The sequence below is a fragment of the Mesorhizobium sp. M0862 genome, assembly GCF_040319795.1.
GTDB lineage: Bacteria > Pseudomonadota > Alphaproteobacteria > Rhizobiales > Rhizobiaceae > Mesorhizobium.
On the sequence record NZ_JAMYOJ010000001.1, the window covers coordinates 390,399 to 446,220 of the forward strand.

Sequence of the window (55,822 nt, forward strand, 5' to 3'; positions counted from 1 at the left end):
TCCGGCTCCGGCGTCACCTCGATCGACAATGGCGGCCGGCGCGAAGCCGCCGGAGAACGCTTCGCCGAGGTGCTGCGCAAGGCGATGGCCTTCTCGGATATATCCGGCGTGATGTAGCGCTACTCCGCCGCGACAGTCTTCCGGCTGGCATCGAGCATCAGCCGCCTTGCGCGGAACACGCCCCATTGCTGGTCGACCAGCACGCCGATCAGGATCACGCCGCCCATCACCGCGAAGTTGAGCGAGGACGGGATGCCGAGCAGATTGACCAGGTTCTGCAACTCTTGCAGCAGCACGGTGCCCAGGATGACGCCAACCAGCGAGCCTTCGCCGCCGCGCAGCGAGAAGCCGCCGAGCACGGCGGCGGCAATGGCGTAGAGTTCGTAGAACTGGCCGTGGCTGGCCGGCGAGATCGAGCGCGTGTACATCGCGAAATAGATCGCCGACAGCGCCGTCAGAACGCCGCAGATGACATAGGCGGCCATCACGACGCGGCCGGTGCGGATGCCCGAATATTTAGCCGCCTCTTCGTTCTTGCCGATGGCATAGAGGTAGCGTCCGAACACCGAGCGGTGCAGCACCACCCACATGACGATCGAAATGACGATCAGTGCGATGAAACTGTTGGGCACGCCATAGCTGCGGCCCGCAGTGAGGAATTCGAGCTCGGGAAAATTCTGGCCGAAGGCGAAGCCGGCGGTGCCGTCGGCGGTATAGAAACGGGCGACCCCGCGATAGATCAAAAGGCCGCACAGCGTCACCACGAAGGGCTGCAATTTCAGCCTTGTGATCAGCCAGCCATGCGCCAGCCCGATGATGCCGCCCAGCACCAGGATCAGCGGCAGCGCCACCGGCCATGGCATGTCGCGCACGGCGATGAAATCGATGAACAGCGTGCCGAGCAGCGCCACCAGCGATCCCACCGACAATTCGATGCCGCCGGTGATGATGACGAAGGCCTGGCCGATGGCGAGGATCCCAAACAGGCCGATCAGGTTCGAGGTGTTGGCGAGGTTGATCGGTAAAAGGAAGCGCGGGTTGATGGCGGTCACCACGGCGCCGACCACCAGGATCAGGATCAGCAGGCCGAGATCTTTTTTGCTCATCGTCTTCTCCCCAATGCGCCGGACCGGCAATCGCCTGAAGCCCGCTAGTTTGCCGGCTTGCCGACCGCCAGCAACAGCACGTTTTCCTGGCTGAATTGTTCCTTGTCGAGAATGCCCGAGATCTGGCCCTCATGCATGACGGCGATGCGGTCGGACACGCCGATCACCTCTTCCATGTCGCTGGAGATCATCAGCACGGCGACGCCGGCATCGGCCAAGGCTCGCATCAGCCCGTAAATCTCGGCCTTGGCGCCGATATCGATGCCGCGCGTAGGCTCATCGAGGATCATCACCTTCGGGTTCATCGCCAGCCATTTGCCCAGCACCACCTTCTGCTGGTTGCCGCCCGACAGCGTGCCGGTTCGCGTCTGCACCGACGGCGCCTTGATGCCGAGATTGCTCTTCTGCTTCTCGGCGGTGGCGGTCTCGGCGCTTGCCGACACCAGTCGACGCTTCGCATGCGCCGGCAGGTTGGGCAGCGAGATGTTCTGCGCGATCGACAGGTCAAGCAAAATGCCGGTCAGCTTGCGGTCTTCCGGAACCAGAAAAATGCCATGCGCGACCGCATCGGCCGCCGAACCCAGCACAAGCGGCTTGCCGTCGAGTTCGAGCCCACCGCCAAGCGTGCTGTCGATGCCGAAGAACACCCGCGCCAGTTCGGTGCGGCCGGAGCCGACAAGGCCGGCGAGGCCGAGGATTTCACCGCGCCTGATGTCGAGGTCGACCGGCCGGGCAGGGTAGGCGGGGGTGCGGATGGCTTTGGCCGAGAGCGCAGTGGCGCCCGGCGCCCGAGCCGCCTCGGAGGCCTTCTCGCGCTCCTTCAGCATGCGGCCGATCATCAGCTTGACCATCTGGTCGTGGTTGATGGCGCTCTTCGGCAAGGTGCCAGCCAGCATGCCGTCGCGCAGCACCACGACGCGGTCGGCGACGCGCTCGACCTCATGCAGCCGGTGCGAAATGAAGATGACGCTGATGCCATCGGCCTTCAGCGCCTTGATGACGTCGAGCAGCTTGTCGGTTTCGGCGAGCGGCAGGCTCGACGTCGGCTCGTCGAGGATCACCAGCCGCGCCTTGATCGACAGTGCCTTGGCGATCTCGACCATCTGCTGCTGCGCCAGCGACAGCGAGGCAACCGGCGTATCGGCGGAGAAATTGGCGCCGACGCGCTTCAGCAGTGGCGCCACCATTTCGCGCAGCTTGGCGCGGTCGACCAATCTCAGCGGCCCGCCGCGCAACGGCTCGCGGCCGAAGAAGATATTGGCGGCAACATCGAGGTTTTCGAAGAGATTGAGTTCCTGGTGGACGAAGGCGATGCCCGACCCCAGGCTGCCTTCGACGGTAAGCCCGTCATGCGCAACGCCGTCGACGGTGATGGCGCCGCTGTCTGGCCTGGTGACGCCGCCGAGGATCTTCATCAAGGTCGATTTGCCGGCGCCGTTTTCGCCGACCAGGCCGATCACCTCGCCCGGCCTGACCTCCATGGAAAAGCCGTCCAGCGCCACCACGCCCGGATAGGTCTTGCGCACGTTCTCGAGGCCGAGGAACGGGGTGGTTGCGACGATAGATGGGTCGGAATAATTCATCACGCCATATTTGATCAGGCTTGCCAGCAGCCGGTGGGCTACAGACTGACGGGCCTTGGCAGACCCGTCAACACGATCGCCGGCTCAAGGCGAACCCTGAGCCGGCGCAACTGCTCGTGGTCTCAGTTTCCGGACATCGCCTTCAGATTGGCGGCATAGGCGTCGACATCGTCCTTACCGATGATCTTGGTCGGGATGATGATCAGGCCGCCTTCCGGAATGCCTGATTTGTCGCCCTTGAGATAGGCGGCCATCAGCTTCATGCCCTGATAGGCCCATTCGAAGGGCTGCTGCACGACGGTCGCCGCCACGGTGCCTTCCTTGACGCCGCCCAGCGTGATCGGATCGTCATCGAAGCCGACGACGGTGATCGAGCCGAGCTTCCCGGCGTCGCGCAGCGCTTCATAGATGCGCGGCGTGTTGTAGGAATAGAAGCCGACCATGCAGGTAATGTCGGGGCTGGCGACCAGCGCGTCCTCGACATTCTTCTTGGCGCGCGCCTGGTCGATGTCGTCGCCGCGCACGTCCACCAGTTCGATCTTGCTGCCGGCGAGGCCGTCCTTCATGCCCTGGATGCGTTCCTTGGCATTGTCGGCGCCGAGCAGGCCGACGAAGCCGAGGCACTTGCCGCCGTCCGGCATCGCTTTCTTGGCGATCTCGGCCGCCTGCTTGCCGGCGTCGACATTGGACGAGCCGATATAGGCAACGCGCTTGGTCTGCGGGGCATCGGAGTCGGTGGTGAACAGCGCCGTTTCCGACGCGATCTTGTTCAGACCGTCGGTCGAGGTCTTGGGGTCGACGGCCGAGACCATGATGCCCTTGACGCCGGCGGTCACCAGATCGTCCATCAGCCGCTGCTGGATGGCGACCGAGGACTGCTCGGGATATTTGAGTTCGAGATTGTAGTCGGGCAATTCGGCCTGCGCCTTCTTGACGCCGGCTTCGGCGGCCTTCCAGAAATCGGAAGCGCCGTTGACGACGAAGGCCAGCGTCGGCTTGTCGTCGGCGCGCGCAATGGCTGTCGCGGTCAGGCCAAGCAGCAGGGCTGCGGTGGCCACGGATGCATGTCGTATCAAGGATTTCATGTTCAACCTCCCGTTTTGGCTCAGTCGTCGGACTGAACCGATCTTGCATTCACTGACTTGCCGCTCGCGATTTGGACGCCCTCCTCCTCAGGGGTTCCCGGCGCTGAAGAATGGCGTCGTCGGTCGCGATCACGGACTTTAGAGACTCATCCCGTGCTCGTAAATAGTCTGATTTGTCTGACATATCACATGTCCGAGACCAGGCTTGCGGAGGCAAACCCCGCTCGCCATCGGGCCATTCACGTGCACTTCTCGCCGCACGGGGTCCCACCTGACCGGACACGGCGGATTGACGTTACAGCGTCGTTTTGTATTAGTAAACACTATTAGCAGAGGTCTCGCGCGGACACTCGGCGGTGGCCCTAGGTCTAGTTTGCCCGAACAGGTGCAGCACGGCTTCGCGCAAGCAGATGCCTTGCAGTCCTCAAATTTCACGCGGCCCGAAGCGGCATGGCGGCGAACTTCAAAGCTGCTAATAAAGATAAACGCCTTCGACTATTTCCATTGGTCGACGGCGCGACACCATCTTGTCGGTGTGGCAGGCTTGCGACTAGACAGGCTGGGGATTGGGACGCAATGCCATGAGCGAGACGAGGGATCCGGACGACACGGCGAAGCGGCGCAAGGCGCCGGCGAGAGCCGCCAAGGGCGGCCGCGTCACCATGACCGACATCGCCAGGGCAGCCGGTTGCTCGCAGGCGACCGTCTCTTTCGTGCTCAACGATTCGCCCGGCATCCGGCTGTCGCAGCAGACGCGCGAGCGGGTGATCGACGCCGCGCGTGCGCTCGGCTACGCAGCACCCGCCTTCTCGGCGCTGCGCAAACCTGTTGCCGCCTTCGATGGACTTGACGGTGTCATCGGTTTCGCTGTCGACCAGCTGGCGACAAGCCCGGAAGCCGTTGTCGCCATCGAGGGCGCGCGCCAGGCGTCGTGGAACGCCGGCAATGTGTTGCTCGTGGCGCAGACGATGGGCGACTCCGTCATGGAGCCGCGCGCCATTGCGGCGCTCACCAGGCGCGGCATCTCGGCGCTGATCTACATGACCATCTTCACCCGCGAGATCACGGCACCGGACTTCCTCTACGGCCTCGACATCCCGGTCATCCTGCTCAACTGCTACACGGCCGATTATGCCTTCCCGGCCGTGGTGCCGTCCGAGATCGCCGGCGGCCAGAACTCGACCCGGCATCTGATCGGCCACGGCCACCGCCGCATCGCCACCATCACCGGCGAGCCGTGGATGCAGGCCGCGCAGGACCGGCTCAAAGGCTACCGCAGGGCGCTCGCCACCGCCGACATCCCGTTCGATCCCGAACTGGTGGTCGAGGGCGACTGGTCGGCGAGCGCCGGCTACGCGGCGACCGTGAAGCTTTTGGCGCTGAAAGAGCGTCCGACCGCTATCTTCTGCCAGAACGACCGCACGGCCATCGGCTGTTACGAAGCGCTGAAGGAGGCGGGCCTGCACATCCCGCAGGACATCTCCGTCGTCGGCTATGACGACGAGGAGATCGCCCGTCACCTGTTCCCGCCGCTGACGACATCGATCCTGCCGCACATGGCGATGGGCCAATGGGCGATCGAACAGCTCGAAGTGCCGCCGCCTGCCGGCCGCGGCCGCTATCCCATCACCAAGCTGGAATGCCCGCTGGTCGAGCGGGAGTCGGTGGCAGCTGTGGCTGGATAAAGCTGAACCAACCCATCCCGATGCAAATCGGGATGGGTCTGTTTGGTGGTTGTGCCTCAGGGCAGGGACTATCCGGGAACGTGCCGCGGTTAGAACCGCAAGACGACAAAGGAGCGCCTGCGATAGCAGCGCCGGCGCAGCCGGCCATGCCGCCAGAACGTGCGGCAGTGCCGTCTCCAGACATGCCGCCTGTGGTGGCGACGATGGTGCCATCGCCGATGCGAGATCTGCTCAACATCGCCAGCGCCTTCGTCGTCATCAAACGAATTGGCATCCTGCTTGTCGAGTTCATCGAGAATGCCGTTGCCGACATTGGGAACCCCGGCCACGGCCTCGAGAGGCCGAACCGCGGTAGCAAGCGCCGCGGCCCCCGCAACGCCAAACAATGCTGTCAAGAATGATCGCCGATCCATCAAAACCTCCATCAGCAAGACAAGGCTAACATGACGAGCCTAACACAAAGCAGCTAGAGCGGGTGATACAAAAGGCCAGAGGCGAATCTTCGAGCCGGCCCAAACGGGTGACCGGACGGACGGCAGAGGTCAGATTAAGGCCGCAACCGGGCGGCGCGCTTCCTTCGGCTCGGCGACCAAGCCATGCAGAATACCGCCGATGAAAGCGCACAGCCTGACCGGTTCCGCCTTTCCGCGAAACGCTGAACCGCTCGGCAAAGCTCTCTCCCTAAGAATGCCCGCCACCTTGCGGCATTGGGGCTGGCTGAGAGACTGATGCACCACGGCACATGCGATGTTGCGGTACTCAGCGCCGCGCCAATATCCGGCAGAGCTCCTTCAGGTCCCGGTCGTAGGTGCCCTTGCCGCTGAGCACGCTGGCGCAGCGTTTCTTCATCTTGGCGATCTGGCCGGCCGACATGGCGCTGATGGCAACCACCGCCGGTCGCGTCGGCACCGCCGGCGTGTTGGGATCCCGAGGGCTGGTGGGCGCGGTCGGTGCGCCAATGCCGACCCCGACCCCGGCCGTCACCCCATTGCCCACCCCGACACCGGCGCCGACCCCGACACCGCTGCCGACGGTTGCGCCGACCCCGACCCCGACGCCCGTGCCCACCGATGCGCCGACGCCGGCCGCAACGCCGCTGGTGCCGCCAACCGTAGCGCCGACACTGGCGGTGGTGCCGCTGGTGCCGCCGACCGTTGCGCCGACATTGGCGCCCTTGCTGCCGCCGACCGAGACGCCGACGCCAAGCCCGCCGCCACTGCCGCCGACCGAGACGCCCACCCCACCGCTGCCGCCGATGCCCACACTGACCCCGCCCGCGCCAGCCGGAAAGCACAAAGCCACGGCAACAGCGCCACCGGCCAAGGCCTTTGTTAAACTTTTAAAGAAATCCATAATGACGCTCCCCGTGTTGGTTGCCTGTACGCAGGTTGAACAGCATCCGTTACCAATATGATTACGCGAGTGTAGCGTTTTTAGTTTCTGCGAGAATAGGTAGTATTGGAAATCGTTGATATGGCTGCTTGCGGCGATCGGAATATATATTTTGGAATTGGCGGAAAAAATCGAGGATTTGCGGTTAGACTCGGAACCTTAGACAGGCAGGACGAGTGCTCGCATGCGGGAATTTACCGGGCGCATGCCTCAGGCCATCTTGCGACGCCGCTTCGCTAGGCTGCGGTGGAGAATGGACCTCGAGAATGGGGCTCGTACTGCAGAAAAGGGGACGACCCAAGAAACCCGCGACGATCTCCACCGATGTCGGGCGCGTTGTGCGTCACATCGTTCCGCTGCTCGCAGTCGACGGCGTCAGCGCTACCCTTGCGGGCATACCTTCGCCCCGTTTGGCGTTTCTGCCCTTTGGATCGGATGCCGATCGTCCGCTGGCGTTTCGAATCTCTTCAACTTACGCCGAGTTTCGCAAATCCACTTTCATCCCGGCTAACGTTCGAAGGGTTCGCCAAGCGAGGCGACACCGTTCAGCCTGAGCAAGCGGCGGTCCGCCGAGATGACACCGAGCACGACGATCGTAACGAGATAGGGAAGGCTGGAAAGCAGTTGCGATGGCAAGTCCAGACCGGTCGCCTGGGCGGCGAGGCTCATCAGCGAAACCGCGCCGAAGAGGCAGGCACCCAGGAAGATGCGGCCAGCGAGCCACGTACCAAAGACAACGAGTGCGATCGCGATCCAGCCACGTCCGGCAATCATACCGTCCGCCCAAAGGGGCGTGTACACCGCCGCCGCATAGGCGCCGGCAAAACCCGCCATCATGCCACCAAAAGCTATGGCCGCGACACGGATAGCGATGACCGGATAGCCGATGGCGTGGGCTGCCTTGGGATTCTCGCCGATTGCCCTCACGACAAGGCCGACTCTCGTATAGGCAAACATCGCCCAGATCGCAAACGTCACGGCAAGGGAAAGCCATACGACGACGTCCTGGACAAACAGCCTGCCGACTACCGGGATTTCCGAGAGGCCGGGAAAGACAAGTTTCGGGAGCCCCTTCACCGTCAAGCTCTCGTAGCTTTTGCCGAACAGCGCCGAAAGGCCTTGGCCGAGAATGCCGATCGCAAGGCCTGTCGCGACCTGGTTTGCCCGGAATCCGAGTGCCAGCACTGCAAAGACGAGGGACAGGACGGCGCTACCGAGGCCGGCGGCAACGAACCCCAGCAGGTGTCCACCGCCGTGGTAGACGACGATGAACGCGAGCACCGCGCCGAGGGCCATCAGGCCCTCTACGCCGAGGTTAAGAACACCGGCGCGCTCGACCACCAACTCGCCGAGTGCGGCAAGGAGAAAGGGGGTTGCCGCTGCGAGCATGCCCGAAATAATGAACTCGACGGCGTTCATGGCTGGCTCAGGTGATGGGGGCGGCGCCACTCGATGCGGTAGCGCACGAAGGCCACAGCGCCGAGATAGGCGAGCAGCAAGCTGCCTTGGAAGACGCGGACGGCGGCGATCGGCAGGTTTGCCGACACCATCGCATTGTCGCCGCCGATATAGAGGACAGCCATGAAGAGCGCGGAAAAGATGATGCCGACTGGATGCAAGCCGCCGAGATAGGCGACAATGATGGCCGCATAACCGTAGCCGGTCGAGATCGAGCGCTGCAGCTGGCCGAGCGGACCCGCGACTTCCGCCGCGCCTGCCAGTCCCGCCGCCATGCCACCGATCAGAAGCGATAGCCAAATCGCACGCCCTTCGCTGAAGCCGGCGTAACCGGCCGCGCGCGGGGCAAGGCCGCCGACCTTGAGCTTATACCCCATGAAGCTTCGCTGCATGAAAACCCAGGCCACCAGCGAGAGCGCAAGTGTGATGAGCAGCGAGACGTTGACGCGGGTACCGGTGATCAGGGTCGGCACCATCGCGTCGTTCTGAAACATGACGGACTGTGGGAAATTGAAGCCGGCCGGGTCCTTCCATGGGCCGAGCAGCAGGTAGTTGAGGACTTGCGCCGCAACGAGGCTCAGCATCAAGGAGACCAGGATCTCGTTCGCATTGAGCCTGACGCGCCAGAAGGCGGTGATAGATGCCCAAAGTGCACCGCCGAGGGCACCGAGAAGCAGCATCAGCGGCCAGATCCACTGCCCGGTCGCCTGCGGAAACCAGACGGGGATCGCCGAGGCGAAAATAGCGCCCAGGATAAACTGGCCCTCCGCGCCGATGTTGAACACTTTTGCGCGGAAACCGATCGCCAGCCCCTGAGCAATGAGGAGAAGAGGCCCCGCCTTCAGCAGCACCTCCGCGAACGATGCCCAGGAGAGGAACGGCTCGAGAAGCATCGCGTACAGGACGGCCGCCGGATCTCGGCCTATCAGCACATAAAGGCCCAGATTGAGGATGATCGCCATGCCAAGCGCGACAGCAGGGGCCAGCATGGCCGCGACGAGCGAGGCATGCTCCCGGCGGACGAGCGCGGGGAGGAACGTCGCGGCCCAAACGCTCATGCAGGAACCTTCTCTGGCGAGGCATGTGCTCCGATCATGTATCTGCCGATGTCTTCGGGGCGCGTGTCCCGCGTGACCAGAGGCGGACTCAGCATTCCATGATGCAGCACCTGGATGAAATCGCAGAGTTCGAAAAGTTCCTCGAGTTCCTCGGAAATTACGAGGATCGCCACGCCCAGGTTGCGCAACGCGATGAGCCGCCTTCTGATGGCGGATGCAGCGCCAATGTCTACACCCCAGGTCGGCTGCGCCACGAAAAGCAGTTTTGGCGACAGCATCATCTCGCGACCGACGATGAATTTCTGCAAGTTGCCGCCGGACAGCGAGCCTGCTTCGGCATCCGGGCCGGAGGCGCGGACGTCGTACTGACGGATGCATTCGCTGGTGAAAGCCGTCGCTGCGGCGCTGTTGATGAGGCCGCGCCTCACGAGATCGAAAGGATGGGCGGTAAGAACGGTGTTGAGCACGAGCGACATTTCAGGGACCGCGCCGCGTCCCAGCCGGTCTTCGGGCACGAAGGCGAAGCCAAATCTCCTGCGCGCGGCCGGATCGAGTGTGCCTACGTCGCGGCCCATCATGTAGATCCGGTCGCGTTGTTCCTTCAGCAGCATCGCTTCGCCCGAGATGAGCGCGGCAAGCTCGCCTTGGCCATTGCCCGATATTCCGGCTATGCCAAGGATCTCGCCTGATCGTACCGTGAGGCTGATGCCGGAGAGCGGCGTGGCAAAGGGGTCGTCCGGCGTGTAGTCCATGTCGATTATTTCCAGCCGCTTCTCCCCCTCGGGCATGGCCAACGCGGGCATCACCTCGGGCATGTCGCGGCCGATCATCATCCGGGCGAGGTCGTGCGCATCATAGTCGCGCGGGTCGACGGTGCCGATAACGCGCCCTCCACGCAAGACCGTCGCCTGGTCACAGATCGTGCGAATTTCCTCCAGTTTGTGGGAGATGAACAGGATGGACACGCCGCGGTCGCGAAGGCGCCTGAGCGTGTCGAACAGCTTCTTCACCGCCTGCGGCGGCAAGACCGAGGTCGGCTCGTCGAGAATGAGCAGCTTCGGGTCCGTCATCAGGCAGCGGATGATCTCCACCCGCTGCCGTTCGCCGACCGAGAGCGCGTGCACATCGGCGAGAGGATCCACTTCAAGGCCAAAATCCTGGCCGAGGCTGCGGATGCGCGCCGCCAGCTCCGCCTTGCCGCCGGGGACGACGAGCTGGATGTTCTCGACGACAGTCAGCGTCTCGAACAGCGAGAAATGCTGAAAGACCATGCCGATGCCCCTGCGCCGTGCCTCAGCCGGCGAGGCAAGGCGCAGAGGCTCTCCGTTCCAGACGACGGTGCCTTCGTCCGGCTGTTCAACGCCATAGATGAGCTTCATCAGCGTCGATTTGCCCGCCCCATTCTCCCCGAGGATCGCATGGATCGATTGGGGCGCCACGTCCAGATCGATGGCTTGGTTGGCCCGGATCTGGCCGTAGCTCTTCGAGATGCCGCGGAGCGACAGAAGGGGCGGGGTCATGACTTACTTCGGCAGTGGTGTGGTGACACCCTTGACGTGCCAGTCCATCGCGACGATCTCGGGATCCGCTATCGTCGCACCGGCGGCGGCGGCTTCGCTGCCGTCGGCCTTGGTGATTGGACCTGTGAAGGGCGAGAAGCTGCCGTCGGCGATCTTCGCCGCCACTTCCTTGATCTTCGTCATCGTGTCGGCTGGGATATCTGAGTTCCAGTCCACGACCTCCACCACCTTTTCGGCGACGCCGAGGAAGGTGTTGGCGCCCTTGAAAGTTCCGGCGAGATGGGCATCCACGGAAGCCTTGAAGAAGGGCGACCAGTCTGTCGCGATGCAGCCGAGATATTTCTTCGGTGCATATTTCTTCATCGACGAATTGAGGTTGAACGCGTAGACGCCAGCCTCCTCGCAGGCCGAGATCACGGAGGGTGTGTCCTGCGCGTTCGAGAAGATCACGTCGCAGTTCTGTGCCATCAGCGCCTTGGCGGCTTCCTGTTCCTTGGCCGGGTCGAACCAGGAGTTCACCCAGACGACCGATACCTCGATATCGGGATTTACGGTCTGTGCGCCGAGCGTAAATGCGTTGATCGAGGTGATCAGCTCCGGAATGGCGAAGGCCGAGACGGAGCCGACCTTGCCGGTCTTGGAAAGAGCTGCGGCGGCTATGCCGAGCAGGTAAGTGCCCTGGAAATACTTCGCCGCGAAGGGCGAGAAATTCGGCGCGGTCTGGAAGCCGGAGGCATGCAGCACGGTGACCGCAGGATCGCGGCGGGCGATCTGTAATGCACCATTCTGGTAGCCGAATGAGCCGGCGATCAGGAACTTGTTACCGTCGGCGACGGTCTTGTTCATGATCCGGTCGGCGTCCGGCCCTTCGGCGATGTTCTCGATGACGGTGATCTTCACCTTGTCGCCGTATGCGGCCTTGACCGGCTCGAGGCCGGCGGCGAGCGCATGGCCCCAGCCGACATCGCCGACCGGCGACGGGAGCACGAGCGTGATACCGAGCGGCTCGTCGGCCGCAAAGGCGGGACGGCTGCCAAGCGCGCCGGCAAGCCCTGTCGCGGCAAGGCCCTTCATCAGAGTTCTGCGGGTCAGATAGTTCAGCATGTCAGTTCCCCTGTCTTAAGTTGTTAGAATTCCACCGCGGCAAAGGCGGCTTCCGCGTTCGCAGCAAGCCGGGCCTCGTTCAGCCCGGTAAACGCACCCTTCTCCCAGACGATGCGGCCGTTGATCATGGTCATGTCGGTGGGCATGCCGATACCGACCTTGGCGATCAGGCTCAATGGATCGTGGCGCGTGCCGACATAATCCATGCGGCGCGTGTCGATCGCGAAGAGGTCGGCGCCCATGCCGGGCGACAGTCGGCCGATGTCATTGCGGCCCAGAAGCGCGGCCCCGCCCGTTGTCGCATAGCCGAGGAAATCGACCGGCGCAGGCACGGGATGAGCGCGCGTCGAGGCAGCCAGGCATTGCAGCATGTAGGCGGAATGGATGCAGTGCATGAGGTTGGAATTGTCGTTCGAGGCAGCACCGTCGCAGCCGAGACCGACGCGCAGGCCAAAGGCGGACATGGCGGGAATATCAGTCACCTCCGCACCCACCAGATAGACCGGCTCCGGGCAATGCGAGACACCGGTGCCGCTCGCCGCCATCAGCCGCAGTTCGTCATGCGTCAGCTCCCAGCAATGGGCATAGAAAGTGTCTCGGCCGGCAAATCCGAGGTCCTCGAGATAGTCCACCGTACGCATGCCATGGCGGGCCTCGATGATCGGGCTTTCGCCCTCGCCGACATGGGTGTGCATCCGCACCCCGCGATCACGCGCCAGCGAAACCGATTCCACGAAGGTCTCGCGGTAGCAGTTGACCGGCTGGCAGGGAGCGACCACGACCTGACGCATGCTGAAGGGACTGGTGTCGTGATAAGTGTCGATGAGGCGTGCGCAGTCGGCAATGAATTCGTCCGTGGTCTCCAGCATCTCGTCTGGAATGGTCGACCCTTCCGATTTTGGCAGCGTGTTGCCGCCGCGGCCGGCGTGGAAACGCATGCCGAGAAGGTCGGCCGCTTCGAACTGCCGGTCGATGAGCCGTTTTCCGGCATGGAGCGGAAAATTGTACTGGTGGTCGAAGGCCGTCGTGCAACCGTGCTTTATCAACTCTGCCATCGCCGTGATCGAGGCGTGGTAGAAACAATCCTGGTTGAGCCGGGAGAAGATCGGATAGATCCGGTCGAGCCATTCGATGACCGACAGCTTCGTCCAGTCGAGGTCGGCACGGTTGCGCACAAAGCACTGAAAGAAGTGATGGTGCGTGTTGACGAGGCCGGGATAGACGAACCAGCCGTCGGCGTCCTGCACGATAGTACCGGCCGGCAACTCGCTTCTGTGCAGGCCTTCCCCGATTGCCTCGATCTGCGGGCCATTCGTCAGCACATCGACATTGCGCCGGACGCTCGGACCCCTGCCCTCGTCGGTGATGACCGCTGCGCAATTCTTCAGGAGATAGCCGGTCACCTCACGCCTCGTCCGGTATGGGTCGCGGTTCGGGCTTCAACTCGTGCAGCCGGTGGATACCGGGCATCTCGATGAAATTGTCGAGGCTGCGGAGCGCTCGCGACCAGAGTCGGATCGTGGGATACGGATCGAGGGAAACGCCGCCGTCGGGCGCGAGCGCGACGTAGGGAAAGCAGGCAATGTCGGCAATCGTCGGCCGGTCGGATGCGAGAAACCGATCGCCACGCATTTTTTGTTCGAAAAGGCCGGCTTCCAGCTCACGCAATGCCGCTATGCCATTGGCCTGAAGCGCACCGATGTCACCGGGACGCAGCAGCATCTCATGCAGGCGCGCGCCGCCGAGGTTGGCGGTCAGCCTGTGCGAGAAGGAAAGCCATTGCTGGATGCGCGCCGTCTCCTCGGGGGCGCCGCTGCCGAGCCAGGCCGGTGCTGCCTTCGCGGCGAGATAGCCAAGCATGGCGGAAGACTCGGTCAGGATCAGGTCGCCGTCTTCAAGGATCGGGATGGAGCCTCCCGGATTAAGCGCCATAAGCTCGGGGCCACGATGCTCGGCGCCGGGATGGAAGTCGACCGGGCGGATTTCGAGCTTCACACCTGACAGCGTCGCCATCAGGCGCACCTTGTAGCAACTTGGGGAGAGGATGTAGTCGTAAAGCTTCATTGTGCCACCAATTGCGCGCCGTAGGTATAATTGTGGCGCTTCAGCCAGCGGCGATAGGCGATCGAGGTCAAGTCGGCGCGCGTCGGGATTTCCATACCGGGATCGAGCGGCAGAAGACGCGGGATCTGGTTTTCGAGGATCGAGCGGTCCTGCAGGAAAATCGTCTGCTGGAAATGGATGAGGTCGGTCTGTGGCGTCTCGTCATCGAAAAGCGCCATCCACGGCCAGACGTCGCAGAGATCCTCGGCAAGCGGTTGGACGAATAGCGTAATGACATCCCATTCGCCCGGGCGCGGCGGGCAGGTCTTGTAGAGGACTGAGCAGGTCGGGGCCGGCACGCGGTACATGTATTCCGTCGTGATACCTCCACTCGCGGATTTCGCCGCCTGCGGCTGGTAGAACTTCACCTGGGTCGCCCAGACCTCGTCCTCTTCCTCGCGGATCTCGACCTTGTAGTTTTCGACCTCGGTATGTGGCTCCGAGCCGAGGATGTCGGTATGGACGAAGGGGAAGTGCGCGATGTCGAGGAAGTTCTCGACGGCGCGGAGCGGCGAGCAGCGCACCCGCACCACGCCGACATCGACGAAGCGGCGCCCGGGTTGGTCTGCCTCGGGAATCGGAAAGACCGGTTTCTTCGGTTCGCCGAGCGACGACCAGATATGGCCATAGCGCACCGAAACCGGCAGCACGCGCCCGTTTTCGCCTGTCACTTTCGCCGCGCCATTGGCGTCGAGCGCAACCTTGATCGGCTCGTCCATCAGGGTGGTCTCGCGCCCATAGCGGTCGAGCCGGCTGAAAAGCCCGACCGGATACCATTCGTCGCGCATCGCATCGTCGATCATGGCACAGCCCCTTTCGCCTCGATCCCTTCGGCCATGCGCCGAAGGCTCTCGGCGGCTCGCGAGGCGGCGATGCGCTCGGACGCATCGCAATCGGCTGGAACAAGGACGTGGATCAGCGTCTCGCCGGCTTCCTGCGGGATAGGCAGCAGGCGAATTGCCGGCGCGCCGGGTGCCTGCCAGACGTATCCTTCAACGGTGGCCTTCGTACCGGCAGCGACCGAGAGCGCCGAATGTCCGGCACGGGCCGTCAATGAACGGAGCGGCACGTAACCCTCAAAAAGGGGTGGGTTGCCGTCAGGCTCTCCATCAGCGACCCAGATGATCCCGCCGGCCTCTTCGACCAACCGGGTCGCAACGCGAATCGTCTCCGGCGGCGTGAGGCTGGGATGGGCAGGAATGCGCAGGCACTGACCGGCCTGCGAATAGGTCCAGCCGTGATAGATGCAGGAGAGCGCCTCGCCGCGCACGAAGCCATGGGAGAGGCGCATACCGCGATGCGGACAGCGATCGGCCGATGCCGCCAAGCGCCCCGATTGGCTTCGCCAGAGGGCAATGGGACCGGCGGGCGTCCGCGCCGGCATTACCTGTCCTGTTGGCAGATCCTGGGAAAGGGCGACCGGCACCCAGGTGTCCGTCTTGTCGGACAGCATGACCTTACTTTCCGTACTGATACCACTGTTTCCCGACCAGAGAGATGCCGGCGCAAGGAGTTGGCGAACCGCTCGATGCGGCTGACGTATGCATAATTATTTCGCAATTGCAATATTGGTTAAATTAAGTGCAAACGGACGGTAACCACACGCAATGCTACATGTTTTTTTGCTCGACAGGCGCGCGGTCGATCGTCTCGACCCAGACCTCAATGGGCCCAAGCGAACATCCCATCTCCATCATGTCGATCAGTTCCGCCGCACCGGCAATATCGAGTTCGATGCGATCGGTGCTTGCATGAGCGATGTGGTGCGCGAGACCGAGCTTGGCCGCATGGCGCATGATCCAGGGCAGGAAGGACGCGGGTTCGAGGTGGCCGCGAATGGTCATCCGCTCATGCAAGCGGTGTTGACTTTGCTTCATCACGGACGGAACGCGCACCTTGGTGTCATGGTCGGCAGCATAGCGTCTGACTGAATGGGCGGAAGTGGTAATCGACGCGCCAATAACACCGAATATCGACTGATCGCCCGTGCCTAGACCCGGGCACTCATGCATGTCGCCCAGAAGTGCCGCGGTTCTGGGACAACGACATCCATTAAAACAAAGACTTCAAGCGGGTCGCATGGATCCGTTCAGCGTGACGCGCTTAAGGGTTATCTGAGCTATTGTAATACATGGGTAGATTGGCGCACCCGACAGGAGACGCCCTCTATCCGACGAAGCTATTGAACCAAAAGACATTTCTGACGAGCCGTCGCGGCCGTGTGTACCAGTTCTTTGTGGTTGGCGGAAGTCCGGAAGGCAAAATGGGGAGGGACTAGATTGGACCCCACGGCATCCGAGAAGCAAGGATTAGCAGCTATGTCAGTCCGAACTCGTCCTGAAGGTAACGGGCTGCCACGTGTCCAAATGTCGGCCTTGCGCCAAGCTCTGGTGTTGTCCAAAACGCAATTTCTTGGGCAACATCATTGGCAGTCAGTTCACCGCTGTCGATAGCTCGCTCAATATCCATCAACACGCTCGCTCGCTCGCCCGACAATGCCGGGTTGTCTAACCAAAGGACTGAAATCATCACCTCCGCAATCGCGTCATTTTGGAACTTTGGGATAACAGTACCAGAGACGCCATAGGCGAACCTCTGCTCGCATTCCAAATCCCAGGGAGCGATATGGGAACCCTCGTCGAACCACGAACCCTTCGCTTCGCCACATGTTTTTGGAAGAGATGGGGAAAGGCTGTTCCCACTGCCACATGAAGCAACGAAGTTTAGATACTCCAGGCTCAGGTCGTTGTCTGATTTTGGTCCATAAGTCTTCCTAGGTCTGAAGTGCTCAATGTGGCTGTCAGAAAGATTCGCGTTCAGCGCTCGTCCGCAATAGCAGCACACGAAATGCTGCTCTGAGAGGAGCGCAGCGAGAGTTGCGTCGCGTGGATTGCCGGAAAAGTTACGCCAACTTGGTTTCCAGTCGTCATTTTCCAAGGCGAGCCACTCAAGGAATTGTGCTGGAGACTCTTGTTTCGACGAATATTTCACAAGGGCGTCCGTGTCCTGCGATTTAATCTCGCTCGCAAGACAGCCACTTCCGGCGGCGAGCCCTCAATTTCGTCCCGCATAGCTTCTAGGAGCGCCTGGGCCTTCGAATAGTCGCCTACAGTTATCGCCCGATCAGCATCCTCGATCAGCTTGTGCGTCTTTGCTCGGCGCTCATCGGAATCAAAAACGCTTCTGAGCAGGTGGTTGCTATCCCGGCCAAACACGGCAGACGTTCGCTGAACTTTTGTCCCTCGAGCCGAGGAAGCGAGCACTCGGACACAACTGGCGTGCACACTCCCTAGAACTTGAGGCGAGTGAGTGGTCAATACAAACTGGCATTTGGGGAATGTGGAAAGGAGCCAAGGTATGAAATGACGCTGCCATTTCGGATGAAGGTGCAATTCTACTTCATCAATGAGAACAATAGCTGAACCGGATAAAGGACGATCTCGATCAGCCGCGATGTTTGATAGCCGTCGGGCCAAATCGGCACCTAGCGCCATTAACACCTGCTCACCCGTGGATAGCTGACTTATATGAAGTGGTGTTCGCCCTTTCATGACAGTAATGCCACGAGGCGCGTCCACATTGAAGAATGGCGTCTTCAGCCCCGTGGCCTTTGTAATAGCCTGACGAACAGCCTCTAACTGGTGATCGACATAGCGACTGCGAGCTTTTTGGCGTCGCAGTTCATCTGTCTCTCTGTCTTGAAACCAATACGTCAATTTCCTGAAGTCGATACCCCAGCTACTTATCCCGTCCTGAAAAGTGGCTAGTGCGGTATCGTTCGTCTTATCCCTCCTTCTCTTTGGTATTCTAATCACCGAGCGGGATTGATCATAATAGATCGGCAGGGTTTCGCCTCTTAGATAATCTAAACCGTCCGACTGGTCGGCCGCGATGGCCTTTATAAAACTATTCAGGCCAGTAAGGTCACTACCCGTCGGACGTAGGACACGCTCGCGCTGACCTTGCTTTCTTAAAGCCCACGCGACCGGTCCGACCCGGTCATCGAAAGCCTTTAGCCTTAACGTCGTTTCGCTCGCCCCCAATCTGACATCGGTGTCCTTCAGGCGCCCAGCGCTGCTCGGGGATGATGCCAAGCGTGCGCTGTACTGCGAAAGGAGCACGGTAAGTGCGTCGAGAATGCTGCTTTTGCCGGAGCCATTGGTTCCGACGAGCACGGTCAGACGCTTATCAAAATTTATCGAGACCTTTGAAAGGCCGCGATAGCCTTCACACTCAAGCCTGACCAAACGCATCAAATTGCCTCGAAGCTTTATGAAGAGCCATTTAGTGGCCTGTGAGGCCCCTTGCAGTGACGCGGTAAAGCCAGCAAAGCGCTTGAACCTAAAGGGTTTTCTAAGCAACCATGTAGCCCCTGTGTACCAGTGCCGGGGGAAAGGTGGAAGCCTCAAAAGGAATTTAGGGGTCAATAATCTGACAGGTCATCTTGCCAGGGGCGGGGCCGACCTTTCCCCCCTTGGGGTGTCGATGGGACCCGTTCAAACTTCCAAAACCGTCTCTGCCCAAAGTAGCGCGAACTGAACGGCGAAATTTGCATGAGAGCCGCTATCGTTTTGTCCCTCGCGTCCTTTGGGGGGGCGGGCCTGCCCGCATCTCCCCAAGACCGGCAGCCTTGGCTCCGTCAGGTCTTCGACTACTTGCATGGGCAAGGACCCAGGGACGACCATGTGGCTTGGGCACCATCCGCATTGGCTCGCCGCCGACGCATCGCAGCCGACAGCACTCAGAGAATAGCGAACTCCTCTGGTTAACGGCGAAGGCACTGGCTATAGTTCGTCGATATTTGGGGGATAATATGCAGCCAACCATACCGAAAGATCATGGACTCTCTGACAAAGTTTTGGGCAAACCTGAACTTTTGCCAGCGGCAAGCGGCATGCCGCTTCTCACGGACATTCAGTTCGAAGCTTTAGAAGCAGGCGTAGCTCGCGGAGAAAGTCTTCTTGTCAGTGCGCCGACATCGACCGGTAAGACCCTAATCGGTTGGTGGACAGTGGCATCAGCCATTGAGGCAGGCTACACGGCCGTTTATCTCGTCTCTCATCGGGCGTTGGCCAAACAGAAATTCGAGGAGGCTAAGAGATTATTTCTTGGTGACTTCCTGGCTAACGACCGTTCGGCGATTGTCTGTGCGACGGGGGACAGTGTCGAAGATGCGGCAGGTCGGAAAACAAATGCTCCCCTTTCTTCTGTCATCTTGGTTGCAACGTACGAGAAGTTTCTGGGCTGCTTGTCCGTTGGTGGGCCGCCGCGTGACCTGACAAACGTCTGCTTTGTCTGTGACGAAGTTCAGTTGGTGGGGGATAAACATCGCGGCCAAAACGCCGAACTTCTCCTGACGTTAATGCGGCGAGCGGGGTGGCGGCAGTTCGTCGGGCTGTCTGCGGTTCTGAGCCCCGGCGATGCACAGGCACTGGCTAGTTGGCTGGGGATCACCTTGATAAGAAACCCCAATCGCGAAAAAGCATTGACAATTGAGTGTCGAACACCCTCGGCAACGCTCTCCGTCTCCGCTGGTCCGGGCTTTGAAGGGCTGCAGCAACAAGGGCCGCCTAGTCGAAATCGCGATGTCATGGGTGTGATCGGAGAGCTACTTCAACAGCAGCGAAACCCCGTCATAGTTTTTTGCATGAAGGTCGACGACACATTTGACCTCGCGAGAATGTGGGCTCAATCCCGACCGGCCAGCCAGCTTGATGCCCCTGCCGGGTTAGACGTTGAGCAGCCGCTCTTAGACGCTTTGCGCAGGCGCACAGCCTATCACAACGCCGAACTGACCGAAGATGAAAGATTGTTCGTCGAAGATCGCCTCGCTTCGGGCCAGGTCGATGTAGTCTTTGCCACATCAACTCTCGCAGCCGGGGTCAACTTCCCTTTGGGTAGTGCCGCGTTCGCCTCTTGGAGAAGGTGGGATTTTGACCGTCAAACGCATGTGCCTATAGGCAGAGACGAGTTCCAAAACATGGCCGGCCGTGTCGGCAGGATGGGGCAGGCTGTCGCTACAGGCCACGTTGTGCTCACGGCTGACGGAGTACAGGAAAGTAGGCAGGCTCAAGCGCTAATGGACCTGACCACCCAAGCTCCGCTGGGTTTGGGCATTACGCCAGACCATTTTGGGACCCTCACACTTCAGATTTTCGCAGGGAGGCTGTGCACAAGCAGAGAGGATGCATTCGACCTAATCGGATCAACGCTCACGGCATCTAGAGAGCGGGAGCGAAACCTAGTTGGTATAGATCACTGGCGAGACAAGTTGTTTAGTCAAATTGATCGGCTTTGCGACATCGGTTGCCTGATAGAACTGCATGGACAGATTACGGTCACAACTTTCGGCATTGCCGTCGCCCACTCGGGCCTTAAGCCGGAGACAGCAATTTTCTTCATCGAGGGGCTGAAAAGGTCCTCTGCGCAACTCACTCAACTGATCGATCGGGCCGGGAACGGTACCAGCGAAGACGATTTTGTCTTTGTGCTAAGCCATGCGGCAATTCGGTCCCCGGAGTTTGGCATTGTTGGCGGCAAGGCTACCCGTATCCTCAACTGGAGAATAGGCCGGAATGGCCCAGTGCCGAACCCTTACGCGACTAGACTGAACCCAATCTTGTTTGACCAGCCGTGGATGGCAGATGCGGGAGCGGCTAACGGGGCGTTGCAATTAACGGAGTGGGCGGCTGGAACAGCTAGGGGTCAAATTGAAAAGATTGTGGCGGGGGTCAGGTTGGGGACGGTTCAGGGGGTAGCTCGCGATGTGTCGTGGGTTCTTACAGGGGTGTCTGAGATTATTTCGAGCGTGACGTCTCCGACCTTGGCCGATGAAAGCAAGCCAATCGCGCTACGCGGCAATGGTGAAGATGTTCAAGACGTGAGGCGACTTGCCCGCGCGATCCGCCGTCAGTCGATCAGGTTAGGGGTTGGCGTGCCCAGCGATGTGCTTTGGATGTCCGAACTAAGACTGCCCGGCCTCCAGTCGCGCCTCCGCCGTGATGATATTATGAGCTTGCGAAGGGGTGGGCTTTCGAGGCCCATGGATTTGATGGATGGCAGCGATCAAGCGGATGAACGCCGACGTATAGCGCTTGGCTTGCAAGAGCGTGGTGGCATAGCCAACCTAATTCGGAATGCAGCTCGGACTTGGCGGCAGGACGACCGAAATCACTCTAAGACGACGCATCTTCGGCGAGCAGACCGCTTGATGCTGCGCGACCAGATAGCCGCGCTGTACGAGAAGCGAGGGACTGATCTTGAGCAGGCATTCAGTATATCGCTAGGAGGGCTTGGGATACCTTGCCAACCACTCGATGTGACCGGTCGCCAAGGGTTTCCCGATTTCCTTGTATCGATTGAGGATTTTGTTCCGATTGTTGTCGAGGTGAAATCTAAAGTTAGCGATGAGGAGACGGTGCCCTTAAACGCAGCTACCGAAGTCCTCGCGGCATCAGAACTGGCGGGGCTGCGAAACAACCCTTGCATCACCTTGTGCAGCCCCGGTGTAGACCCGAGCGTTCCAACGTTTATCGAGGCCGCGAAGCGTTTGTGCGTCATCGACGTCTCCGATTTTTGCGAAGCCATCCTGCGATTGCACGAGGGAACGCTTACAAGGGGTGGGTTCTACAACTGGCTGACAACGCCCGGCATTGCGCTAGCCGAGGCGCTTCCTTCGCCGGCCACTCGTTAGCGGTCCTCCTTCAATAGGATTGTGCCAGTTCTCCCGGCGATGAGTTTTCGCAAGGAGGCCTTCACAAATTGCCTAACCCTCGTTAGACTGTTTGGGAATAGCTCAGGAGCGAACCCATGTCTAACACCGTCACCGTCCCCCTCTTCGTTTCCTATCTACGCGTCTCAACGGCCCGCCAAGGCGCATCAGGCCTCGGCCTTGAGGCGCAGCGCGAAGCCGTAGCCGCCTACATCCGAAGCCGCGCAGGGGCCGCCGCTGAGCCGCTGAGAGAGTATGTTGAGGTCGAGAGCGGCAAGGCCAACGACCGGCCCCAGCTTCAGGCAGCCCTTCGCCACGCTAAGCATGCTCAAGCCACGCTCATCATCGCCAAGCTGGACAGGCTCAGGCTCAGCCGTAACGCCGCCTTCCTGCTAACCCTCCGGGACAGCGGGGCGCGGTTCGTGGCAGCCGATATGCCGGATGCCTGCGACCTCACTATCGGGGTCTTGGCGTTGGTGGCGGAGCATGAGCGGAAGATGATCCAGAGCCGCACCAAGGCGGCCCTAGCGGTCAAGCGAGACACATTGGCCCGGGAAGCCGCCTCGTTGGTAGCGCAGGGCCAGGAACCCGTGAGGCGGCTTGAAGACGGCACGGTGCGGCCTCTCCGCCTTGGCAATCCTAACGGCGCGGACTGCCTGCGAGGCCTCGGCAATGGGGCGGCGGTGGCGACTTTGAAGCGGGGCGCTCAGGACCGGGCCGAAGAGTTTCGCGATGTGGTCCGCGATGTCGATCCAGCCGGCGCACTGTCGGCGCGGGGGCTAGCCGGCGCTCTCAATCAGCGGGGCTTTCGGTCGCCACGCGGCGGGTGCTGGACAGCGCAAAGTGTCATCAGGCTGAGGGCGAGGTTGGCTGAGTAGCGTGGGAATTCGACAGGAACAGCCTGTTCGCGGATGAATATGCCTTGCTAACAAATTCAACGGGTTACAGTTAGTGCACCTTAGATGAAGAAGGAGCGCCATCCGGCTCTCCGTATTGAGGGTCCGAAATGGATGATTGGAATGTGAAGCGAGGCGTCCAAGCGCACAACCTTAAGCGTGCTGCCGCGTGGACAGCCATGCTCAAAGCTGCTGCACGGCAACATTCAGTGCAACCCATCACCGCAAAACGCATCAAGAATGATAAATATGCGAAGCTGTACGGTGATAGCTCGATAGTGCTCGCCTCAACCCATGGTGTGAAAGCGAAGACCATACGGGGCCTGCGCGACATGCTTGGGACCTTGTTTGGTATGGCGGAAAGCAACGGCAGTCAGCCAGAAGAACTTTTCCAGCGGTTCGAGGACTACGACCGTGCCCACAAACGAACTCGCAATACTCACCGGGATAAGGCGAGGAAGGCGAGGCAGGATGAGGCTAAGGCTGACGCTGAGGCGTACCCGTTTATCAGCATGGCCGGCTTTCTTGAAAATTCAAAGACTTAAAGTTAGGCGGGGTAATAGGAAGAGGAGCCCTCCGGCCTTCCTCATAGACCCATATCTAATTCCTCATCTCCCTCCCCTTTGAGCCGGCTCAAGGCAGCCCCGACCGGTCAATAGGTCTGGCCCTAGAGCCACCTCTTCGCCCCCTCAGACTGCCCAACTCTGAGCAAGCCGCTGAGGAAAAAGGAAGGGGCAGAACAAGAGCCACAGCCCCAGCCCCTAAGCCCTTTGAGCAGTCGAGGGAGAGGGTGTGATGACTGACCACATCATTGCCTCCCCTCAGGGCGGCCCCATGGCCGGACAGGCCCTGAGCCTCCCTTGAGAGATACCATCCGTTGCCCTCTGCTCGATGGGTCACCCTTGAGGCAGCATCAGCGGCCCTTAGAGGAGCCCGGCCCGCCCCTCCGCGACGATCACCCAAGACAAGCGCAATGCCCAGCCCGAGAGGCCACCGCCTCGCTCGGAAGGGCAGTCCTATGCGCCTCGCCAGATGCCGAACCCCGGCTAACCCCCGGCCCCGCCAATGGGCCACCACCCAAGCAGCAACACCAACGCAAAGGATAGAACCCCTATGTCACGTTCGACCACCAACTACCCAGCCACCTCATCGGAGGCCCTCAAGGCCCTCGTCGCATACCACGACCAAGCCGTCCTGCACTTGAAGGGCCCCTCGGTCCCTAAGGCCAATCTAGCGCTCCTCCTCGTCGGCCTTCCTCATGGCCCAATCTCCTCAGCCAGGGTGATATTTGACAGCCCCGCCAACTCTCCCACCATCGCCTTCACCATCAAGGACCGCAACGAGCGGACCATAGACCCCGAAGGCTTCCTCATGCTCCGTGTCCTGATCCTCTTCGGCATGGGTCTATTCATCGACAAGAACCAGAAGGGCGGTGAGGAAAGGCACTATGTCGAGCTAGGGCATGAGGGCGGCATTACGCTCCTCCGCCTGATGGCCGATGCATACCCGCGTGAAGTGGTCAGGCAGCAAGCGGACCACCATGACCTAAGGGCCTCGGCGCTCGCCATTGTTGGCGGTAAGCCCACCGTGGTCAGGGGGAGGAGGGAGGCCTTGGCAGAGGCACTCAAGTCCTACGATAATAATGCAGTGAAGTGGGGTCTATCAGCCCTGCTCAGCCGCCCCGACTACCAAGCACTGGTGCGGGGTAGCTTCAGGCTCTTTGACCTAGCGCACAGCCACACGTTCCTGAGAGCGCTGCTCTAAGGCCTGCCCCGAAGTCTCCTTAAGCTCAAGGGACGGGGGCGGGGGAGAGGAAGTTAGAAGGGGTTCGGCTCCTCTCTCCCGTCTCACTCTTTGACAGCTTTGCGCTGCCTTACTGCACGGTCCCCGCGCCGAGACCATTTAGGCAAGGCCCGGACCGCCTGAGGGGCCTTAATGCTCCCCATGGCATCGGCCAGCGCCTTGAGCCCGAAGCCGCCCCCATAGCCTCGCCCAACACCGCCCCCGCCGACATGCCCCGTAAGCGCATCATGGGTCTCCTCAAGCACCCCTGCGTCCCGCGCCATCCGCTTGAAGCTGTGGCGGAAGGAATGAAACACAAGGTTGCTATCTGTCACCCCGGCTTCAATGCGCAGGAAGCGGCCAAACCACTTGGACCATGCTGTCGATCTGTAGAATGGGTCTGCGGACTTGATGTCTGGCCAGAGGCTGGCCTCGTCGCCCCCCTTGGGCTTCCTATCGAGCAAGGTTTGCCGGTAGCTCAGAAGCCCCAGCCTTTCCAACTCAGAGTGCACCGGTACGTAGCGCCTAGAGCTAGCCGTCTTGATGGCCCTGCCGCCCTCGGTGCCGATGTCGAATAGCCATATGCCCGTCTCAGGGTCCTGCCGAAGGTCCTTGATGCGAAGCTGCGCGATCTCGTTGAGCCGCGCCCCCGAGAGGAGGGCGATGATGGGAAACCAGTAGGCAGCATCACCACCGCCGCCTTCAGGCCGCTTCCCTGCGGTGTAGACCCCTGTCCCGAAGATGGCCTTAAGGTCCGCCTCGGCGAACGGTGCCCGCCTGCCATCTTCCCCGCGCCGGTCTACCGTGAGGGCGAGGCCTTTGAAGGGATTGGTGAAGCCCTGCACCGCATCGACCAACCCTTCTTTCTCCGCAGCGCTGATGATCGCCGAGAGCAGGTTGAGATACTTGTTCACGCTCGCTGCATGCACAGGCTCATGCGCCCCAAGGTCCCCGGCAAGCAACTCCCTAAGCGGCAAGGCTCTCTGCTTGTCCGTCATCCTCGTAGGCATCTTGGCGAGCGCATTGCGGAAGTCTCGGGCCTTCTCCTTGCCAACGTCCCCGAGCCTCAGGTCGCCATGCCACTGAGTGAAGTAGCGCACCGCCCGCTCTGCCTCGCGAAGGGTATGGGGTGAGGACTGCTTTCCTCCCCTCGCAGGGCTGCCCTTCTGCCACAGGTCATAAGCCTCCGAGAGGAGCGGCCCCTTGCCGGCGTTAGGCTGGGGCGTAGGGATGTCATCGCCTGCCTGCCTTCTCCCCATCATCTCATAGGCCTTTACGTGCCCCTTGAGCACCGCAAGGCCAGCGTCACGGTAGAAGGGGGAGGAGGGGTCTATCGGAAGCTGCTGCGCCTTCAGGTAAGTGTGAAGCTCCGCCCTGACGATCTCGGGGTTACGTCTCGCCAGTGCCGCGCGATACTCCCGCAGGAGGTCGGCGATGTGCTCTCCAAGGGCTTCAAGGTGCCCCTCTGCCATCCCCTTCTTGCCGAAGCGGGGGTCTGTGAGGTCAGGCCAAGCGGCTCTCTCCTCAGGGGTCTGCTCGTGCCGCCTAGGGTCGCCCTCTTCGCGCTCCTCTTCGTCGGCCCCAAGCAGGGCGGTGATGGTGTCCGCCTCAATCTGTTCGGGTGATGGGTAGCCGGGGTGGCCTGCCCCTTCGTCCAGCGCCCCGCCATTCAAGAGGCGCAAGGCCAAGGCGAGGAGGTCAGTGACACGCACCGCCTCCCTTAGGTCGAGCCGCTTGGCCAGCTTGTAGTCTACCGTCTTTAGGGAAACCGTAAGCTCCCGCTTGAAGTGGCCGGTGGCGGGATTGACCAACTCGCCTAGCCGGGAGCGGAGATGTGGGGGCACAGGCTTGGCGGCAAGCTCTAAGGGGAGCCGCTTGCGAAACTCGTAGATGCCTGAAGACCGCCGCTGCATGTAGCTCAAAGCCGCCATGATGAACCGCCCAAGTGGGACCCCTTTGTGTACAAGGCGGCTTTGTCTAAGGTCCTGAAACCTTATACCTTTTGGCTTTTCAATGCGCTAGGGAGAAATTGGCGCACCCGACAGGATTCGAACCTGTGACCTCTGCCTTCGGAGGGCAGCGCTCTATCCAGCTGAGCTACGGGTGCCTTCAGGGAACCTGAAAACGAACCAGCCGATAGGCCGGCCAGCCACGGCTTCTTAGCGGAAGCCGCGCCGGGCTTCAACGGGCAATTGGCGTGGCGATATTTTCGAAGCCACGTCGCGCGACTTGGCAAGTTCGCGTACGCCCTGCAATCTCAGCCCTAGCCTCTCACCCCGCCACCTCCACCTTGGCCACCCGCCTGCGCACCCTGCGTGGCGCACGCTTCGCCTTCTTCGCGCCGGTCAGTTCGTGCATCGCATCGAGCTGCATCTGCTGCATTTCGGCCAGCCGCGTCCATTGGCGCGAGATCAGATAGTCGAGCTTTTCGTGCAAATGGCGCACTTCCAGCTCGGCTTTCAGGTTCACCCGGTAGTCGTTGAACGAGCGCAGGCGGTCCTTGGCCTCCGTCCGTCTCTGGCTCATCATGATGATCGGCGCCTGGATGGCGGCGATGCAGGAGAGCAGCAGGTTGAGCAGGATGAAGGGGTAGGGGTCGAAGGCGCTGCTCACGCCCGCGATCAAATTGATGCCGATCCACACCGCAAGCACGCTGCCGAACGAGATCAGGAACCACCAGCTGCCGCCGAAAGCCGCCATATTGTCGGAGACGCGGTCGGCGAACGAGCGGTGCTCCTCGAACTCCTCTTCCGAGTTTTCCGAAATCGTGTCCTGCCTGGCGATCGATTCGACCACCTGGCGGTCGAGCTCGGAGAATTCGCCATGCTCCTGCTGCAGCAGCTCCTCCATGTAGCGCATGCGGTAGCGGCCGAGCTCCTCGCGGCTGATGCGGGCGCCGCGCGGCAGGTCGGGATGATCGGAGCGGATGCGGTCGGCCAGGCTCGGCCTCAGATCGTCGATGCGCACCAGGTCGCGCTTGCGGAATTTGCGGCCCGAAATCGCCGACGGCTTTCGCTTCGGCTTCAGGCGGCCATGGGGTTCGGAGTCCGGCACATCGGGCGCTTCCAGCGCCTCGTCGGCCGCCAGCTCGGCGTCGTGGTCGGTCGGCGCCTCGAAATACTCGCCGCCGCTGTCGTTTTCATTGGCGGCCTGTTCGGATGGTTTTGGGCTCATGATGCCGGCTCCTGCTGTCGCGCCCACGATACGCCAAGGCGAGGCGGCATAGCCACCGCCGCGGTGACGATTGCGGGCTTGTGCAAGCGCTTGTGATGAATGCCTGCTGCAATTGCCTGTGGCGGCGCAGCCCCCCGGGGCCTCGCTCGCCTGCTGCTCGGCAACCAGACCGCCGAAGTGCTGTTGCCGACGGAGGTCGCGCCTGCTGCAGAGTTAAGATGAGGCAGCGATCCTTCACGACCCCCCTCTGTCCTGCCGGACATCTCCCCCTCAAGGGGGGAGATCAGATGTCGCCATGGCTTCGCCAAACACGAAAAAGAGGCGAGACGCTCCCCACTTGAGGGGGAGATGGCCGGCAGGCCAGAGGGGGGTGCTGTCCCGCCGGCGTTTCAGAGTTCCTCCACCCAACGACGGGTTCTATTGCGGCGGTAAACCAGGCAACTGCGACCCCTGCGCCGGCAAACCAGGCTGCGGCAGGCCGGGCGACGCGGCCGGCTGATCTCCCGCAAACATCAGCCGCGTCTTCGTATCGGCCATGGCGGGCGACAGACTGCGCTGGATCAGCGCTTCGACATGGTCGTTGCGCTGCCTAGCGCTGTCGGCGCCCATCACCACCACGATCAGATGCCGGCCGTCGGCATTGTAGGACGTGACGATATTGTAACCGGATGCCCTGATATAGCCGGTCTTGATGCCGTCGACGCCGCGCACCCGGCCGAGCATGTCGTTGTGGCCGCGCACCAGCCGGCCGCGGAACATGAAGTCGCTTTCGGAGAAATAGTGGAACTGCTGCGGGAAGCGGGCGCGCAGCGCCATCCCCAGCGTCGCCATGTCGCGCGCCGATGTGTGCTGGCCATCGTCGGGCAGGCCGGAGGCATTGCGGAAGACGGTGCTGCTCATGCCGATCTGGCGCGCCTTGGACGTCATCATGGCGGCGAACTGGTCCTCCGAGCCGCCGAGATATTCGCCCACCGCCACCGCCACGTCATTGGCCGACTTGACCACGATCGCCCGGATCGCCGAATCGACATCGATGCTCTCGCCGCGCTTGAAGCGCAATTTGGTCGGCGGCTGCCGGGCGGCATTGTCGGAGACCGGGATCTGCGTTTCCTTCGAGACGCGGCCGGACTCCAGCGCCTCGAACAGCAGGTACAGCGTCATCATCTTGGTCAGCGACGCCGGATAGCGTTGCGCCCTCGAACTGACTTCGAACAGCGTCTTGCCACTGCCGGCATCGATTACGATGGCGGCATATTTCTCCTGCGGCGCCGGCACCGCCAGCACGCTGTCGGGCGGTGCGGTGGTGCTGCAGCCGGCCACGAAGACGAGCAGCAGGAGGGCTGCGAGAAATTTTTGGACGAGGGAGCGGAAATGGAAGTTTGGCAAGGCAAGTCCGGCGTTGCTGAGAGGGCCGGAACCTAGCCTAACCCATTGTGTTCGTCCATTTGGTTAACGGCGGAGCTGCCGATGACGCTGCCAATCTCCCCCGCAAGGGGGGAGATCAGATGTCGCTTCGGCTTCGCCAATCATCGGCGCTGAAACGGCAACCTCGACATCCGCCCACCCGCCCGAAATCGCCTGCTTCCTGTCCTGTTTTGCCTGCGGGGTCGCGGTGCTGCTATAGAGGCGGCAATTGCTTGGGGGATTTGACAATGACCGGTGACATCGGCGCGGCTGCGCCATCTCTTATCAGGGCTTCGCTCAGCCGCACCGGCAAATGGGCCGGCAGCGTCGCTTTCATCGGCGGCGCTGCTTCCGACATCCTCAATCCGCTGGCGCCATTCGCCGCCTATATCGCGCTGGTCGCTTCGGTTGCCGCCGCCATCATCGCCATTGCCATCGTTCTGCGGCTGGTGCTGGCCGCCAAGGCGCTGCCGGCGCTGATCTTTGCCACCAGCGCTGCCGCCGTCGCCGGCGGCGTCTATGGCCTGCAGCAGCAGACCAATTCGCAGAACGGTGTGATCGCCGGCCTGGTACCGGCCATCGCCCAGTTGCAGCAGCAGATGGGCATCGTCTCGGCCAGGGTGGCCAGGATCGAGCAAACGGTAACCGAGACGAAGCTGACGGTCGACCAGGTCAAGCAATCGACCGACGCGGTGGCGAAGAAGACCGAGGAAATTGCGTCGACCCAGCAGCAGCAGGCTGAGCAGGGCGCGCAGACGCAAAAGTCGGTAGAGGCGGTCAAGCAGACGACCGAAACGCTTGCTGCCGGCCAGCAGAAACAGGCCGAGCAGGCCGACAAGCTTCAGGCGACCACCCAGCAGATCGCCGCCTCGATCGACACCATCGCCAAGGGCTTTGCCGCATTGGCCGCGCAGGGCGGGGCGATCGCCGAGCCGAAGCGGCCGGATGAATTCTACCACAATGCCCGCGTCTACGAGCTGTCCGGCGACATGCTGAATGCGCGGCGCTCCTATCTCGCTTTCGCCGGTTTCGACGTCGACGCCGTCGATCCCTACACACGCTTTGCCACCCTGCTGCGCGTGCAGGACGGCAAGGCCGGCGCCCGCGAAGTGTTCGGCCAGCTGGCCGACAAGGGAAAGGCGCTGTCGATCAAGCTGGTCCATATCCTGCAGTTCGACGACACCCAGCGTCTCGACAAGCTCAACGCCTTCATCGCGGCCAATCCGGATTTCGCACCGGCCTATTACCTGCTCGCGCAGGAGTTTTCCGAGGATCGCCTCGGCGTCCAGTCGCTGTCCGACAAGCGCAGCGAGGCCGAGGCGCTGACCAAGTTCGTCTCCTATGAAAAGGAAGGCGGGCTGCTCAAATATTTCGTCGACCAGACGCAGCTCGCCGACTGGCTCGATCGCAGCCGTACCCGCCTGACGGCGCTTGGCGACGTGCTCGACCCGCAGCGCTTTGCCCCGACGCTGACGCCGATGCGCTCCAATGCCGGCTGGACGATCTCCATCTCGCTGCCCGAGGCTGCGACCGGCATTTCCTGGCGCATGGGTGTGTCAGGTCCGTTCACCGACACCGGATTGATGGCGATGAACGACCAGCGTACCGGCAAGCCGATGCCCAATCCGAGCTTCGAATTGCCCGACAGCACCACGGCCACCACCATCGGGGTCAAGTATCTCGATCTCAGGGGGCGCGAGACCGGGCCGTTCAACATAAGTTTCGATCCGGACGCAGCGCTGCAACAGGGCAACAAACAGATCCTCGACCAGTTCTGGACGTCGTGGATCGCCTTCGACGCCAGCGGCAATCATGGCCTGGTCTATTTCTCCCAGATGCTGTCGTTCCGCTGCGGCATCAAGGAGGTGCGCTACAGCCTGAACGGCACGGCGCTCGACAAGGAGATCAAGCTGCCGCCTTGCGACAAGAAGGACCCCTACGCCATTCCTTATGACTACCAGCCTTACTTCAAGGTCGCCGACAACGTGACATCGATGGCGGTGCAGGTCACCTACACCGACGGCACCAAGTCGCCGGTCCGGGAGTACAAACGGCAGTAGGCGTCCACCCTTCCCCTTGTGGGGAGGGTCGATCCGCGTAGCGGATCGGGGTGGGGGTCCTTGTAGGGCGCTACCCCCGCCCCGTCGAACAATCTCCGCTTCGCGTCGAGCGCTTGCCGACCCTCCCCACAAGGGGGAGGGTAAAAATCGCCCTGATGCAAAATGCCGGTCGCTGTGCTTGCGCATCCGTCACGGAGCGGGTTTGTTCGCTGCCATCAGAATCAGCAGGTGCGCGGATGGATACGGTCACGATCAAGGCAAAGGGCATTTCGGTCACGCTCGATCTCACTGTCGGCCATATCGCCGACATGACGGTCGACAGCGATGGCCGCCAGCTGAAGCCGCTGCACCGCGCGCCCTGGATCGATGCCGGCGAGACGCTGCCGCCGGATCTGCCTCAAGGCACGGTGCGGCTGTCTGGCGATTTCCTATGCGCACCGTTTTCGGCCAGCGACATCGAGGCCGCACCGCTGCATGGCTGGCCGGCCAACAGCGCCTGGGATGTCACCGCCAGCGAAGTGACATCCGACGGCTGGCGGGCCGTCTTCCGGTTGCGCCGCACGGTGATGGGCGCGACGGTCGACAAGATCTTCACGCTCCGCAACAGTCATCCCTTTCTCTATCAGGAGCATGTCTTTTCCGGCGGTTCCGGCGCGGTCTCCGCCGCCCACCATCCGATGGCGGCGATGCGCGATGGCGGCCGGCTCGCCTTCTCGCCGAAGCGCTTTGCCGGGACAATGGACGCACCGCTGGAGCCCGATCCGGCCCGCGGTCGCTTCAAGCTTTCCTATCCCGCCCGCTCGACCGATCTGACGCGCTTTCCAGCCACTGGCGGCGGCACGCTCGATCTCACCGACTACCGCATGGAGGATGAGCGCGAGGATTTCATCACCCTGGTCGAAGCCGATCATGACGGTCCGGGCTGGACGGCGCTGGCGCGCCGGGCCGAACAGGATCTGGTGCTGGTGCTGAAGAACCCGGCGGAGCTTCCGGTCACCATGCTGTGGTTCAGCAATGGCGGCCGCGACTACGCGCCGTGGAGCAGCCGCCATCGCGGCGTGCTCGGCATCGAGGACGGCCGCGCCGCCATCGGCCATGCCGCATCGATCGACGACAATTGGCTGAAGCGCGAAGGGGTCGCGACCGCTTTTACCCTCGGCGGCGAAGTCTCCTTCCGCCATGTCATCGGCACGCTGCCGCTGACGAGCGGCGAGCCGCCGCGCGATATCGGGACAGCCTCAGGTCACATGCGTCTCACCGGAGCCGCTGGTTCGACCCGCGATGTCAGGTTCGACAGCGATTTCCTGCGGATCGGCCAGCCCGGCTGATTTTCGAACGCTGGCCCTGCCCCTCACCTGCCTGCCGGCATCCTCGACACACGGCACATGGAGCTTGTCCGCCGCACCGCCGCGCCAACCAATCTGCTTGGCGCTGCGGCGGACGCATAGGGGGAGAAGTGTTACCCATCTATCGGCTGGACACCGGCAGGGCGACGAGGGGCGGCGCTGACGTGGCGGATGTCGTGAGATTGCCCAAATCGCGGTTTGAAATTTCCTCAAACTGCCGACAAGATGCAAAGCATAGCTGGAAGCGCCCAATGTCCGAAATCGCCCATCTCGCCGCCACCATCTTCAAGCGCGCCGGCAAGGCGAAACGCTTCATCGTCGCCATTGCCGGCCCGCCCGGCGCCGGCAAGTCGACGCTCTCGGCCGGGCTGCATGATCTGTTGCCGGAGGGCGCGGCTGAAGTCGTGCCGATGGACGGCTTCCACTATGACGACATCGTGCTCGACCAGCGCGGCCTGCGGCCAAGAAAGGGCGCGCCGGAGACTTTCGACTTCGCCGGCTTCGAGACGCTGTTGAAGCGCATCCGTTCGGGCGAGCCAGACATCGCCATTCCGGTGTTCGACCGCAGCATGGAATTGTCGCGCGCCGCCGCCTCCATCGTTGCCGCCGAGACCAAGTTCATCCTGGTCGAAGGCAATTACCTCCTGCTCGACGAGGAGCCGTGGTCGCGGCTGGCGCCGCTGTTCGACTTCACCATCTTTGTCGATGTGCCGCGGGCCGAACTCGAGCGCCGCCTTCTGGTGCGCTGGCACGAGCATGGCCGCTCCGACGAAGACGCCCGCGCCTGGATCGCTTCCAACGACATGCCCAACATCGATCGCGTGCTCGGCCGTCGCAGGTCCGCCGACCTGGTTGTTGGCGATCCCGCATAGTTCGCTCGACTTCGGAACGGGAACCTTAAGACTTTCAGGTCGTTATCTCTCATCGGCAATCGTGCCGCCGTGAGGGAACCGTCAGATGGCAACCAAGGCAAAAACACCCGCCAAGAGCAAGACCGCTCAACCCAAAGCCAGGCAGGCAAAGGCCACGCAGGCCAAGGCAGGCGCCGGCCCGGCGATCGCCGAGCGGTCCAAGGACGCAAAGCCGGCTTTCGGCAAAGCGGCGCCAAAGAAGGTAGAACCGGTCGCGACGGCGAAGGTGGCGGCGAAAACCTCCAAACCCAAGAAGCCGGCAAGCCGCGGCTCGATGGCCGGCGGGGCCATGCGCACGGTCAAGGCGACCGCCAATGTCGCCGCTGGTGCGGTGGCGGCGACAGCCAGGGGCGCCGCGTCGCTCGCTGCGTCCGTTATCGGCAAGGGCGGCTCGAAAAGCAAGGCCAAGGCGAAATAGACCTGGTTGCTTCGGCCGGCCGAGGTCAATTCCTGGCGGGAATGGTCAGGCCGCGCTGCACCGCGGGCCGCGCCAGCCCGCGCTCCAGCCATGCCGCGACGGTGGGGAAGTCGTCGAAGCCGACGAGTTCTCGCGCCTCGTAGAAGCCGATCAGATTGCGCACCCAGCCCAGCATCGAAATGTCGGCGATCGTATAGTCATCGTCCATGATCCAGGTTCGACCCTTCAGCCGCGTCTCCAGCACCCCGATCAGCCGCCGCGATTCATTGCGGTAGCGATCCAGCGGCCGCTTGTCGGCGATCTCGCGCCCGGCGAATTTATTGAAAAACCCGACCTGTCCGAAAATCGGTCCGATCGCCGCCATCTGGAAGAACACCCATTGGATGGTCTCGTAGCGCCGCGCCGGATCGGCCGGGATCAGCTTGCCGGTCTTGTCGGTGAGGTAGAGCAGGATGGCGCCGGATTCGAACAGGCCGAGCGGCTTGCCGCCCGGCCCGTCGGGGTCGATGATCGCAGGTATCTTGCCGTTCGGGTTCAGTGACAGGAATTCCGGTGTCCAGCTCTGGTCCTTGCCGATATCCACCAGATGCGCCTCGTAGGGCAGGCCGAGTTCTTCCAGCGCGATCGAGACTTTCACCCCATTCGGCGTCGTCGCGGAATAGAGCTGCAGACGGTCGGGGTGGCTGGCCGGCCAGCGCTTGGTGATCGGAAAGACGGACAGGTCGGTCATCGAAAGCTCCGGTCGGGAATTTGGCGCGGTCTCGCGCCGTTTGGCGGGTTGCGAAGGATTATCCTCGGCGTCTTTGCCGATCAACCGGCCGACGGTGCGCACACCGTCTTCGCAGTCATTCAGGGCCAGTCGCTCAGGGCTAGTCGCTTGCCGTCAGACCGCCTTGAACGCCACCACGGCATTGGTGCCGCCGAAGGCAAAACCGTTGCTGATCGCCGCGCGCACCTTGCGCTCGCGCGCCACATTCGGCGTGATGTCGAGATCGCAGTCGGGGTCGGCCTGCCGGAAATTGGCCGTCGGCGGCACGATGCCTTCGCGGATCGCCATCACGCAGGCGATCATTTCCAGGCCGCCCGAGGCGCCGAGGCAATGGGCATGCATCGACTTGGTCGACGACACCGACAGCTTGTAGGCATGGTCGCCGAAGACGCGCTTGATTGCCGCCGTCTCGATCTGGTCGTTGGCCTTGGTGCCGGTGCCGTGGGCGTTGAGATAATCGACGTCCTCGGGATTGAGCCCGGCGTCCGCCAGGCAGGCGCGCATCGCCGCCGTCGGTCCCTCGACTGTCGGCGCGACGATATCGGAAGCGTCGGCGGAAAGGCCGGCTCCGGCAAATTCGGCCAGAATGGTCGCGCCGCGCGCCATGGCGTGTTCATAGGTTTCCAGCACCGCCATTCCAGCACCTTCGCCGAGCGACAGGCCCTGGCGATCGGCTGAGAACGGCCGGCAGGTATCGGGCGCCAGCACCCGCAGGGCTTCCCAGCCTTTCAGGATGCCCCAGAGCAGCGGCGCGTCGGTGCCGCCGGCGACCATGACATCGGCGCGGCCGAGCCGGATCTGGTCGACCGCCGAGGCAAAGGCGTGATTGGACGAGGAGCAGGCCGAAGTGACGCCGAACACCGGCCCGCGCAGGCCGAGATTCATGCTGACATGGCCGGACGCCGCACTCGGCATCACTTTCGGCACGGTGAAGATGCCGGCCCGGTTCTTGCCGTCGACCAGGATGGCGCGGTAGTTCTCCTCGATCGCCTCCCAGCCGCAGACGCCGACGCCGACGACCGCGCCCATCCGGTAGGTGGTTGCTTCATTCGATGTCAGGCCGGCATGCTGCATGGCTTCGCGCGCGGCAATCGTCGCCAAAAGGCTGAAGCGGTCCATCGACACGGTCTGCTTGTGGCTGATGCCATGGTCGGGCAGCGTCTTGATTTCGCAGCCGACCTTGACCTTCAAATCATGCAAACCGGGATTGCTGATTTGACCGATGGCCGATCGGCCGGCCCGCATTTCGTTCCAGATTGCAGGCGCATTGGCGCCGAGCCCGCATATGCCGCCGATGCCGGTAATGACGACGCGCTTTTGCATTCAGCTCAGGCTTTTTTCGCAATCAGCGCGCGAACAGCCTCAACCATATCGCCGACATTCTTGAGATTGCTCCAGGCATCGACCGTGTTCATCTCGATCTCGATGCCGTACTGCTCCTCGAGATCGAAGATGATCTCGGTCAGTTCCAGGGAATGGATGCCAAGCGCGGTCAATTCCGTATTGGTGGTGATCTCTTCGCCACCGGGCTCCGCATGTGCCCTGATCTTGGCGATGATTTCCGTTGCCAGCTCGTCAGCCATTCGATTCCTTCCCCAATTTTATAACGTCGCGGTGCCGATTGGTTGGCGCCCCTGTTGCCTGGACTGAAATCGCCGTCGCCTTCAAAAACCCGCCAGGCGCAGCATGACCGTTCCAAAGAGGCTCCCTCTATAGAAACGGAAACGTTGTCAAGCAACAAGCTATATCAACAAGCACCATATCGACAAAGCGCCGGGAGTGCTTAACGTTAGCGCCGTGGATACGTTGCAGCATGTCTTGATCTCAGCTCTTCCGGCCCAGCGCGCGGCCGGGGCGGCCCGGCTTGCGTGCGGCGTCAGGGATGGACGCACCCGGCTTTTGCGCCTCTATCAGGACGGCTCGGCCAAAATCCGCATGCCGGCCGTTGCGGCCGATCCGCTCGAAGCCGTGCTCATCAACACCGCCGGCGGTCTGACCGGCGGCGATCGGCTCGGCTGGGAAATCGATGTCGGGCCAGGTGCCTCCGCCTCGATAACCACCCAGGCCTGCGAAAAGATCTATCGTGCCGCTAGCGACTGCGCCGAAGTTCGGGTGAAGCTCAGCGTCGGCGCGGGCGGGCGTATCGCCTGGCTGCCCCAGGAAACCATCGTCTTCGACCGCTCGGCCTTTGCCCGCACGCTCGAGGTCGAGCTTGCCGCAGGCGCCGAGGCATTGCTGCTTGAAGCCACCATATTCGGCCGCCTCGCGATGGGCGAAGAGGCCGCGCACGGCCATTTCCACGACCGTTGGCGTGTCCGCCAGGATGGTGCGCTCGTTCATGCCGAGGATTCCCGCATCGGGCCGGCTATCGCGGCGGCACTTGGCCGCCCGGCGGTCGCCGGCGGCGCCATTGCCGCTGCGACGCTGCTGATGGTTTCGCCGCAGGCCGAAGGCTTGCTCGATGCGGCCCGCGACATCATCGGCGCCGACGGCGATGCCAGCGCCTGGAGCGTCAAAAAATCTGGCAAGCTTCTTGCGAGGCTGTTTGCCGAGGACGGCTACCAGCTGCGCAAGCGGCTGGTTCCGCTCGTCGAACTGCTCAACGGGCGGGCGGGTCTGCCCAAATTATGGTCACTCTGAGCCAAATCCAGGCCAAATCCAGGAAAGCGCATGAACCTGACGCCGCGTGAAAAGGACAAGCTGCTCATCGCCATGGCGGCGATCGTGGCGCGCAAGCGGCTGGAACGCGGCGTCAAGCTCAATCACCCCGAAGCGATCGCGCTGATCACCGATTTCGTCGTCGAGGGCGCCCGCGACGGCCGCCCGGTCGCCGAACTGATGGAGGCCGGCGCCCATGTCATCACCCGCGCGCAGGTGATGGAAGGCATCGCCGAGATGATCCACGACGTGCAGGTCGAGGCGACCTTTCCCGACGGCACCAAGCTGGTGACCGTTCACGAACCGATCAGGTGAGGAGAAAAACGATGCTGGAGCTGCGACCGAATTGCGAATGCTGCGACAAGGACCTGCCGCCGGAAGCGACGGACGCGCTGATCTGCACCTTTGAATGCACCTTCTGCGCTGACTGCGCTGAACATGTGCTGGGCGGCGTCTGCCCGAACTGCGGCGGCAATTTTTCCGCACGCCCGATCCGCCCAGTGGAGAAACTGGTGAAATATCCGGCCTCGACCCAACGCGTGCTCAAGGCCGAGGGCTGCGGCCCGCGCAAGGCTGCGTGATTGTTTTCGTGACTTCGAAGGGAAGACCGATGATCTCTGCTTCAACCAAACGCACCACGCTTGCAGCGATCCTGCTGCTGGCGGCGGCGATGCCCGCCTATGCCCATGTCGGCATCGCCACCACCTCGTCCTTCGCGGCGGGCTTCGCGCATCCGCTGTCCGGCCTCGACCATATGACCGTCATGGTCGCCGTCGGCCTTTGGGCGGCGCTCAAGGGCGGCAAGGCGATATGGGCCTGGCCGCTGGCCTTTGTCGGCGTAATGCTGGTCGGCGGCGCGCTCGGCATGCTCCACGTGCCGGTGCCTTTCGTCGAACCGGGCATCCTTGCCTCCGTCGTCGCGCTTGGCTTTCTGGTGGCGTTGGCGGTCGATCTGCCGGTCTCGGCCGGAGTCGCCATCATTGGCCTGTTCGCGCTGTTCCATGGCCATGCCCACGGCACCGAAGTGCCGGAAAATGCGGGTGGGCTTGACTATATGGCCGGCTTTGCCGTTGCCACCGCACTTCTCCATGCCATGGGCATCGCTGCCGGCCTTGGCCTCGGCATGCGCTTTCGCGGGCTTGCCCGCGCCGCAGGTGCTGCCTGTGCTGCCGTCGGCCTGGTCTTCGGCGTTTTGTGAGGCTAACGATGATTCCCGGCGAAATCATCACGGCAAGCGGCGACATCGAGCTCAACAAGGGGCTGCCGACGGTGACGCTGAAGGTGGCCAACAGCGGCGACCGGCCGATCCAGGTCGGCAGCCACTACCATTTCTTCGAGACCAATGAGGGGTTGAAATTCGATCGCGACAAAGCGCGCGGCATGCGTCTGGACATTGCCGCCGGCACCGCGATGCGCTTCGAACCGGGACAAGAGCGGGACGTCACGCTGGTGCCGTTCGGAGGAAAACGCGAGGTCTACGGTTTTCAGCAGAAGATCATGGGCAGGCTGTGAGATCGACGGGGTCGGGCGCCCTGAGGTCAGTTCGACGGCCTGGCCGCCGCGTAGATGACGATTCTTGCCGAGCCGTCGAATTCCACCGCAAGGACGTCTTCCGTAAGCACGCGCCGCGAATCGATGGCGTTGAACAGCAAGGCGTTGGCGTCGATCTCCTTGCGCAGTTCCGCAATGTCGTCCTGATGCTGTTCGACCTTGCTCTCGACGGCCGGCGGCGGGCCGCCTTCGCTGCGCGCCGCGTCGGTGAGGAAGACGATATCTACCGTATCGAGCTTGGACGTCTTGCGCACGGCGCCGATGTTCTCACGCGTCCGCTCGATCGCGGTGATGATCTTGTTGGTCTGTGGTTCCGTCCGCGCCTCCTCCTGCCGGACATCGGAGCCGACGATCCGGTTGACGGTGTCGGCCCGGTTGACGGCGTCAGCGCTTTCAAGACCTTGCGCGGCTTGCGGGCCGAAAGCTGCGAGAAATGCGCAGGCAGCAAGGCTCTGGAGCCATCTGGTGTCGGCAAAGACAGGCATCGCTCGCTCCTGGTGGACTGTTCTGTGCAACGCCGTTCGGCGCCAAAGGGACGAAACGCCTCCTGTCGAGCGAAGGTTCCCTGTGGGCTGGCGGGCCGGGTGCCGGCCCGCCAAGCGCTTCTTTCAGCTTGCCTTCTTGGTGACAAGGGTCAGCGCGCCATCGGTGGTCATGCTGGCGGCGACCACCTGTGCCGAGGTGAGCCCCTTGGCTTCGAGCGCCGACTTGATCTGCGGCGTCGCGTCGATCGAAGAGCGCAGTTTCTGCAGCCCGGCATCGCCACGCTGGGCGATCACCTGATTGACCTGCGTCTGGGTGGCCTTGGGCAATTCGCTGATATCGACGATGTTGACCTTCTGGATCGCCGGCGCCGCCGGCTGAGCGCTGGGCGCCGCCGGCTTCGGTTGCGGCGTGGGCTGCTGCTGGGCGCCGGCTACGGTCGCGGAGGCCAACGTGGCGGCGGCTGCAAGAACGATGATTTTGCGCATGTATTTTCCTTTCATCGATTTGGCCAAGGGTTTGGCAAACGGGCGGTTTGGGGTGGCACGGCCACCTCAACGGCCAAATGGGATCAGAAGGTGTCGCCGAGCGGGTCATTGCATGACCATTGGATGGCGACGATGTGGAGTTCGGCTGCGGCCGGACTCTCGTTTGGGGAGCATTGACTGATGGCTAGAATTACCCGCGCCGCCTACGCGCAGATGTATGGCCCGACGGTCGGCGACAGAGTGCGCCTGGCCGATACCGAGCTGTTTATCGAGGTCGAAAAGGACCTCACCGTCCATGGCGAGGAGGTGAAATTCGGCGGCGGCAAGGTCATCCGCGACGGCATGGGCCAGAGCCAGGTGTCGCGCGCCGGCGGCTCGGTCGACACCGTCATCACCAACGCGCTGGTGGTCGATGCCACTGCCGGCATCTTCAAGGCCGATATAGGTCTCAGGGACGGCCGCATCGCGGCGATCGGCAAGGCCGGCAATCCCGACACGCAGGACGGTGTCACCATCATCATCGGCCCCGGTACCGAGATCATCGCCGGCGAGGGCAAGATCCTGACCGCCGGCGGCTTCGACGCGCACATCCACTTCATCTGCCCGCAGCAGATCGACGAAGCGCTGATGTCGGGCATCACCACCATGCTCGGCGGCGGCACCGGCCCGGCGCATGGCACGCTGGCCACCACCTGCACGCCGGGACCCTGGCACATGGCGCGCATGATCCAGTCCTTCGACGCTTTCCCGATGAACATCGGCCTGTCCGGCAAGGGCAATGCCTCGCTGCCGGCGGCGCTCGAGGAAATGGTGCTGGGCGGCGCCTGCTCGCTGAAGCTGCACGAGGACTGGGGCACGACGCCGGCGGCCATCGACTGCTGCCTGTCGGTTGCCGACGATTACGACGTGCAGGTGATGATCCACACCGACACGCTGAACGAATCCGGCTTTGTGGAGAACACCGTCGCCGCCATCAAGGGCCGCACCATCCACGCCTTCCACACCGAAGGCGCCGGCGGCGGCCATGCGCCCGATATCATCAAGGTCTGCGGCCTGCCCAACGTCATTCCGTCTTCGACCAACCCGACCCGGCCCTACACCGTCAACACGCTGGCCGAGCATCTCGACATGCTGATGGTCTGCCACCATCTGTCGCCGTCGATCCCTGAAGACATCGCCTTTGCCGAAAGCCGTATCCGCAAGGAGACCATCGCGGCGGAAGACATTCTGCACGATATCGGCGCCTTCTCGATCATCTCGTCGGACTCGCAGGCCATGGGCCGTGTCGGCGAGGTGGCGATCCGCACCTGGCAGACCGCCGACAAGATGAAGCGCCAGCGCGGGTCATTGCCGCAGGAGACCGGCAACAATGACAATTTCCGCGTCCGCCGCTACATCGCCAAATACACCATCAACCCGGCCATCGCGCATGGGCTGTCCAGGGACATCGGGTCGATCGCGGTCGGCAAGCGCGCCGATCTGGTGCTGTGGAACCCAGCCTTCTTCGGCGTCAAACCGGACATGGTGCTGATCGGCGGCATGATAGCCGCAGCCCCGATGGGCGACCCCAACGCCTCTATCCCGACCCCCCAGCCCATGCACTACCGCCCGATGTTCGGCGCCTATGGCAAGGCCAGGACCAACTCGTCGGTGACCTTCGTTTCGAAGGCGGCGCTGGAGTCCGGCCTGCATGGCAGGCTCGGCGTCGACAAGCAGTTCGTCGCGGTCGAAAATACCCGCGGCGGCATCGGCAAGCACTCGATGATCCTCAACGACGCCACGCCGCATATCGAGGTCGATCCCGAAACCTATGAGGTTCGCGCCGATGGCGAACTCTTGACTTGCGAGCCGGCAACCGTGCTGCCGATGGCGCAGCGGTATTTCCTGTTTTGAGGCGAGGGGCGATTTGATCGACCCGGCAAATTCCATTGCGAGCCGGTCGGTGCCGCCGCAATATGCGGCTCAAAGAAACCGCGTAGCAGGTCATGGCCACCGAAATAGCCTCCGCCCACGACATCTTCCCGCATATCCGCATCGTCATGGGCATGGTGATCGGACTTGGCGTCGCTCGCCTGCTGTCGGGGGTGGCGCGAATCGTCCAGCATCCCGGCCAGTACAGGCTCTATCCCGTGCACCTCGGCTGGGTCGCCTCCATGCTGTTGCTGCTGGTGCATTTCTGGTGGTGGGAGTTCGGCCTCTACACCATTGAGGTCTGGACTTTCGGCAAGTACCTGTTCCTGATCTTCTACGCCATCACGCTGTTCCTGCTGTGCGCGCTGCTGTTTCCGGATTCGATGCTCGACTACACCAGCTACGAGGATTTCTTCTATTCACGCCGTGGCTGGTTCTTCGGCCTGCTGGCGACGACCTATCTGCTCGACGTCGTCGACACGCTGCTGAAGGGTCCCGAGCATTTCGCCCGCTACGGCAATGAATATCTGTTCCGAACGCCGGTTTTCGTGGTGTTGTGCATCGCCGCCATACTGGTGCCTGACCGCCGCTTCCACATCGCCTTCGTCGCCGGCACGCTGATCTATCAGATATCGTTCATCCTGCGGCTCTTCGACACCATCGTCTGAACAGTGGCTATGGTTTAGGGTCGCAGGAAAGAGGGTTCAACCATGTACAAGGCCATCGGATCGCGTGGCTCCCGCGTCAGCCGCGTTCTGTGGATGCTTGAGGAACTCGGGCAGCCCTATGAATTCGTCGAGGTCAAATTGCGCTCGCCGGAAGCCTATGCGCTCAACCCGTCGGGCAAGGTGCCGATCCTGATCGATGGCGAACTGACGGTGACGGATTCGGCGGCGATCTGCGTCTATCTCGCCGACAAGCACGCCGACAAAGGCATGGGCGCCAATCCAGGTGTGGCCGGACGCGCCGAAATGGATTCCTGGATGCATTTTGCCCAGTCCGAGTTCGAAGCGCCGCTGTGGAACAAGCTGCGCCACCGCTTCCTGTTGCCGAAGGACGTGCGGGTCGATGTCGGCCCCGCCGCCGCCTACGATTTCGCCTCGGAGGCCAAGGCGCTCGACGGTCGGCTGGGGGATCGGGAGTTTGCGCTGGGCGACCGGTTTTCCGCCGTCGACGTGCTGTTGGGCGACATGGGCGGCTGGGCCCGCGCCGGAAAATTCCCGATCGAATCCGAGCGCGTCAACGCGTATTTTGACCGCGTCCTGGCGCGGCCTGCCCGTGCGAGAGCCCAGGCTAACGGTGGAGCCATGCGATGAAACTCAACCTGAACACCGACTTCACCAAGTTCCCCCGGGCCGTCTCGGTGGTGCCTGCCGGCACTGCCGGAACTACGCCGCCATCCGGCCGTGCCGTCCTGCCCCATGACGAGCGTCATTTGCGCCGCCGCGCCATTGAGCTTGCCGACGGCAGCAAGGTGCTGGTCGATCTGCCCGAGCCCGTGACCTTGAACGATGGCGACCGGCTGGTGCTGGAGGATGGCGGCCAGGTCGAGATCACCGCGGCACCCGAAGAGGTCTACGACATCCGTGCCCGCCACGCCGTGCATCTGACCGAACTCGCCTGGCATATCGGCAACCGCCATCTGGCGGCAGCGATCGAGCCCGGCCGCATCCTGGTCCTGCGCGACCATGTCATCAAGGCTATGCTGGAAGGGCTGGGCGCCACGGTGCGCGAAGTCTCCGAACCGTTCAAGCCGGTGCGCGGCGCCTATTCCGCCCAAGGTGCGCATGGTCACGATCACAGCCATGCGCATGCGCACGCCGAAGCGCATTCCCATGATGGACGTTCCCACGCACACAGCGAGTCGCATTCGCACAGCCATTCCCATGACGGGCATCATCACGATCATGACTGACCAGCCATCCGGCATCGCTTTGCTGCGGCTCATGGCGTGGCTGTCGCCGGCCTTTCCGGTCGGCGGCTTTGCCTACAGCCATGGTCTCGAACGCGCCGGGCAAGACGGGCTGGTTGCCGATACCGCCAGCCTCGCCTTCTGGCTGGAGACGCTGGTCGAGATGGGCTCGGGCTGGAACGACGCCGTGCTCTTCACGGAAGCCTGGCGTCGCGCCCGCGACGGCGGCGATCTCCATGAAATTGCCGATCTCGCCGAAGCGCTGGCCGGCTCGCGTGAGCGTCACACCGAAACCATGCTGCAAGGCGCCGCCTTCCTGAAAGCGGCAGCGGCGTGGGCGAATCCGGTGTTGGGCCGCCTGCCGGCCGAATGCGCCTACTGTGTCGCCGTCGGCGCCGCTGCCGGCGGCAACGGTTTCGCGCTTCAGGACGCGATGTCGGCCTTCCTGCAGGCCTTCTTCTCCAACCTCGTCCAGGCGGCGATCCGACTCGGCATCGTCGGCCAGACGGACGCCATGGCCTTGCTCGCCGGCTTCGAGCCGTTGGCGCTGTCGACGGCCGCGCGCGCCGCCGGCTCGACATTGGACGATCTCGGCGGCTGCGCCTTCATCTCCGACATCATGGCGATGAAGCACGAGACGCAGTATTCCAGGCTGTTCCGCTCATGATCGTCCTCGCCTTCGCCCTCTCGGCCGTCCTGCTGCTGATCACCGCGCTGCATGTCTATTGGGGCCTTGGCGGCATCTGGCCGGGCAGGGACGGCGTCTCCTGCGCCCACGCCGTCGTCGGCTTTCGCGGCGTCGACGAGATGCCGACGCCGTTTCCCTGTTTCGCCGTTGCCGCGTGCCTGTGCCTCGCAACCCTGTGGCCGCTGGCGCTGACCGGGGTCTTCGCCTCCCCCTTTCCAAGGGAGGGCCTTGCCGCCACAGCGCTGCTCATCGGGCTCGTCTTCCTCGGCCGCGGCATTGCCGGCTTCACGCCGTGGTGGCGCCGTCTGGCGCCGGAACAGCCTTTTGCGCGGCTCGATATCAGCTTCTATTCGCCGCTCTGCCTGTTGATCGGGCTCAGCTTCGCCATCCTCGCCATCACGGAGTTTTCGGCATGACGGAGTTTTCGGTATGACTCAGGCAAACGGTCCCCTGCGTATCGGCATCGGCGGTCCCGTCGGCTCCGGCAAGACGACGCTCACCGAAAAGCTCTGCAAGGCGCTGCGCGACGATTTCTCCATCGCCGTCGTCACCAACGACATCTACACCAAGGAAGACGCCATGATGCTGGCCCGCCTGCAGGCGCTGCCTGAGGACCGCATCGTCGGCGTGGAGACCGGCGGCTGCCCGCACACCGCCATCCGTGAGGACGCCTCGATCAATTTGCAGGCGATCGCCGGACTGAACAGGAAATTCCCCGATCTCGACATCGTCTTCATCGAATCCGGCGGCGACAATCTTGCCGCCACCTTCTCGCCCGACCTTGCCGACCTGACCCTCTATGTCATCTCGGTTTGCCAGGGCGAGGAAATCCCCAGGAAGGGCGGGCCGGCGATCACCCGTTCCGATTTCCTGGTCATCAACAAGAGCGATCTGGCGCCCTATGTGAACGTCAACCTCGATGTCATGGAGAGCGACGCCGCCCGAATGCGGGGCAAGCGCCCGTTCGGCTTCACCGACCTGTCGCGCGGCAAGGGACTGCAGGAAGTCATCGACTTCATCGTCGAACATGGCGGGCTGCAGTCGGCTCGCTCGGCGGCGTAATGCATGTCGCCCAAAAGTGCGTGGCGGTTTTGGGACAACGGACAATGCGAAGACAGCCTGACCCACCAGTTTGCGGTTGCTGGCCACGGCTGAGCGCGGCATTCTCTTAAAAACGGAGGTTTTTCGGATGAGCATCGCCCGCCTGCAAAAGGAAACGCTGACCAACCTGCCCTACTATGAGGAGCGCGTCGATCTGGCCGCCGCCTTCCGCTGGACGGCGCGGCTCAACATGCATGAAGCCGTGGCCAATCACTTTTCGCTGTCGGTCAACGAGGACGGCAGCAAATTCCTGATGAACCCCAACCAGGTGCATTTCTCGCGCATCAAGGCGAGCGACCTTTTGCTGATCGACGCCAATGATCCCGAGACATTGTCCGGCCCGAATGCGCCCGACCCGACCGCCTGGGGTCTGCACGGCGCCATTCACCGCAACGTGCCGCATGCGCGCTGCGCCATGCATGTGCATTCCATCCACGCCACCGTGCTGGCATCGCTGGCCGACTCGACCCTGCCGCCGATCGATCAGAACTCGGCCATGTTCTTCAACCGCCACGTCGTCGATGCCCATTATGGCGGGCTGGCCTTCGAGGAAGAAGGCGAGCGCTGCTCGCAACTGCTCACCGACCCGAAGGTCAAAGTGATGGTGATGGGCAATCACGGCGTCATGGTCATCGGCGACACCGTCGCCGACGCCTTCAACCGCATGTTCTATTTCGAGCGCGCCGCCGAAACCTACATCAAGGCGCTGTGGACCGGCCGTCCGCTGCGCACGCTGTCCGATGCCATTGCCGAAAAGGCCGCCAGCGAGATGGACGACTATCCCGGCCAGGCAGAGCGTCACCTTGCCGAGCTGAAGGCGATCCTCGACGAGGAAGAGCCGGTGTACCGGAGCTGAATGAGTTCACCCTTCTCCCCGTTCACGGGGAGAAGGTCCCGGCAGGGGGATGAGGGGCAGCGCCGACGTTCATAGGCTCACTCAGAGTCCCAACTGAGCCCGCAACTCTTCCGCACTGTTGATCACGACAGCGCCCTTCGGTCCTGCCATCGGCGCTTCCGGCCAGAAGATCGTCCGCATCCCCGCGGCCAGGCCTGATGTGGCGCCGGTAACGCTGTCGTCGACGGCCACCGCGTCTGAAGGATCGACGCCGGCCAGCCATGCGGCGCGCAGGAACGGTTCGGGATGCGGCTTGCCTTCGCGCACGTCGTTTCGGCTGATCGTGCGCATGCCGGGATAGATCAGGCCGACGGCGCTCAGATTTGCATCGACGATCACCCGGTCGGAATTGGACACCACCGCCTGCTGCACGCCGAGCGCGCGCAATTCGTTGAACACTTCGATCGCGCCGGGGCGCGGCTTCAGCGTCTCGGCCATCGGCATGTAGTGATCGTATTTGCGCACGATCCAGTCGTCGAAGGGCAGGTCGAGGCCGAACTCGCTGCGCAGCATCTCGTAGACCGGTGCGGCGGCGACGCCCAGCACCCGCTCATGCAGGTCGGCCGGCGGCGTAATACCGACGCTGCGCAGCGCCGCCACCAAGGCCGCCTCATGCAGCGGCTCGCTGTCGACCAGCGTGCCGTCCATATCCCAGAAAACCGCTTTCGGCGTCATGCGAGGCTCCTTTGCCGATCCCCTTAAAGCGTTTGTATCAGGAGATAAACCGCCGAGCCCGTCCGCTGGCGATTTTCGCTTGGTTGGTTGCCGCGCGGCGGCCGGATCGAAGCAGCAAGCAATTGCCCTGCCGATAGACAATTGCGCGCCGACACATTCCCTGCAAGACTATGACGCTTCGCCCAAGGGCGGGCAAAGGGGCAGGGCTGGAGGCACATTTTGAATTCGCGGCAAGACGGCGGCAGCAGCAGGCTGGACGAGGCAGCGCGCGCCGGCTGGCTTTATTATGTTGCCGGCAACACCCAGGACCAGATCGCCGCCACGCTCGGCATTTCCCGGCAGACGGCGCAGCGGCTGGTGTCGCTGGCGGTGTCGGAGGGGCTGATCAAGGTTCGCGTCGATCACCCGATCGCCAATTGCCTTGATCTCGCAGCTAGACTGAAGTCACGCTTCGCGCTCGACCTCGTCGAAGTGGTGCCGAGCGATCCAACCTCATCCTCGACCACGATCGGCATTGCCGAGGCGGCTGCGGCCGAGATCGAGCGGCGGCTGCGGTCACCGACGCCCATCGTCTTGGCCATCGGCACCGGCCGCACGCTGAAGGCGGCGATCGAGCAATTGCCGCCGATGGAATGCTCGCAGCACAAGGTTGTGTCCTTGACCGGCAACATCTCGCCCGACGGTTCGGCCGCCTTCTACAACGTCATCTTCACCATGGCCGACCGGGTCAAGGCGCGCTCGTTCCCGATGCCGCTGCCGGTCATCGCCTCGTCGCCGGAAGAGCGCGAGATGCTGCTTGCCCAGCCGATGATCCAACCGACGCTGGCGCTGGCCGCGGAAGCCGACGTGACCTTTGTCGGCATCGGCGATCTCGGCCCGAAGGCGCCGCTCTACGAGGACGGTTTTATCTCGGAAAGCGAGTTGAAGGCGTTGCAAAAGGCTGGCGGCGTCGCCGAGATCGTCGGCTGGGTGTTCGATCGGGAAGGCCGCATGATCGAGGGCATCACCAACGACCGGGTATCGTCGGCAGCCTTGCCGTCACGCGAAAAGTCGCTGGTCATTGCGCTCGCCATGGGCGAGCGTAAGTTGCCGGGCATCCTGGCCGCGGTGAACCGCCGGCTGGTCAATGGCCTCATCACCGACGAGCGGACCGCCACGGCCCTGCTCGACGGTGCCTGACTACCAATTAAGCAGCCCATCGATAAAATCCAACACGTTATTTGCAGCGCCCTGAAGGGTCGTTGCCGTCGAGGAAGCCCATGTCGCGCTGCAAATGCGGCGACAGCTCCCGGACGTCGACGTAGCCGCGCCGGCGGTGCACAAGCAGGGAAAATTCATGCGCCAGCAGGGAAAACCAGCTCTGCGCCGGGGTGGAATGGAGTTTTTGCTGTACCGTGGTCATGATCTTCAGCCTCCGCTATGCTTGAACTTGATTGATCGTTGACACCAGATATCGGCCTGATTGCCTCTTGCCGCCAATCAAACGTCGATCACGACCCATAAGGAGGGCTTATGCCCGATCTCAAGGCACCACAGCTCGCCCAGTTGCCGCCGCTGCAGGCCATCAGGGTGTTCGAAGCCGTCGCGCGGCATCTCTCCTTCACCAAGGCCGCGCAGGAACTCGGCATGACGCAGGCCGCCGCCAGCTACCAGATCAAGCTTCTGGAAGAGCGCATCGGTTCGCCGCTGTTCCTGCGCCAGCCGCGCCAGATTGTGCTGACGGAACCCGGCCAGCGCCTGGCGCCCGCCGTCAGCGAGGCGTTCAGCCTGCTCTCAAGCGCCTATTCCGCCGCGCGTGGGGGCGCCGATGGTGTGCTGTGCGTCTCGACGCTGCTGACCTTTGCCTCGAACTGGCTGGCGCAGCACCTCGGCTCCTTCCAGGTCGCGCATCCGTCGCTGGCGGTGCGCGTCGATACCTCGAACAGGGTGATCGATTTTGCCCGCGAGGACATGGACATCGCTATCCGCTCCGGCAGCGGCAAGTGGCCTGGAGTGGAGACCCATCTTTTGTTCAAGGCCGATTTCACCCCGGTGCTGAGCCCGGCACTCGCTGCCACCATAGGTGGCGTCCACGAACCCGCCGACCTGTTCAAGCTGCCCATTCTCGATCCCGGCGACATCTGGTGGCGGGAATGGTTCGCCCTTGCCGGCGTCCCGGCGGACGAACTTGCCAGGCGCACCGGCACCAGCATGGGCGCGCAGGCCTATGAGGCGAACGCGGCCATCGCCGGCCATGGTGTGGCGATCCTGACCACCGCATTGTTCAAGACCGAGCTCGCCGCCGGCCGCCTGATCCAGCCCTTCGACCTGGTCGGCGACGACGGCCACGCCTATTGGCTGGTCTACCCGACGGCGCGTCGCAACGTGCCGAAGATAAAAGCCTTCCGGGACTGGATCCTGGCCGAGATCGCCTGCGCCTGAGGGCGAGCGACTCGCGGATTGATTTCCGAGATGCAAAGCGAGCCATGGATCCGCGACGAATGCTCGCTTTCGCGGACAAACAGCTGCGATCGGGCCACCCGGTTAACCAAGCTTGACAAAAACGCTGTCGATATCACTCGCCCGGCATAGGCTTGTGCTTGTGACGACCCAATTGAGCAGGATCAATCGTCGCAGATTGAAACAGGGTCGATCAGCCGGCTGATGAAAGTCTATCGCGTCGAAGAAATCGAAAACAACACCGTGCGCACGACGCAGGTGATCGAAGCATTTACGCCGTTTCAAGCTGCCGTGAAGGCAATCGGCCGGGAAGTTAGGCTGCGCAAAGACGAGCCCAGCTGGATCCAGGTGACGGAAGTGCTGACCAGAGCCAAGCAAATACGCGACGGCAGGGTTTTCGAATATTCCGTCGGAAGCTACCCGTCCCACGGCTGACGGGCTGGGCCCTATCGCTCCCTTGGCGCCATGATTGGGTTGCGATGGGTCGGCATCAACCCGCTCTCACATCCCGTGCAAACAGCTTCCCACATCCATTCAATATCCTCTACGCGCGCAACGCCGCGCTCCGCCTTGCGTGCTGCGCTGCAGCATCGAATCTGGCTTGACATAATTTATGCCAAGTGAGTAATTGCCCATTACCAAGGCAAATGCTCATCTTGGTTCATGGGAGGAATTTGATGAAACTGCGCACGCTCACCCTGGGCTTGTTGTCGGCCAGCGCTTTCGCTTTTGCCGCACACGCCGAATCCATCACCATCGCCACGGTCAACAATGGCGACATGGTCCGCATGCAAAAGCTGACGGACGACTTCACCAAGGCGAACCCCGACATCCAGCTGAACTGGGTCACGCTCGAAGAGAACGTGCTGCGCGAGCGCGTCACCACCGACATCGCAACCAAGGGCGGCCAGTATGACGTGATGACGATCGGCACCTACGAGGTTCCGATCTGGGCCAAGCAGAGCTGGCTGTTGCCGCTCGACAAGCTCGGCGACGACTATGACGCCAAGGACATCATCCCGGCCATCGCCGGCGGCCTCTCGGTCGACGGCAAGCTCTATGCCGCGCCCTTCTACGGCGAAAGCTCCTTCGTCATGTACCGCAAGGACCTGATCGAGAAGGCCGGGCTGACCATGCCCGATGCCCCGACGTGGGACTTCATCAAGCAGGCCGCCGACAAGATGACCGACCGCGCCAATGGCGTGAACGGCGTATGCCTGCGCGGCAAGGCCGGCTGGGGCGAGAACACGGCGTTCCTGACGGCCATGTCCAACTCGTTTGGCGCCCGCTGGTTCGACGAGAACTGGAAGCCGCAGTTCGACCAACCGGAATGGAAGAACACACTGCAGTTCTATGTCGACCTGATGAAGGCCGACGGTCCGGAAGGCGCTTCGTCCAACGGCTTCAACGAGAATCTGGCTCTGTTCCAGCAAGGCAAGTGCGGCATGTGGATCGACGCCACCGTGGCGGCGTCCTTCGTCTCGGATCCGAAGGCCTCGAAGGTGGCCGACAAGGTCGGTTATGCTTTGGCGCCGGACAATGGCCTCGGCAAGCGCGCCAACTGGCTCTGGGCCTGGTCGCTGGCGATCCCCGCAGGCACGCAGAAGGCGGAATCCGCCCAGAAGTTCGTCTCATGGGCAACCAGCAAGCACTATGCCGAACTGGTCGCTTCCAAGGAAGGCTGGGCCAACGTTCCTCCGGGAACGCGTTCCTCGCTCTACGCCAATCCCGAGTACCAGAAGGCGGCCCCGTTCGCCAAGATGACGCTGGACTCGATCAATGCCGCCGATCCGGCGCATCCGACGGTCAAGCCGGTGCCCTATGTCGGTGTGCAGTTCGTCGCCATTCCTGAGTTCCAGGGCCTCGGCACAACCGTTGGCCAGCTGTTCTCGGCGGCGCTCGCCGGCCAGACCAGCGTAGACGACGCGCTCAAGCAGGCGCAGGACGCCGCCACGGCGACCATGACCGAAGGCGGTTATATCAAGTAAGGCTCCTCCCGGTGCCGAACGCCGGTCGCCTCCTGACCGGCGATGGCCGCCCGAGTCCCAGTTCGGGCGGCCGCTTTTTCCCCGCTGTGAAAATTCAGTCCGACTAGTGAAGGGTGACCGTCATGGCTACTCAGCAGACCCGTTCGCTTGCCCGCTTTATGTTGGCGCCATCCGTGGTGCTGCTGTTCGTCTGGATGATCGTGCCGCTGGCACTCACGATCTGGTTCTCCTTCCAGCAGTACAATCCGCTCAATCCGATCCGCGACGGGTTTGTCTGGTTCTCGAATTACTCGCTGTTCTATTCCAACCCGGCATTCCTGCAGTCGATCCTCAACACGCTGGTCCTGGTGGGCAGCGTGCTGCTGATCACCGTCATCGGAGGCATCATGCTGGCGCTGTTGATCGATCAGCCGATGTGGGGACAGGGGATCGTCCGCATCCTCGTCATCTCTCCGTTCTTCGTCATGCCGCCGGTGGCTGCACTTGTCTGGAAGAACATGATCATGCACCCGCAATACGGCGTCTTTGCCGACATTGCGCGCTTCTTCGGCGCCCAGCCAATCGACTGGTTCGGGCAGCACCCGATGCTGGCCATCATCATCATCGTCGCCTGGCAATGGCTGCCCTTCGCAACGCTGATCCTTTTGACCGCCCTGCAGTCGCTCGACGGCGAGCAGAAGGAAGCCGCCGAGATGGACGGCGCCGGCTTCGTCAGCCGCTTCATCTATCTGACGCTGCCGCACATGTCGCGCGCCATCACCGTCGTCATCCTGATCCAGACCATCTTCCTGCTGTCGGTCTATGCCGAAATCCTGGTCACCACCAATGGCGGACCCGGCTATGCCTCCACCAACCTGCCCTTCCTCGTCTACCAGAAGGCATTGCTGGAGTTCAAAATCGGCCAGGCATCGGCCGGCGGTGTCATCGCCGTCATTCTCGCCAACATCGTCGCCTTCTTCGCCATGCGCGCGGTCGGCAAGAACCTGGACAAGTAAGGGAGGATACGATGGCACGTGCAGTCACCACCCAACACAAGGTCATTGCGACAGGCGCCGCCTGGATCGTCGCGCTGCTGATCTTCTTCCCGATCCTCTACACGATCATCACCTCGTTCAAGTCGGAGCAGGAGGCCATCCAGGGCTTCGCGCTGATCCCGTCGGGGACGTTCGAGAGCTATACCGAGGTCCAGGCGCAGAGCGGCTACTTCAAGTTCTTCTTCAACTCGGTGCTGCTCTCGGTCGGCTCGACCATCCTGGCCCTGATCGTCGCGGTTCCGGCCGCCTGGTCGATGGCCTTCTCGCCGGGCAAGTGGACCAAGGACATCCTGATGTGGATGCTCTCGACCAAGATGATGCCGGCGGTTGCCGTGCTGTTCCCGATCTACCTCATCTTCCGCGATGCCGGACTGCTCGACAGCCGCATCGGCCTGATGATCATGCTGATGCTGATCAACCTGCCGATCGTGATCTGGATGCTCTACACCTACTTCCGCGAAATCCCCGGCGAAATCCTGGAGGCGGCACGCATGGACGGCGCCACCCTGTGGGGCGAGATCGTCTATGTGCTGACCCCCATGGCCGTGCCGGGCATCGCATCGACCATGCTGCTCAACATCATCCTGGCGTGGAACGAAGCGTTCTGGACCATCCGCCTGACCACCACCGAGGCGGCGCCGCTGACGGCCTTCATCAGTTCGTTCTCAAGCCCGCAAGGCCTGTTCTGGGCCAAGCTTTCGGCGGCCTCGACGCTGGCCATCGCCCCCATCCTGATCATGGGCTGGTTCAGCCAGAAGCAGCTGGTGCGCGGCCTGACATTCGGCGCGGTAAAATAACGGACGTTGCCTGAAGCAATCCGGCCAAATAACCCCTCGGGGAGGAAACCATGGGAAACATCACGCTCAAGAACGTCTCCAAGCATTTCGGATCGACGGTCATCATTCCAGGCCTCGACCTGGTCATCGAGAATGGCGAGTTCGTCGTCTTCGTCGGGCCGTCGGGTTGCGGCAAGTCCACGTTGCTGCGCCTCATCGCCGGGCTCGAGGACACCAGCGGGGGCACCATCAACATCGATGGCCGTGACGTCACCGGCGAGGCGCCGGCCAAGCGCAAGCTGGCCATGGTATTCCAGTCCTATGCGCTCTATCCGCATATGACGGTGGCCAAGAACATCGGCTTCCCGCTGAAGATGGCGGGCGAGGATGTGGCGACGATCGACAAGAAGGTGAAGGACGCAGCCCGGGTCCTCAACCTCACCAACTATCTCGAACGCCGGCCGGGCCAGCTCTCCGGCGGCCAGCGGCAACGCGTCGCCATCGGCCGCGCCATCGTGCGCCAGCCCTCGGCCTTCCTGTTCGACGAGCCGCTGTCCAACCTCGATGCCGCACTGCGCGGCACCATGCGGCTCGAAATCAGCGAGCTGCACCACCAGCTCAAGACGACGATGGTCTACGTCACCCACGACCAGATCGAGGCCATGACCATGGCCGACAAGATCGTCGTGCTCAACGCCGGCAACATCGAACAGGTCGGCTCGCCGATGGAACTCTACAAGTCGCCGAAGAACCTGTTCGTGGCGGGCTTCATCGGTTCGCCGAAAATGAACCTGATCGAAGGTGCGCCGGCGGCCAAATACAACGCCAAGACCATCGGCATCCGTCCCGAGCATATGGGGATATCGACCACGGCGGGTGACTGGAAAGCCCTTGTCGGCGTCGCCGAGCATCTGGGCTCCGACACCTTCCTGCATGTCCAGGCCGACGGCGTCGGTCCGCTGACGGTACGCGCCGATGGCGAACTGGCCGTACGCCATGGCGACACCATCTATTTGACGCCGGACAAGGTCCGCATGCATCGCTTCGGCCCCGACGGAAAGGCGCTGACGCAGTGAGGCTGAAAGGCAAATCGGCGCTGGTCACCGGATCAGCACGCGGCATCGGCAAGGCCTTCGCCGAAGCTTATGTGCGTGAGGGTGCGACCGTCGCCATTGCCGATATCAATCTGGCGGCTGCCGAAAAGACAGCCTCCGAGATCGGCGCCAACGCCTATCCGGTCAGGCTCGACGTCAGCGACCTCGCTTCGATCCAGGCGGCGGTCAATGCGGTCGAAACAAAGACCGGCGGCCTCGACATCCTGATCAACAACGCTGCCTTGTTCGACCTGGCGCCGATCGTCGAGATCACCAGAGCAAGCTACGACAACCTGTTCTCCGTCAACGTCGCCGGCACCTTGTTCATGCTGCAGGCAGCGGCGCGTTCGATGATCGCAAGGGGCAAGGGCGGCAAGATCATCAACATCGCCAGCCAGGCAGGACGGCGCGGCGAGCCGCTGGTCGCCGTCTATTGCGCCACCAAGGCCGCGGTGATTTCGCTGACCCAGTCCGCCGGGCTCGATCTGATCAAGCACCGCATCAACGTCAATGGCATCGCGCCCGGCGTCGTCGACAGCGACATGTGGGATGAGGTCGATGCGCTGTTCGCCAAATATGAGAACCGGGCGAAGGGCGAGAAGAAGCGGCTGGTCGGCGAGGGCGTGCCCTATGGCCGCATGGGCAAGCCGGAGGACCTGACCGGCATGGCGGTGTTCCTGGCCAGCGACGACGCCGAATACATCGTCGCCCAGACCTACAATGTCGATGGCGGCCAATGGATGAGTTGATGGGCCGGGATCACGCAGGCCGCAGCCCGGCCAAAAGGGTAGAAAAATGACCGTGAAACTCTCCTCCTCGATCCTCTCGGAACTCCCCGCCAAGGTCGCCGGTCCGAAATACGACCGCGCTGCGCTCAAACCCGGTATCGTGCATTTCGGCGTCGGCAATTTCCATCGCTCGCATCAGGCGGTCTATCTCGACGATCTCTTCAATGCAGGCATCGGCCATGACTGGGCGCTGGTCGGCGCCGGGGTCTTCGAGGGCGAAAAAATCGGCCGTTCCAAGCTGCAGGAGCAGGACTGGCTGACCACCGTGGTCGAGCAGGATTTCGACCATATGAGCGCCCGCGTCACCGGCGTCATGATCGACTTCCTGACGCCCGGCGATGCCGATGCCATCATCGACCAGCTCGCCGATCCGGCGATCAAGATCGTCTCGCTGACCATCACGGAAGGCGGTTATTTCATCGATCCGGCCTCCGGCAAGTTCAACCCGACCCACCCCGACATCGTCGCCGACGCACAGGCAGGCACGACGCCGAAGACGGTGTTCGGCCTCATCCTTGCGGGCCTGATGCGCCGCCGGGCCGACGGCATCGTGCCGTTCACCGTCATGTCCTGCGACAACATCCCTCACAATGGCCATGTCACCTCGGATGGCGTCATCGGCCTCGCCCGGCTGATCGACGAGGATCTGGCAAACTGGGTCAGCGACAATGTCGCCTTTCCCAACGGCATGGTCGACCGCATCACCCCCGCCACCTCCGACCGCGAGCGCGGTATTCTCGCCACCGAGTTCGGCCTCGAGGACAACTGGCCGGTGT

The 55,822-nt window shown here is 62.6% G+C and carries 58 protein-coding genes and 1 tRNA gene (2 of these 59 only partly in view); 33 read left to right on the forward strand and 26 right to left on the reverse strand.

The window, feature by feature from the left end; all coding sequences use genetic code 11:
• Positions 1-117, forward strand: the 3' portion of a protein-coding gene (gene phnN, locus NKI15_RS01965) for a phosphonate metabolism protein/1,5-bisphosphokinase (PRPP-forming) PhnN (protein ID WP_023684051.1). The gene continues 513 nt to the left of window position 1, outside the view; only the last 117 of its 630 coding nucleotides appear in the window; its start codon lies beyond the left edge, outside the window; its stop codon occupies positions 115-117.
• Positions 118-119: 2 nt separating this feature from the next.
• On the opposite strand, the gene NKI15_RS01970 is transcribed toward phnN, so the two are convergent.
• The 3 genes from NKI15_RS01970 to NKI15_RS01980 all read right to left on the reverse strand — a co-directional run bounded on the left by NKI15_RS01970 (position 120) and on the right by NKI15_RS01980 (position 3,774).
• Positions 120-1,106 carry an ABC transporter permease gene (locus NKI15_RS01970; RefSeq protein WP_023684050.1) on the reverse strand — a complete coding sequence of 329 codons (987 nt, stop codon included), beginning with the start codon at positions 1,104-1,106 and terminating at the stop codon, positions 120-122.
• Between the two features lie 44 nt (positions 1,107-1,150).
• On the reverse strand, positions 1,151-2,689 hold the full coding sequence (locus NKI15_RS01975; protein WP_023672351.1) for a sugar ABC transporter ATP-binding protein: 1,539 nt from the start codon (positions 2,687-2,689) through the stop codon (positions 1,151-1,153).
• Positions 2,690-2,811: 122 nt separating this feature from the next.
• A complete protein-coding gene (locus NKI15_RS01980) occupies positions 2,812-3,774 on the reverse strand; it encodes a sugar-binding protein (protein ID WP_023684049.1) in 963 nt (320 codons plus the stop codon).
• Positions 3,775-4,355: 581 nt separating this feature from the next.
• On the opposite strand from NKI15_RS01980, the gene NKI15_RS01985 reads away from it, so the two are divergent.
• Positions 4,356-5,459 carry a LacI family DNA-binding transcriptional regulator gene (locus NKI15_RS01985; protein ID WP_031193979.1) on the forward strand — a complete coding sequence of 368 codons (1,104 nt, stop codon included), beginning with the start codon at positions 4,356-4,358 and terminating at the stop codon, positions 5,457-5,459.
• A gap of 146 nt (positions 5,460-5,605) precedes the next feature.
• Positions 5,606-5,860 (forward strand): hypothetical protein, encoded by a 255-nt coding sequence (locus tag NKI15_RS01990; RefSeq protein ID WP_198024972.1) that lies wholly within the window; start codon positions 5,606-5,608, stop codon positions 5,858-5,860.
• 358 nt (positions 5,861-6,218) lie between these two features.
• Here the strand turns inward: NKI15_RS01990 and NKI15_RS01995 are convergent, their stop codons facing one another.
• From NKI15_RS01995 to NKI15_RS02050, 12 genes are all read right to left on the reverse strand, one after another.
• The gene (locus NKI15_RS01995; RefSeq protein WP_352514437.1) at positions 6,219-6,812 is read right to left on the reverse strand and encodes a hypothetical protein; all 594 of its coding nucleotides are present in this window, start codon (positions 6,810-6,812) and stop codon (positions 6,219-6,221) included.
• A gap of 546 nt (positions 6,813-7,358) precedes the next feature.
• Positions 7,359-8,270, reverse strand: coding sequence for an ABC transporter permease (locus NKI15_RS02000; protein WP_023734807.1), 912 nt, complete (start codon positions 8,268-8,270; stop codon positions 7,359-7,361).
• Positions 8,267-9,367 carry an ABC transporter permease gene (locus NKI15_RS02005; protein WP_023695008.1) on the reverse strand — a complete coding sequence of 367 codons (1,101 nt, stop codon included), beginning with the start codon at positions 9,365-9,367 and terminating at the stop codon, positions 8,267-8,269. Before NKI15_RS02005 ends, NKI15_RS02000 begins: the two co-directional genes overlap by 4 nt.
• Positions 9,364-10,887, reverse strand: coding sequence for an ABC transporter ATP-binding protein (locus NKI15_RS02010; RefSeq protein ID WP_352514438.1), 1,524 nt, complete (start codon positions 10,885-10,887; stop codon positions 9,364-9,366). The genes NKI15_RS02005 and NKI15_RS02010 overlap by 4 nt, the downstream gene beginning before the upstream one ends.
• A 3-nt stretch (positions 10,888-10,890) precedes the next feature.
• Entirely contained in the window at positions 10,891-11,988 is a 1,098-nt protein-coding gene (locus NKI15_RS02015; protein WP_196814159.1) for a BMP family ABC transporter substrate-binding protein, read from the reverse strand.
• A gap of 26 nt (positions 11,989-12,014) precedes the next feature.
• Positions 12,015-13,394, reverse strand: coding sequence for an amidohydrolase (locus NKI15_RS02020; protein WP_352885646.1), 1,380 nt, complete (start codon positions 13,392-13,394; stop codon positions 12,015-12,017).
• 1 nt (position 13,395) lies between these two features.
• Positions 13,396-14,055 carry a glutathione S-transferase family protein gene (locus tag NKI15_RS02025; protein WP_023671213.1) on the reverse strand — a complete coding sequence of 220 codons (660 nt, stop codon included), beginning with the start codon at positions 14,053-14,055 and terminating at the stop codon, positions 13,396-13,398.
• On the reverse strand, positions 14,052-14,897 hold the full coding sequence (locus tag NKI15_RS02030) for an aromatic ring-hydroxylating dioxygenase subunit alpha (protein WP_352500100.1): 846 nt from the start codon (positions 14,895-14,897) through the stop codon (positions 14,052-14,054). Before NKI15_RS02030 ends, NKI15_RS02025 begins: the two co-directional genes overlap by 4 nt.
• Entirely contained in the window at positions 14,894-15,547 is a 654-nt protein-coding gene (locus NKI15_RS02035) for a Rieske 2Fe-2S domain-containing protein (protein WP_352514440.1), read from the reverse strand. Before NKI15_RS02035 ends, NKI15_RS02030 begins: the two co-directional genes overlap by 4 nt.
• A gap of 157 nt (positions 15,548-15,704) precedes the next feature.
• Complete coding sequence (locus NKI15_RS02040) at positions 15,705-15,971, reverse strand: acylphosphatase (RefSeq protein ID WP_023742258.1); 267 nt, start codon at positions 15,969-15,971, stop codon at positions 15,705-15,707.
• A gap of 439 nt (positions 15,972-16,410) precedes the next feature.
• On the reverse strand, positions 16,411-17,085 hold the full coding sequence (locus NKI15_RS02045; RefSeq protein ID WP_352514441.1) for a retron system putative HNH endonuclease: 675 nt from the start codon (positions 17,083-17,085) through the stop codon (positions 16,411-16,413).
• Positions 17,082-18,347 carry an AAA family ATPase gene (locus tag NKI15_RS02050; protein ID WP_352514442.1) on the reverse strand — a complete coding sequence of 422 codons (1,266 nt, stop codon included), beginning with the start codon at positions 18,345-18,347 and terminating at the stop codon, positions 17,082-17,084. Before NKI15_RS02050 ends, NKI15_RS02045 begins: the two co-directional genes overlap by 4 nt.
• Positions 18,348-18,784: 437 nt before the next feature.
• Between NKI15_RS02050 and NKI15_RS02055 the strand changes: the two genes are divergently transcribed.
• The 4 genes from NKI15_RS02055 to NKI15_RS02070 all read left to right on the forward strand — a co-directional run bounded on the left by NKI15_RS02055 (position 18,785) and on the right by NKI15_RS02070 (position 24,465).
• Complete coding sequence (locus NKI15_RS02055; protein WP_352885647.1) at positions 18,785-21,787, forward strand: DEAD/DEAH box helicase; 3,003 nt, start codon at positions 18,785-18,787, stop codon at positions 21,785-21,787.
• Positions 21,788-21,903: 116 nt separating this feature from the next.
• Positions 21,904-22,683, forward strand: coding sequence for a recombinase family protein (locus NKI15_RS02060; protein ID WP_352514445.1), 780 nt, complete (start codon positions 21,904-21,906; stop codon positions 22,681-22,683).
• Positions 22,684-22,811: 128 nt separating this feature from the next.
• Positions 22,812-23,246, forward strand: coding sequence for a hypothetical protein (locus NKI15_RS02065; RefSeq protein ID WP_352514446.1), 435 nt, complete (start codon positions 22,812-22,814; stop codon positions 23,244-23,246).
• 568 nt (positions 23,247-23,814) lie between these two features.
• Positions 23,815-24,465: a hypothetical protein gene (locus tag NKI15_RS02070; RefSeq protein ID WP_352515102.1), complete on the forward strand. Its 651-nt coding sequence runs from the start codon at positions 23,815-23,817 to the stop codon at positions 24,463-24,465.
• A gap of 83 nt (positions 24,466-24,548) precedes the next feature.
• Here NKI15_RS02070 and NKI15_RS02075 read toward each other — a convergent pair whose 3' ends face one another.
• The 4 genes from NKI15_RS02075 to NKI15_RS02090 form a co-directional block, all read right to left on the reverse strand.
• Entirely contained in the window at positions 24,549-26,414 is a 1,866-nt protein-coding gene (locus NKI15_RS02075) for a site-specific integrase (RefSeq protein WP_352515101.1), read from the reverse strand.
• A 99-nt stretch (positions 26,415-26,513) separates the two neighbouring features.
• Positions 26,514-26,590 (reverse strand) — tRNA-Arg (locus NKI15_RS02080).
• Positions 26,591-26,754: 164 nt separating this feature from the next.
• A complete protein-coding gene (locus NKI15_RS02085) occupies positions 26,755-27,657 on the reverse strand; it encodes a DUF1003 domain-containing protein (protein ID WP_286439498.1) in 903 nt (300 codons plus the stop codon).
• 417 nt (positions 27,658-28,074) lie between these two features.
• A complete protein-coding gene (locus NKI15_RS02090) occupies positions 28,075-29,043 on the reverse strand; it encodes a D-alanyl-D-alanine carboxypeptidase family protein (RefSeq protein ID WP_352515100.1) in 969 nt (322 codons plus the stop codon).
• 266 nt (positions 29,044-29,309) lie between these two features.
• Here NKI15_RS02090 and NKI15_RS02095 point away from each other — a divergent pair, with 266 nt between their 5' ends.
• From NKI15_RS02095 to NKI15_RS02110, 4 genes are all read left to right on the forward strand, one after another.
• Entirely contained in the window at positions 29,310-31,121 is a 1,812-nt protein-coding gene (locus NKI15_RS02095) for a methyl-accepting chemotaxis protein (protein ID WP_352515099.1), read from the forward strand.
• 236 nt (positions 31,122-31,357) lie between these two features.
• Entirely contained in the window at positions 31,358-32,449 is a 1,092-nt protein-coding gene (locus NKI15_RS02100) for a hypothetical protein (RefSeq protein WP_352497016.1), read from the forward strand.
• 269 nt (positions 32,450-32,718) lie between these two features.
• Positions 32,719-33,339: a nucleoside triphosphate hydrolase gene (locus tag NKI15_RS02105; RefSeq protein WP_023689152.1), complete on the forward strand. Its 621-nt coding sequence runs from the start codon at positions 32,719-32,721 to the stop codon at positions 33,337-33,339.
• An 85-nt stretch (positions 33,340-33,424) separates the two neighbouring features.
• Positions 33,425-33,796, forward strand: coding sequence for a hypothetical protein (locus NKI15_RS02110; RefSeq protein WP_023700470.1), 372 nt, complete (start codon positions 33,425-33,427; stop codon positions 33,794-33,796).
• A 25-nt stretch (positions 33,797-33,821) separates the two neighbouring features.
• Here the strand turns inward: NKI15_RS02110 and NKI15_RS02115 are convergent, their stop codons facing one another.
• From NKI15_RS02115 to NKI15_RS02125, 3 genes are all read right to left on the reverse strand, one after another.
• Complete coding sequence (locus NKI15_RS02115; protein ID WP_023732693.1) at positions 33,822-34,526, reverse strand: glutathione S-transferase family protein; 705 nt, start codon at positions 34,524-34,526, stop codon at positions 33,822-33,824.
• A gap of 153 nt (positions 34,527-34,679) precedes the next feature.
• Positions 34,680-35,888: a beta-ketoacyl-[acyl-carrier-protein] synthase family protein gene (locus NKI15_RS02120; protein WP_023683604.1), complete on the reverse strand. Its 1,209-nt coding sequence runs from the start codon at positions 35,886-35,888 to the stop codon at positions 34,680-34,682.
• Positions 35,889-35,893: 5 nt separating this feature from the next.
• On the reverse strand, positions 35,894-36,148 hold the full coding sequence (locus NKI15_RS02125) for an acyl carrier protein (protein ID WP_023671226.1): 255 nt from the start codon (positions 36,146-36,148) through the stop codon (positions 35,894-35,896).
• A gap of 235 nt (positions 36,149-36,383) precedes the next feature.
• Between NKI15_RS02125 and NKI15_RS02130 the strand changes: the two genes are divergently transcribed.
• The 5 genes from NKI15_RS02130 to NKI15_RS02150 are packed head-to-tail and all read left to right on the forward strand — an operon-like array spanning position 36,384 to position 38,735.
• A complete protein-coding gene (locus tag NKI15_RS02130) occupies positions 36,384-37,205 on the forward strand; it encodes an urease accessory protein UreD (protein WP_081732475.1) in 822 nt (273 codons plus the stop codon).
• A 30-nt stretch (positions 37,206-37,235) separates the two neighbouring features.
• Positions 37,236-37,538 (forward strand): urease subunit gamma, encoded by a 303-nt coding sequence (locus NKI15_RS02135; RefSeq protein WP_023671228.1) that lies wholly within the window; start codon positions 37,236-37,238, stop codon positions 37,536-37,538.
• Positions 37,539-37,549: 11 nt separating this feature from the next.
• The gene (locus NKI15_RS02140; protein WP_352497015.1) at positions 37,550-37,804 is read left to right on the forward strand and encodes a DUF1272 domain-containing protein; all 255 of its coding nucleotides are present in this window, start codon (positions 37,550-37,552) and stop codon (positions 37,802-37,804) included.
• Between the two features lie 29 nt (positions 37,805-37,833).
• A complete protein-coding gene (locus NKI15_RS02145; protein ID WP_352497014.1) occupies positions 37,834-38,421 on the forward strand; it encodes a HupE/UreJ family protein in 588 nt (195 codons plus the stop codon).
• A gap of 8 nt (positions 38,422-38,429) precedes the next feature.
• On the forward strand, positions 38,430-38,735 hold the full coding sequence (locus tag NKI15_RS02150) for an urease subunit beta (RefSeq protein WP_023671231.1): 306 nt from the start codon (positions 38,430-38,432) through the stop codon (positions 38,733-38,735).
• A gap of 26 nt (positions 38,736-38,761) precedes the next feature.
• On the opposite strand, the gene NKI15_RS02155 is transcribed toward NKI15_RS02150, so the two are convergent.
• Positions 38,762-39,259, reverse strand: a complete 498-nt coding sequence (locus tag NKI15_RS02155) for a hypothetical protein (RefSeq protein WP_023671232.1) — start codon at positions 39,257-39,259, stop codon at positions 38,762-38,764.
• A 123-nt stretch (positions 39,260-39,382) separates the two neighbouring features.
• The gene (locus NKI15_RS02160; RefSeq protein ID WP_023671233.1) at positions 39,383-39,745 is read right to left on the reverse strand and encodes a hypothetical protein; all 363 of its coding nucleotides are present in this window, start codon (positions 39,743-39,745) and stop codon (positions 39,383-39,385) included.
• 180 nt (positions 39,746-39,925) lie between these two features.
• Between NKI15_RS02160 and ureC the strand changes: the two genes are divergently transcribed.
• From ureC to NKI15_RS02200, 8 genes are all read left to right on the forward strand, one after another.
• On the forward strand, positions 39,926-41,638 hold the full coding sequence (ureC, locus tag NKI15_RS02165; protein WP_031245402.1) for an urease subunit alpha: 1,713 nt from the start codon (positions 39,926-39,928) through the stop codon (positions 41,636-41,638).
• Positions 41,639-41,730: 92 nt separating this feature from the next.
• Entirely contained in the window at positions 41,731-42,324 is a 594-nt protein-coding gene (locus NKI15_RS02170; protein WP_023750391.1) for a hypothetical protein, read from the forward strand.
• Positions 42,325-42,366: 42 nt separating this feature from the next.
• The gene (locus NKI15_RS02175; RefSeq protein WP_023683600.1) at positions 42,367-42,972 is read left to right on the forward strand and encodes a glutathione S-transferase family protein; all 606 of its coding nucleotides are present in this window, start codon (positions 42,367-42,369) and stop codon (positions 42,970-42,972) included.
• The gene (gene ureE, locus NKI15_RS02180; protein WP_023750392.1) at positions 42,969-43,571 is read left to right on the forward strand and encodes an urease accessory protein UreE; all 603 of its coding nucleotides are present in this window, start codon (positions 42,969-42,971) and stop codon (positions 43,569-43,571) included. The genes NKI15_RS02175 and ureE overlap by 4 nt, the downstream gene beginning before the upstream one ends.
• Positions 43,564-44,235, forward strand: a complete 672-nt coding sequence (locus NKI15_RS02185; RefSeq protein WP_023750393.1) for an urease accessory protein UreF — start codon at positions 43,564-43,566, stop codon at positions 44,233-44,235. The genes ureE and NKI15_RS02185 overlap by 8 nt, the downstream gene beginning before the upstream one ends.
• Positions 44,232-44,672, forward strand: coding sequence for a DUF3995 domain-containing protein (locus NKI15_RS02190; protein WP_023671239.1), 441 nt, complete (start codon positions 44,232-44,234; stop codon positions 44,670-44,672). The genes NKI15_RS02185 and NKI15_RS02190 overlap by 4 nt, the downstream gene beginning before the upstream one ends.
• Before the next feature lie 13 nt (positions 44,673-44,685).
• Positions 44,686-45,318, forward strand: coding sequence for an urease accessory protein UreG (gene ureG, locus NKI15_RS02195; RefSeq protein ID WP_023671240.1), 633 nt, complete (start codon positions 44,686-44,688; stop codon positions 45,316-45,318).
• Between the two features lie 127 nt (positions 45,319-45,445).
• Positions 45,446-46,213 (forward strand): class II aldolase and adducin N-terminal domain-containing protein, encoded by a 768-nt coding sequence (locus NKI15_RS02200; RefSeq protein WP_023671241.1) that lies wholly within the window; start codon positions 45,446-45,448, stop codon positions 46,211-46,213.
• 81 nt (positions 46,214-46,294) lie between these two features.
• On the opposite strand, the gene NKI15_RS02205 is transcribed toward NKI15_RS02200, so the two are convergent.
• Positions 46,295-46,927 carry an HAD family hydrolase gene (locus tag NKI15_RS02205; protein ID WP_023671242.1) on the reverse strand — a complete coding sequence of 211 codons (633 nt, stop codon included), beginning with the start codon at positions 46,925-46,927 and terminating at the stop codon, positions 46,295-46,297.
• Between the two features lie 219 nt (positions 46,928-47,146).
• Here NKI15_RS02205 and NKI15_RS02210 point away from each other — a divergent pair, with 219 nt between their 5' ends.
• Positions 47,147-48,106, forward strand: coding sequence for a sugar-binding transcriptional regulator (locus NKI15_RS02210; protein WP_023689163.1), 960 nt, complete (start codon positions 47,147-47,149; stop codon positions 48,104-48,106).
• Between the two features lie 37 nt (positions 48,107-48,143).
• On the opposite strand, the gene NKI15_RS02215 is transcribed toward NKI15_RS02210, so the two are convergent.
• Positions 48,144-48,329, reverse strand: a complete 186-nt coding sequence (locus NKI15_RS02215; RefSeq protein WP_023746512.1) for a hypothetical protein — start codon at positions 48,327-48,329, stop codon at positions 48,144-48,146.
• 110 nt (positions 48,330-48,439) lie between these two features.
• Here NKI15_RS02215 and NKI15_RS02220 point away from each other — a divergent pair, with 110 nt between their 5' ends.
• The 8 genes from NKI15_RS02220 to NKI15_RS02255 all read left to right on the forward strand — a co-directional run.
• The gene (locus NKI15_RS02220) at positions 48,440-49,348 is read left to right on the forward strand and encodes a LysR substrate-binding domain-containing protein (RefSeq protein ID WP_023671245.1); all 909 of its coding nucleotides are present in this window, start codon (positions 48,440-48,442) and stop codon (positions 49,346-49,348) included.
• Positions 49,349-49,570: 222 nt separating this feature from the next.
• Complete coding sequence (locus NKI15_RS02225) at positions 49,571-49,801, forward strand: hypothetical protein (protein WP_023746513.1); 231 nt, start codon at positions 49,571-49,573, stop codon at positions 49,799-49,801.
• A gap of 242 nt (positions 49,802-50,043) precedes the next feature.
• Complete coding sequence (locus NKI15_RS02230; protein ID WP_023746514.1) at positions 50,044-51,354, forward strand: ABC transporter substrate-binding protein; 1,311 nt, start codon at positions 50,044-50,046, stop codon at positions 51,352-51,354.
• A gap of 122 nt (positions 51,355-51,476) precedes the next feature.
• Complete coding sequence (locus tag NKI15_RS02235; protein ID WP_023671249.1) at positions 51,477-52,349, forward strand: carbohydrate ABC transporter permease; 873 nt, start codon at positions 51,477-51,479, stop codon at positions 52,347-52,349.
• 11 nt (positions 52,350-52,360) lie between these two features.
• Positions 52,361-53,185 (forward strand): carbohydrate ABC transporter permease, encoded by an 825-nt coding sequence (locus NKI15_RS02240; RefSeq protein ID WP_023671250.1) that lies wholly within the window; start codon positions 52,361-52,363, stop codon positions 53,183-53,185.
• Positions 53,186-53,235: 50 nt separating this feature from the next.
• Positions 53,236-54,240: an ABC transporter ATP-binding protein gene (locus NKI15_RS02245; protein WP_023689168.1), complete on the forward strand. Its 1,005-nt coding sequence runs from the start codon at positions 53,236-53,238 to the stop codon at positions 54,238-54,240.
• The gene (locus NKI15_RS02250; protein WP_023739713.1) at positions 54,237-55,007 is read left to right on the forward strand and encodes an L-iditol 2-dehydrogenase; all 771 of its coding nucleotides are present in this window, start codon (positions 54,237-54,239) and stop codon (positions 55,005-55,007) included. The genes NKI15_RS02245 and NKI15_RS02250 overlap by 4 nt, the downstream gene beginning before the upstream one ends.
• A gap of 46 nt (positions 55,008-55,053) precedes the next feature.
• On the forward strand, positions 55,054-55,822 hold the 5' portion of the coding sequence (locus NKI15_RS02255) for a mannitol dehydrogenase family protein (protein ID WP_023739712.1). The gene runs 710 nt beyond the window's last position; the window shows 769 of its 1,479 coding nt (coding positions 1-769); it begins with the start codon at positions 55,054-55,056; the stop codon falls past the right edge of the window.

Bases quoted from the DNA above. Each gene is read 5' to 3' on its own strand.
- NKI15_RS02030 (WP_352500100.1), bottom strand. From the start codon at position 14,897: ATGATCGACGATGCGATGCGCGACGAATGGTATCCGGTCGGGCTTTTC.
- NKI15_RS01975 (WP_023672351.1), bottom strand. From the start codon at position 2,689: ATGAATTATTCCGACCCATCTATCGTCGCAACCACCCCGTTCCTCGGC.
- NKI15_RS02005 (WP_023695008.1), bottom strand. From the start codon at position 9,367: ATGAGCGTTTGGGCCGCGACGTTCCTCCCCGCGCTCGTCCGCCGGGAG.
- ureE (WP_023750392.1), top strand. From the start codon at position 42,969: ATGAAACTCAACCTGAACACCGACTTCACCAAGTTCCCCCGGGCCGTC.
- NKI15_RS02010 (WP_352514438.1), bottom strand. From the start codon at position 10,887: ATGACCCCGCCCCTTCTGTCGCTCCGCGGCATCTCGAAGAGCTACGGC.
- NKI15_RS02125 (WP_023671226.1), bottom strand. From the start codon at position 36,148: ATGGCTGACGAGCTGGCAACGGAAATCATCGCCAAGATCAGGGCACAT.
- NKI15_RS02035 (WP_352514440.1), bottom strand. From the start codon at position 15,547: ATGCTGTCCGACAAGACGGACACCTGGGTGCCGGTCGCCCTTTCCCAG.
- NKI15_RS02065 (WP_352514446.1), top strand. From the start codon at position 22,812: ATGGATGATTGGAATGTGAAGCGAGGCGTCCAAGCGCACAACCTTAAG.
- NKI15_RS02220 (WP_023671245.1), top strand. From the start codon at position 48,440: ATGCCCGATCTCAAGGCACCACAGCTCGCCCAGTTGCCGCCGCTGCAG.
- NKI15_RS01995 (WP_352514437.1), bottom strand. From the start codon at position 6,812: ATGGATTTCTTTAAAAGTTTAACAAAGGCCTTGGCCGGTGGCGCTGTT.
- NKI15_RS02160 (WP_023671233.1), bottom strand. From the start codon at position 39,745: ATGCGCAAAATCATCGTTCTTGCAGCCGCCGCCACGTTGGCCTCCGCG.
- NKI15_RS02085 (WP_286439498.1), bottom strand. From the start codon at position 27,657: ATGAGCCCAAAACCATCCGAACAGGCCGCCAATGAAAACGACAGCGGC.
- NKI15_RS02135 (WP_023671228.1), top strand. From the start codon at position 37,236: ATGAACCTGACGCCGCGTGAAAAGGACAAGCTGCTCATCGCCATGGCG.
- NKI15_RS02185 (WP_023750393.1), top strand. From the start codon at position 43,564: ATGACTGACCAGCCATCCGGCATCGCTTTGCTGCGGCTCATGGCGTGG.
- NKI15_RS02215 (WP_023746512.1), bottom strand. From the start codon at position 48,329: ATGACCACGGTACAGCAAAAACTCCATTCCACCCCGGCGCAGAGCTGG.
- NKI15_RS02145 (WP_352497014.1), top strand. From the start codon at position 37,834: ATGATCTCTGCTTCAACCAAACGCACCACGCTTGCAGCGATCCTGCTG.
- NKI15_RS02155 (WP_023671232.1), bottom strand. From the start codon at position 39,259: ATGCCTGTCTTTGCCGACACCAGATGGCTCCAGAGCCTTGCTGCCTGC.
- NKI15_RS02140 (WP_352497015.1), top strand. From the start codon at position 37,550: ATGCTGGAGCTGCGACCGAATTGCGAATGCTGCGACAAGGACCTGCCG.
- NKI15_RS01970 (WP_023684050.1), bottom strand. From the start codon at position 1,106: ATGAGCAAAAAAGATCTCGGCCTGCTGATCCTGATCCTGGTGGTCGGC.
- NKI15_RS02240 (WP_023671250.1), top strand. From the start codon at position 52,361: ATGGCACGTGCAGTCACCACCCAACACAAGGTCATTGCGACAGGCGCC.
- NKI15_RS02105 (WP_023689152.1), top strand. From the start codon at position 32,719: ATGTCCGAAATCGCCCATCTCGCCGCCACCATCTTCAAGCGCGCCGGC.
- NKI15_RS02205 (WP_023671242.1), bottom strand. From the start codon at position 46,927: ATGACGCCGAAAGCGGTTTTCTGGGATATGGACGGCACGCTGGTCGAC.
- NKI15_RS02110 (WP_023700470.1), top strand. From the start codon at position 33,425: ATGGCAACCAAGGCAAAAACACCCGCCAAGAGCAAGACCGCTCAACCC.
- NKI15_RS02100 (WP_352497016.1), top strand. From the start codon at position 31,358: ATGGATACGGTCACGATCAAGGCAAAGGGCATTTCGGTCACGCTCGAT.
- NKI15_RS02190 (WP_023671239.1), top strand. From the start codon at position 44,232: ATGATCGTCCTCGCCTTCGCCCTCTCGGCCGTCCTGCTGCTGATCACC.
- NKI15_RS02000 (WP_023734807.1), bottom strand. From the start codon at position 8,270: ATGAACGCCGTCGAGTTCATTATTTCGGGCATGCTCGCAGCGGCAACC.
- ureG (WP_023671240.1), top strand. From the start codon at position 44,686: ATGACTCAGGCAAACGGTCCCCTGCGTATCGGCATCGGCGGTCCCGTC.
- NKI15_RS02235 (WP_023671249.1), top strand. From the start codon at position 51,477: ATGGCTACTCAGCAGACCCGTTCGCTTGCCCGCTTTATGTTGGCGCCA.
- NKI15_RS02050 (WP_352514442.1), bottom strand. From the start codon at position 18,347: ATGCGTTTGGTCAGGCTTGAGTGTGAAGGCTATCGCGGCCTTTCAAAG.
- NKI15_RS02095 (WP_352515099.1), top strand. From the start codon at position 29,310: ATGACCGGTGACATCGGCGCGGCTGCGCCATCTCTTATCAGGGCTTCG.
- ureC (WP_031245402.1), top strand. From the start codon at position 39,926: ATGGCTAGAATTACCCGCGCCGCCTACGCGCAGATGTATGGCCCGACG.
- NKI15_RS02200 (WP_023671241.1), top strand. From the start codon at position 45,446: ATGAGCATCGCCCGCCTGCAAAAGGAAACGCTGACCAACCTGCCCTAC.
- NKI15_RS02115 (WP_023732693.1), bottom strand. From the start codon at position 34,526: ATGACCGACCTGTCCGTCTTTCCGATCACCAAGCGCTGGCCGGCCAGC.
- NKI15_RS01990 (WP_198024972.1), top strand. From the start codon at position 5,606: ATGCCGCCAGAACGTGCGGCAGTGCCGTCTCCAGACATGCCGCCTGTG.
- NKI15_RS01980 (WP_023684049.1), bottom strand. From the start codon at position 3,774: ATGAAATCCTTGATACGACATGCATCCGTGGCCACCGCAGCCCTGCTG.
- NKI15_RS02230 (WP_023746514.1), top strand. From the start codon at position 50,044: ATGAAACTGCGCACGCTCACCCTGGGCTTGTTGTCGGCCAGCGCTTTC.
- NKI15_RS02225 (WP_023746513.1), top strand. From the start codon at position 49,571: ATGAAAGTCTATCGCGTCGAAGAAATCGAAAACAACACCGTGCGCACG.
- NKI15_RS02075 (WP_352515101.1), bottom strand. From the start codon at position 26,414: ATGGCGGCTTTGAGCTACATGCAGCGGCGGTCTTCAGGCATCTACGAG.
- NKI15_RS02025 (WP_023671213.1), bottom strand. From the start codon at position 14,055: ATGAAGCTTTACGACTACATCCTCTCCCCAAGTTGCTACAAGGTGCGC.
- NKI15_RS02040 (WP_023742258.1), bottom strand. From the start codon at position 15,971: ATGAAGCAAAGTCAACACCGCTTGCATGAGCGGATGACCATTCGCGGC.
- NKI15_RS02120 (WP_023683604.1), bottom strand. From the start codon at position 35,888: ATGCAAAAGCGCGTCGTCATTACCGGCATCGGCGGCATATGCGGGCTC.
- NKI15_RS01985 (WP_031193979.1), top strand. From the start codon at position 4,356: ATGAGCGAGACGAGGGATCCGGACGACACGGCGAAGCGGCGCAAGGCG.
- NKI15_RS02245 (WP_023689168.1), top strand. From the start codon at position 53,236: ATGGGAAACATCACGCTCAAGAACGTCTCCAAGCATTTCGGATCGACG.
- NKI15_RS02060 (WP_352514445.1), top strand. From the start codon at position 21,904: ATGTCTAACACCGTCACCGTCCCCCTCTTCGTTTCCTATCTACGCGTC.
- NKI15_RS02170 (WP_023750391.1), top strand. From the start codon at position 41,731: ATGGCCACCGAAATAGCCTCCGCCCACGACATCTTCCCGCATATCCGC.
- NKI15_RS02175 (WP_023683600.1), top strand. From the start codon at position 42,367: ATGTACAAGGCCATCGGATCGCGTGGCTCCCGCGTCAGCCGCGTTCTG.
- NKI15_RS02150 (WP_023671231.1), top strand. From the start codon at position 38,430: ATGATTCCCGGCGAAATCATCACGGCAAGCGGCGACATCGAGCTCAAC.
- NKI15_RS02070 (WP_352515102.1), top strand. From the start codon at position 23,815: ATGTCACGTTCGACCACCAACTACCCAGCCACCTCATCGGAGGCCCTC.